The 54,608-nt window shown below is 73.7% G+C and carries 57 protein-coding genes and 1 pseudogene (2 of these 58 cut by a window edge); 21 read left to right on the top strand and 37 right to left on the bottom strand.

Annotation, left to right across the window (positions count from 1 at the left end; all coding sequences use genetic code 11):
• The 5 genes in view from IEZ31_RS28545 to IEZ31_RS28525 are tightly spaced (at most 46 nt apart) and all read left to right on the top strand, a layout consistent with a single transcriptional unit that may run on beyond the window.
• Positions 1 to 583: the final stretch of an ABC transporter substrate-binding protein gene (locus tag IEZ31_RS28545; protein ID WP_229835927.1), read on the top strand. Its footprint begins 692 nt before the window's first position; 583 of the gene's 1,275 nt are visible here — the last part of the coding sequence; its start codon lies off the left edge, out of view; its stop codon occupies positions 581 to 583.
• Positions 580 to 1,446 (top strand): carbohydrate ABC transporter permease, encoded by an 867-nt coding sequence (locus tag IEZ31_RS28540; RefSeq protein WP_190253082.1) that lies wholly within the window; start codon positions 580 to 582, stop codon positions 1,444 to 1,446. Before IEZ31_RS28545 ends, IEZ31_RS28540 begins: the two co-directional genes overlap by 4 nt.
• Positions 1,443 to 2,264 (top strand): carbohydrate ABC transporter permease, encoded by an 822-nt coding sequence (locus IEZ31_RS28535; protein WP_190253081.1) that lies wholly within the window; start codon positions 1,443 to 1,445, stop codon positions 2,262 to 2,264. The genes IEZ31_RS28540 and IEZ31_RS28535 overlap by 4 nt, the downstream gene beginning before the upstream one ends.
• A 7-nt stretch (positions 2,265 to 2,271) precedes the next feature.
• Positions 2,272 to 4,863, top strand: coding sequence for a laminin G domain-containing protein (locus IEZ31_RS58275; protein ID WP_190253080.1), 2,592 nt, complete (start codon positions 2,272 to 2,274; stop codon positions 4,861 to 4,863).
• Positions 4,864 to 4,909: 46 nt separating this feature from the next.
• On the top strand, positions 4,910 to 7,684 hold the full coding sequence (locus IEZ31_RS28525) for a discoidin domain-containing protein (RefSeq protein ID WP_190253079.1): 2,775 nt from the start codon (positions 4,910 to 4,912) through the stop codon (positions 7,682 to 7,684).
• 94 nt (positions 7,685 to 7,778) lie between these two features.
• Here IEZ31_RS28525 and IEZ31_RS28520 read toward each other — a convergent pair whose 3' ends face one another.
• From IEZ31_RS28520 to IEZ31_RS28470, 11 genes are all read right to left on the bottom strand, one after another.
• Positions 7,779 to 8,564, bottom strand: a complete 786-nt coding sequence (locus tag IEZ31_RS28520) for an ABC transporter ATP-binding protein (protein WP_190253078.1) — start codon at positions 8,562 to 8,564, stop codon at positions 7,779 to 7,781.
• 93 nt (positions 8,565 to 8,657) lie between these two features.
• A complete protein-coding gene (locus IEZ31_RS28515; protein ID WP_190253077.1) occupies positions 8,658 to 9,419 on the bottom strand; it encodes a CbtA family protein in 762 nt (253 codons plus the stop codon).
• Between the two features lie 14 nt (positions 9,420 to 9,433).
• Positions 9,434 to 9,655 (bottom strand): CbtB domain-containing protein, encoded by a 222-nt coding sequence (locus IEZ31_RS28510; RefSeq protein WP_190253076.1) that lies wholly within the window; start codon positions 9,653 to 9,655, stop codon positions 9,434 to 9,436.
• A gap of 114 nt (positions 9,656 to 9,769) precedes the next feature.
• Positions 9,770 to 11,569, bottom strand: coding sequence for an APC family permease (locus tag IEZ31_RS28505; protein WP_229835925.1), 1,800 nt, complete (start codon positions 11,567 to 11,569; stop codon positions 9,770 to 9,772).
• A gap of 220 nt (positions 11,570 to 11,789) precedes the next feature.
• Positions 11,790 to 12,125: an SH3-like domain-containing protein gene (locus tag IEZ31_RS28500; protein ID WP_190253074.1), complete on the bottom strand. Its 336-nt coding sequence runs from the start codon at positions 12,123 to 12,125 to the stop codon at positions 11,790 to 11,792.
• On the bottom strand, positions 12,122 to 12,805 hold the full coding sequence (gene scnC, locus IEZ31_RS28495) for a thiocyanate hydrolase subunit gamma (RefSeq protein WP_190253073.1): 684 nt from the start codon (positions 12,803 to 12,805) through the stop codon (positions 12,122 to 12,124). Before scnC ends, IEZ31_RS28500 begins: the two co-directional genes overlap by 4 nt.
• Entirely contained in the window at positions 12,802 to 13,107 is a 306-nt protein-coding gene (locus tag IEZ31_RS59460; protein ID WP_190253072.1) for an SH3-like domain-containing protein, read from the bottom strand. Before IEZ31_RS59460 ends, scnC begins: the two co-directional genes overlap by 4 nt.
• The gene (locus tag IEZ31_RS59455) at positions 13,104 to 13,538 is read right to left on the bottom strand and encodes an SH3-like domain-containing protein (protein ID WP_190253071.1); all 435 of its coding nucleotides are present in this window, start codon (positions 13,536 to 13,538) and stop codon (positions 13,104 to 13,106) included. The genes IEZ31_RS59460 and IEZ31_RS59455 overlap by 4 nt, the downstream gene beginning before the upstream one ends.
• A gap of 526 nt (positions 13,539 to 14,064) precedes the next feature.
• A complete protein-coding gene (locus IEZ31_RS28480) occupies positions 14,065 to 16,032 on the bottom strand; it encodes a cellulase family glycosylhydrolase (protein ID WP_190253070.1) in 1,968 nt (655 codons plus the stop codon).
• 11 nt (positions 16,033 to 16,043) lie between these two features.
• Entirely contained in the window at positions 16,044 to 17,660 is a 1,617-nt protein-coding gene (locus IEZ31_RS28475) for a cellulose binding domain-containing protein (RefSeq protein ID WP_190253069.1), read from the bottom strand.
• Between the two features lie 680 nt (positions 17,661 to 18,340).
• Positions 18,341 to 18,736: a hypothetical protein gene (locus tag IEZ31_RS28470; RefSeq protein WP_190253068.1), complete on the bottom strand. Its 396-nt coding sequence runs from the start codon at positions 18,734 to 18,736 to the stop codon at positions 18,341 to 18,343.
• A gap of 164 nt (positions 18,737 to 18,900) precedes the next feature.
• On the opposite strand from IEZ31_RS28470, the gene IEZ31_RS28465 reads away from it, so the two are divergent.
• Entirely contained in the window at positions 18,901 to 20,037 is a 1,137-nt protein-coding gene (locus IEZ31_RS28465; protein ID WP_190253067.1) for a sensor histidine kinase, read from the top strand.
• Between the two features lie 334 nt (positions 20,038 to 20,371).
• Positions 20,372 to 21,037 (top strand): response regulator, encoded by a 666-nt coding sequence (locus IEZ31_RS28460; RefSeq protein ID WP_190253066.1) that lies wholly within the window; start codon positions 20,372 to 20,374, stop codon positions 21,035 to 21,037.
• A gap of 19 nt (positions 21,038 to 21,056) precedes the next feature.
• Here IEZ31_RS28460 and IEZ31_RS28455 read toward each other — a convergent pair whose 3' ends face one another.
• The 6 genes from IEZ31_RS28455 to IEZ31_RS28430 all read right to left on the bottom strand — a co-directional run bounded on the left by IEZ31_RS28455 (position 21,057) and on the right by IEZ31_RS28430 (position 25,831).
• A complete protein-coding gene (locus tag IEZ31_RS28455; RefSeq protein WP_190253065.1) occupies positions 21,057 to 22,016 on the bottom strand; it encodes a DUF2332 domain-containing protein in 960 nt (319 codons plus the stop codon).
• A 31-nt stretch (positions 22,017 to 22,047) separates the two neighbouring features.
• Positions 22,048 to 22,851, bottom strand: coding sequence for a LacI family DNA-binding transcriptional regulator (locus tag IEZ31_RS28450; RefSeq protein WP_190253064.1), 804 nt, complete (start codon positions 22,849 to 22,851; stop codon positions 22,048 to 22,050).
• Between the two features lie 295 nt (positions 22,852 to 23,146).
• Positions 23,147 to 23,908, bottom strand: coding sequence for an ABC transporter permease (locus tag IEZ31_RS28445; protein ID WP_229835924.1), 762 nt, complete (start codon positions 23,906 to 23,908; stop codon positions 23,147 to 23,149).
• A gap of 23 nt (positions 23,909 to 23,931) precedes the next feature.
• Positions 23,932 to 24,864 (bottom strand): ABC transporter ATP-binding protein, encoded by a 933-nt coding sequence (locus tag IEZ31_RS28440; protein ID WP_190253062.1) that lies wholly within the window; start codon positions 24,862 to 24,864, stop codon positions 23,932 to 23,934.
• Complete coding sequence (locus tag IEZ31_RS28435) at positions 24,861 to 25,232, bottom strand: hypothetical protein (protein ID WP_190253061.1); 372 nt, start codon at positions 25,230 to 25,232, stop codon at positions 24,861 to 24,863. Before IEZ31_RS28435 ends, IEZ31_RS28440 begins: the two co-directional genes overlap by 4 nt.
• The gene (locus IEZ31_RS28430; protein WP_190253060.1) at positions 25,232 to 25,831 is read right to left on the bottom strand and encodes a helix-turn-helix domain-containing protein; all 600 of its coding nucleotides are present in this window, start codon (positions 25,829 to 25,831) and stop codon (positions 25,232 to 25,234) included. Before IEZ31_RS28430 ends, IEZ31_RS28435 begins: the two co-directional genes overlap by 1 nt.
• 147 nt (positions 25,832 to 25,978) lie before the next feature.
• Between IEZ31_RS28430 and IEZ31_RS28425 the strand changes: the two are divergent.
• A pseudogene (locus IEZ31_RS28425) lies at positions 25,979 to 26,125 on the top strand (VOC family protein); the annotation flags it as partial.
• 24 nt (positions 26,126 to 26,149) lie between these two features.
• Here IEZ31_RS28425 and IEZ31_RS28420 read toward each other — a convergent pair.
• Entirely contained in the window at positions 26,150 to 26,530 is a 381-nt protein-coding gene (locus tag IEZ31_RS28420) for a DUF6841 family protein (protein WP_190253058.1), read from the bottom strand.
• Between the two features lie 173 nt (positions 26,531 to 26,703).
• Between IEZ31_RS28420 and IEZ31_RS28415 the strand changes: the two genes are divergently transcribed.
• The 3 genes from IEZ31_RS28415 to IEZ31_RS28405 all read left to right on the top strand — a co-directional run bounded on the left by IEZ31_RS28415 (position 26,704) and on the right by IEZ31_RS28405 (position 28,852).
• Positions 26,704 to 27,645, top strand: coding sequence for an anti-sigma factor RsbA family regulatory protein (locus IEZ31_RS28415; RefSeq protein WP_190253057.1), 942 nt, complete (start codon positions 26,704 to 26,706; stop codon positions 27,643 to 27,645).
• 261 nt (positions 27,646 to 27,906) lie between these two features.
• Complete coding sequence (locus IEZ31_RS60015) at positions 27,907 to 28,146, top strand: trehalase-like domain-containing protein (protein ID WP_190253115.1); 240 nt, start codon at positions 27,907 to 27,909, stop codon at positions 28,144 to 28,146.
• A 100-nt stretch (positions 28,147 to 28,246) separates the two neighbouring features.
• Positions 28,247 to 28,852 (top strand): STAS domain-containing protein, encoded by a 606-nt coding sequence (locus IEZ31_RS28405; RefSeq protein ID WP_190253056.1) that lies wholly within the window; start codon positions 28,247 to 28,249, stop codon positions 28,850 to 28,852.
• Here IEZ31_RS28405 and IEZ31_RS28400 read toward each other — a convergent pair.
• The 5 genes from IEZ31_RS28400 to IEZ31_RS28380 form a co-directional block, all read right to left on the bottom strand.
• Complete coding sequence (locus IEZ31_RS28400; RefSeq protein ID WP_190253055.1) at positions 28,846 to 29,058, bottom strand: hypothetical protein; 213 nt, start codon at positions 29,056 to 29,058, stop codon at positions 28,846 to 28,848. The two genes, IEZ31_RS28405 and IEZ31_RS28400, sit on opposite strands and share 7 nt — an antisense overlap.
• Before the next feature lie 251 nt (positions 29,059 to 29,309).
• On the bottom strand, positions 29,310 to 29,906 hold the full coding sequence (locus tag IEZ31_RS28395; protein ID WP_190253054.1) for a GNAT family N-acetyltransferase: 597 nt from the start codon (positions 29,904 to 29,906) through the stop codon (positions 29,310 to 29,312).
• Positions 29,903 to 30,505, bottom strand: a complete 603-nt coding sequence (locus IEZ31_RS28390) for an HIT family protein (RefSeq protein ID WP_190253053.1) — start codon at positions 30,503 to 30,505, stop codon at positions 29,903 to 29,905. The genes IEZ31_RS28395 and IEZ31_RS28390 overlap by 4 nt, the downstream gene beginning before the upstream one ends.
• A 102-nt stretch (positions 30,506 to 30,607) precedes the next feature.
• Positions 30,608 to 31,825, bottom strand: coding sequence for a sensor histidine kinase (locus tag IEZ31_RS28385; protein WP_190253052.1), 1,218 nt, complete (start codon positions 31,823 to 31,825; stop codon positions 30,608 to 30,610).
• Entirely contained in the window at positions 31,822 to 32,496 is a 675-nt protein-coding gene (locus IEZ31_RS28380; protein WP_229835923.1) for a response regulator transcription factor, read from the bottom strand. Before IEZ31_RS28380 ends, IEZ31_RS28385 begins: the two co-directional genes overlap by 4 nt.
• Positions 32,497 to 32,587: 91 nt before the next feature.
• On the opposite strand from IEZ31_RS28380, the gene IEZ31_RS28375 reads away from it, so the two are divergent.
• On the top strand, positions 32,588 to 33,040 hold the full coding sequence (locus tag IEZ31_RS28375; RefSeq protein WP_190253051.1) for a DUF2231 domain-containing protein: 453 nt from the start codon (positions 32,588 to 32,590) through the stop codon (positions 33,038 to 33,040).
• Here IEZ31_RS28375 and IEZ31_RS28370 read toward each other — a convergent pair.
• Positions 33,037 to 33,213, bottom strand: coding sequence for a DUF6767 domain-containing protein (locus IEZ31_RS28370; protein WP_190253050.1), 177 nt, complete (start codon positions 33,211 to 33,213; stop codon positions 33,037 to 33,039). The genes IEZ31_RS28375 and IEZ31_RS28370 overlap by 4 nt on opposite strands.
• 158 nt (positions 33,214 to 33,371) lie before the next feature.
• Between IEZ31_RS28370 and IEZ31_RS28365 the strand changes: the two genes are divergently transcribed.
• The 5 genes from IEZ31_RS28365 (at position 33,372) to IEZ31_RS28345 (ending at position 37,931) form a co-directional block, all read left to right on the top strand.
• Positions 33,372 to 33,641, top strand: a complete 270-nt coding sequence (locus IEZ31_RS28365) for a metal-sensitive transcriptional regulator (protein WP_190253049.1) — start codon at positions 33,372 to 33,374, stop codon at positions 33,639 to 33,641.
• 219 nt (positions 33,642 to 33,860) lie between these two features.
• Positions 33,861 to 35,231: an MBL fold metallo-hydrolase gene (locus tag IEZ31_RS28360; protein WP_190253048.1), complete on the top strand. Its 1,371-nt coding sequence runs from the start codon at positions 33,861 to 33,863 to the stop codon at positions 35,229 to 35,231.
• Positions 35,228 to 35,437 (top strand): DUF8730 family Cys-rich protein, encoded by a 210-nt coding sequence (locus IEZ31_RS28355; RefSeq protein ID WP_190253114.1) that lies wholly within the window; start codon positions 35,228 to 35,230, stop codon positions 35,435 to 35,437. Before IEZ31_RS28360 ends, IEZ31_RS28355 begins: the two co-directional genes overlap by 4 nt.
• A 185-nt stretch (positions 35,438 to 35,622) precedes the next feature.
• Positions 35,623 to 37,044, top strand: a complete 1,422-nt coding sequence (locus tag IEZ31_RS28350) for a glycine hydroxymethyltransferase (protein ID WP_190253047.1) — start codon at positions 35,623 to 35,625, stop codon at positions 37,042 to 37,044.
• A gap of 488 nt (positions 37,045 to 37,532) precedes the next feature.
• Complete coding sequence (locus tag IEZ31_RS28345; protein ID WP_229835922.1) at positions 37,533 to 37,931, top strand: nitroreductase/quinone reductase family protein; 399 nt, start codon at positions 37,533 to 37,535, stop codon at positions 37,929 to 37,931.
• Here IEZ31_RS28345 and IEZ31_RS28340 read toward each other — a convergent pair.
• The 3 genes from IEZ31_RS28340 to IEZ31_RS28330 all read right to left on the bottom strand — a co-directional run bounded on the left by IEZ31_RS28340 (position 37,909) and on the right by IEZ31_RS28330 (position 41,018).
• On the bottom strand, positions 37,909 to 39,108 hold the full coding sequence (locus IEZ31_RS28340) for an RNA polymerase sigma factor (protein ID WP_190253046.1): 1,200 nt from the start codon (positions 39,106 to 39,108) through the stop codon (positions 37,909 to 37,911). The two genes, IEZ31_RS28345 and IEZ31_RS28340, sit on opposite strands and share 23 nt — an antisense overlap.
• Positions 39,109 to 39,271: 163 nt before the next feature.
• The gene (locus IEZ31_RS28335) at positions 39,272 to 39,613 is read right to left on the bottom strand and encodes a VOC family protein (protein WP_229835921.1); all 342 of its coding nucleotides are present in this window, start codon (positions 39,611 to 39,613) and stop codon (positions 39,272 to 39,274) included.
• A 58-nt stretch (positions 39,614 to 39,671) separates the two neighbouring features.
• Positions 39,672 to 41,018 carry a rhodanese-like domain-containing protein gene (locus IEZ31_RS28330; protein WP_190253045.1) on the bottom strand — a complete coding sequence of 449 codons (1,347 nt, stop codon included), beginning with the start codon at positions 41,016 to 41,018 and terminating at the stop codon, positions 39,672 to 39,674.
• A 57-nt stretch (positions 41,019 to 41,075) separates the two neighbouring features.
• Here IEZ31_RS28330 and IEZ31_RS28325 point away from each other — a divergent pair, with 57 nt between their 5' ends.
• A complete protein-coding gene (locus IEZ31_RS28325) occupies positions 41,076 to 41,699 on the top strand; it encodes a class I SAM-dependent methyltransferase (protein WP_373294706.1) in 624 nt (207 codons plus the stop codon).
• Positions 41,700 to 41,771: 72 nt separating this feature from the next.
• Complete coding sequence (locus IEZ31_RS28320; protein ID WP_268241694.1) at positions 41,772 to 43,160, top strand: serine/threonine-protein kinase; 1,389 nt, start codon at positions 41,772 to 41,774, stop codon at positions 43,158 to 43,160.
• A gap of 1 nt (position 43,161) precedes the next feature.
• Here the strand turns inward: IEZ31_RS28320 and IEZ31_RS28315 are convergent, their stop codons facing one another.
• The 3 genes from IEZ31_RS28315 to IEZ31_RS28305 all read right to left on the bottom strand — a co-directional run bounded on the left by IEZ31_RS28315 (position 43,162) and on the right by IEZ31_RS28305 (position 45,872).
• A complete protein-coding gene (locus tag IEZ31_RS28315; protein WP_229835920.1) occupies positions 43,162 to 43,539 on the bottom strand; it encodes a hypothetical protein in 378 nt (125 codons plus the stop codon).
• 161 nt (positions 43,540 to 43,700) lie between these two features.
• The gene (locus IEZ31_RS28310; protein ID WP_190253041.1) at positions 43,701 to 45,227 is read right to left on the bottom strand and encodes an MFS transporter; all 1,527 of its coding nucleotides are present in this window, start codon (positions 45,225 to 45,227) and stop codon (positions 43,701 to 43,703) included.
• Between the two features lie 63 nt (positions 45,228 to 45,290).
• A complete protein-coding gene (locus IEZ31_RS28305) occupies positions 45,291 to 45,872 on the bottom strand; it encodes a helix-turn-helix domain-containing protein (RefSeq protein ID WP_190253040.1) in 582 nt (193 codons plus the stop codon).
• A gap of 77 nt (positions 45,873 to 45,949) precedes the next feature.
• Here IEZ31_RS28305 and IEZ31_RS28300 point away from each other — a divergent pair, with 77 nt between their 5' ends.
• Positions 45,950 to 46,561 carry a class I SAM-dependent methyltransferase gene (locus IEZ31_RS28300; RefSeq protein WP_190253039.1) on the top strand — a complete coding sequence of 204 codons (612 nt, stop codon included), beginning with the start codon at positions 45,950 to 45,952 and terminating at the stop codon, positions 46,559 to 46,561.
• Between the two features lie 11 nt (positions 46,562 to 46,572).
• Here the strand turns inward: IEZ31_RS28300 and IEZ31_RS28295 are convergent, their stop codons facing one another.
• The gene (locus tag IEZ31_RS28295) at positions 46,573 to 47,037 is read right to left on the bottom strand and encodes a DinB family protein (protein ID WP_190253038.1); all 465 of its coding nucleotides are present in this window, start codon (positions 47,035 to 47,037) and stop codon (positions 46,573 to 46,575) included.
• An 11-nt stretch (positions 47,038 to 47,048) separates the two neighbouring features.
• Complete coding sequence (locus IEZ31_RS28290; RefSeq protein ID WP_190253037.1) at positions 47,049 to 47,960, bottom strand: SDR family oxidoreductase; 912 nt, start codon at positions 47,958 to 47,960, stop codon at positions 47,049 to 47,051.
• A 79-nt stretch (positions 47,961 to 48,039) separates the two neighbouring features.
• Here IEZ31_RS28290 and IEZ31_RS28285 point away from each other — a divergent pair, with 79 nt between their 5' ends.
• Positions 48,040 to 48,600, top strand: a complete 561-nt coding sequence (locus IEZ31_RS28285) for a TetR family transcriptional regulator (RefSeq protein WP_190253036.1) — start codon at positions 48,040 to 48,042, stop codon at positions 48,598 to 48,600.
• Here IEZ31_RS28285 and IEZ31_RS28280 read toward each other — a convergent pair.
• The 5 genes in view from IEZ31_RS28280 to IEZ31_RS28260 are tightly spaced (at most 32 nt apart) and all read right to left on the bottom strand, a layout consistent with a single transcriptional unit that may run on beyond the window.
• Positions 48,593 to 49,000, bottom strand: coding sequence for a DUF1257 domain-containing protein (locus IEZ31_RS28280; RefSeq protein ID WP_190253035.1), 408 nt, complete (start codon positions 48,998 to 49,000; stop codon positions 48,593 to 48,595). The genes IEZ31_RS28285 and IEZ31_RS28280 overlap by 8 nt on opposite strands.
• Positions 49,001 to 49,018: 18 nt before the next feature.
• Positions 49,019 to 50,611, bottom strand: coding sequence for an Hsp70 family protein (locus IEZ31_RS28275; protein WP_190253034.1), 1,593 nt, complete (start codon positions 50,609 to 50,611; stop codon positions 49,019 to 49,021).
• A complete protein-coding gene (locus tag IEZ31_RS28270) occupies positions 50,608 to 52,611 on the bottom strand; it encodes a hypothetical protein (RefSeq protein WP_190253033.1) in 2,004 nt (667 codons plus the stop codon). Before IEZ31_RS28270 ends, IEZ31_RS28275 begins: the two co-directional genes overlap by 4 nt.
• Positions 52,612 to 52,643: 32 nt before the next feature.
• On the bottom strand, positions 52,644 to 54,215 hold the full coding sequence (locus IEZ31_RS28265) for a Ycf46 family AAA ATPase (RefSeq protein ID WP_190253032.1): 1,572 nt from the start codon (positions 54,213 to 54,215) through the stop codon (positions 52,644 to 52,646).
• Positions 54,212 to 54,608, bottom strand: the 3' portion of a protein-coding gene (locus tag IEZ31_RS28260; RefSeq protein ID WP_190253031.1) for a 4Fe-4S cluster-binding domain-containing protein. The gene runs 143 nt beyond the window's last position; 397 of the gene's 540 nt are visible here — the last part of the coding sequence; the start codon falls outside the window, past its right edge; its stop codon occupies positions 54,212 to 54,214. The genes IEZ31_RS28265 and IEZ31_RS28260 overlap by 4 nt, the downstream gene beginning before the upstream one ends.

The raw sequence follows: 54,608 nt of genomic DNA, 5'->3' as shown, positions 1-54,608 counted from the left end.
GCAGCGCGACCTGGTGAAGGCCGGCGCGTTCGGCAACGGCGCCCTGGGCGTCAACTACGCCGACGCCAACAAGCAGTTCCTCGAGGGCAAGTCCGGCATGTACCTCATGGGCAGCTGGTTCATCGGCCAGATCAGCGCCGCGCAGGCGAATAGCTTCGGCGCCTTCCTGCTGCCGACCGACGACGGCAGGCAGATCGTGCCGTTCAACGTCGGCGGCACCACGGCCGTCAACGCCAAGTCCGCCAACGCCGCCAAGGCCGCCGAGTTCGCCAAGGCGTGGTCGCTGTCGCCGGACAACCTCAGGACGCTCATCGAGACCGACGGGGCGTTCCCGATGCTCAAGACGGTCAAGCTGGAGGACTTCGGGGCGAAGGTCACCCCGGTGTTCACCGACGGCTACAAGTACGTCCAGGACAGCAACACGAAGGTGAGCTCGATCGGCTGGGTCAACAACGACGACGCCCTGCCGCCCGGGATCGCCGACCTGTTCTACGCCCTGTCGCAGCAGCTGTTCACCAACGACGACGTCAAGGCCCAGCTGGCGGCCCTCGACACCGCGTGGGACAAGGCCGTCAAGCAGTGAGCAAGCGGCAAGGCCGAGGCCTCGCCCCCATCGCCTGGCTCGCGGTCCTCCTCTACGTGCTGTTCCTGCTGTACCCGCTGGGCCGCAGCCTTTTCCTCAGCTTCACCGACCGCAACCCGCTCAAGGCGGACAGCGCGTTCGTCGGCCTGCGCAACTACGCGGACCTCTTCGACGACGACCGGCTGCTGGCGACGCTGAAGTTCACGCTGCTGGTCGTCGTCGTGGTCACCGTCGTGGCCAACGTGTTCGGGCTGGCGTTCGCGCTGCTGCTCAACCGCGACACCCGCAACTACCGGGTGATGCGGACGCTGGTGTTCATCCCGCAGGTGCTCTCGGGCGTCATCGTCGCGTTCATCTGGCGCAGCATCCTCACCCAGAACGGCCTGCTGAACGCGGCGCTCAACATCAAGGACCAGCCGATCGCCTGGCTCGGCAGCACGAACCTCGCCACCCTCTCGATCTGCGCCGTCGTCAGCTGGATGACGATCGCGTTCGCCACCGTCGTGTACTCGGCGGCCCTGCGCACGGTACCGCCGGAGCTGTACGAGGCGGCGCGGGTCGACGGCGCCGGCGCGTTCGAGCGGTTCCGCACGGTGACGCTGCCGATGATCGCACCCGGCATGACCATCAACGTCGTCCTGTGCCTCATCACGACGTTCAAGCTGTACGACGTGATCGCCGTGCTGACCGGCGGCGGCCCGGCGAACACCACCCAGTCGACGGCGTACTACCTGCTCGAGGCCGCGTTCACGCAGAACCTCTTCGGCTACTCCTCGGCGATCGCGATGCTGCTGCTCGCGCTCACCGCCGGGATCGCGTACACCGTCACGTTCCTGCTGCGCAGACGGGAGGCCCGGCTGTGACCCGCCGGCGGTTCCACACGGGCTTCGCCTGGCTGGCGACGCTGCTGTTCTGCCTGCCGATCTACCTGGCGCTCGTCAACGCGTTCAAGGACCAGCGGCAGATCCTCGCCAACCCGGCCGCGCCGCCGGCCCCGTTCACGTTCGGCAACCTGGCCCGCGCCCTGCAGCGCCCGGACATGCTCGTGCAGGCCGGGCTCATCAACTCGGTCGTCGTCACCGCCGCGTCGGTGATCATCCTCGTCCCGCTGTCGAGCGCCGTGAGCTTCTACATCTCCGAGCGCTCGCCACGGATACGGGCGGCGCTGCTGGCGATGTTCGCGCTCGGGCTGATGGTGCCGCCCCAGGTGGTGCTCCTGCCGATCGTCGGGCTCCTCCAGTCGGTCGGGCTGCAGCACACGTACACCGGCCTGGTCCTGTCCAACGTCGGCGGCGGCTACCTGTCCTTCGCCGTGTTCGTCTACGTCGGCTTCCTGCGTGGCGTGCCCCGCGAGGTGGTCGAGGCGGCCCGCGTCGACGGCGCCTCCGACCTGCGGGTCTGGTGGCAGGTGGTGTTCCCGATGGTGCGCCCGGCGACCGCGACCGTGGCCATCTTCCTCGGCCTGTGGGTGTGGAACGACTTCCTCAACCCGCTGTTCATCCTCGGCCCGCTCAAGGGCCAGACCATCACGACCGGCGTCTACCTCTCCGTCGGCACCTACTCGACCGACTACGGCCAGCTCTTCGGCATCATGTTCCTCGCCGCGATCATCCCGGTGGTCGGCTACCTGGTCAGTCAGCGCGAGTTCATCCACGGCCTGATGTCAGGAGCTTCGAAGTGATCCGGAAATGATCCCCCCGCTGGACGACCTCGCCGGCGGCTGGCTCGACCGCGGTGACCTCGCGCACCTGCCGTCGCTGCGCAACCAGTGGGGCCAGGCCCACGCCAACGAGGACCTCACCTCGCTGTCCTGGCTCGCGATGCCGCCGTACAGCGGGGGCTACCACACCGGCGTCCTGCGCGTCGACGGCCGCACCGTCCGCGCCGACCGGCTCCGCTGGGCCCCGTGGGGCGTCCAGCGGGCCGGCGTCGCCGGCGAGTTGCACGTGGAGACCGACACCCGGCTCGGCTACGAACAGCACGCCGTGCTCTGGCGCACCCGGCTGGCCAACCGCTCCGCGAAGCCGGTCACCGTCGCCGTCGAGCAGGAGCTGTTCGCCCCGATCGGGCACAGCGAGGTCGACTGGGGCTGGCTCTACGGCACCCCGTGGAGCGCCGGGCACCACCACGACTACTACACCACCGAACGCATCCGGGCCGAGGTCCTCGCCGACGCCCCGCGCCACGTGCACCTCCTCGCCGCCGACCCCCGCCGGCTGCGGCTCGGCAGCCCGCGCATCCCCGGCATCCAGCGCGACGAGGACACCGCGCCGATGCTCCTGGAGTCCGAGCTGCCGGACCACTCCACGCCGGACAGCGGCCGCACCCGCGCGCCGTCGGTCCTCGCGTCGGTGCGGGCCATCACGGTACGGCCGGAGGCCGGCCGCCCGACGGTCGTCGCCGGCGTCTTCGAGCTGACCGAGCGCACCGCCGAGCGGCGCCTCGAACCGGTCGCGCTCGGCGCCGGGGCGGTGCTGCGGTTCGAGGTGCGACCCGCCGCCGACGGCGAGACCGGCGTCATCCTGACCCACGGCAACCACCCCGACTCGGCCCAGTTCGGGCTGGCCGACGGGCGGCCCTGGCTGCGCGTCGCCGGGGAGCTCGTCGTCGCCGACCGGCCGCTGCGGGCCGGGCAGTGGCACCGGCTCGCCGCCCGGATCACCGGCGACGGGGCCGAGCTCAGCGTCGACGGCGTCGCCGTCGCGTGGACCCAGCCCTGGTGGGGCGCCCAGCGCTGGTCGTCCACCATCGAAGACGGCACGGTCGTGGTCGCCGACCGGCGCAGCCCGGCCGTCTGCGGCTACGCGTTCGCCGCCGCCCCCGACGAGCTGCGGCTGCACGGCGGCGGGGCGGTCGCCCGGTGGTTCGTGACCGTCGAGCCCGACGCCGACGTGGAGTTCGGTGTGGTACTGACGGTGTCGCGCGACCGCACCCGCGCGGCGACGACGGCGGCCGCCACCGCGGCGCGGTTCGACGACGCCGTCGCGGCCGTCGCCGACCGGTGGCGGTCGACGTGGACGAGCGCGTTCACGCCCGGCAACAGCGAGTTCTCCGGCCACCTGCCCGTCCTCACCGGCGCGCCGGCCGGGCTGGCCCGCACGTACTACCTCGGGGCGCTGCTGGCGATCTACCTGCGCAACACCGGGGTCAGCCCGATCGGGCCGGTGTTCCTCACCGGCGGGCCGCGGCTGGGCCCGACGACGACGTTCTTCTGGGACCAGTCGGAATGGGCGCACACCGCGGCGCTGCTGGAGCCGGCCGGGCTGCGCGCCTGGATCCTCGCCGCGCTCGCCCAGCCGTACGACCACTGCCACTCGTTCGACACGCGCAACCTGCTGCCGGTCGGCAACCACTACGCCGCCAACGACCACGCGCTGTTCCGCACGATCCAGGGGTACGTCGGGATCACCGGCGACGTCGAACTGCTCGGCGAGAAGGCCGGTGACGCGACCGTGCTGGACCACCTGCGGGCGATGGCGTACCGGCCGCGGCAGCGGCGCGCCGGCTTCGGCGGCGGCGTGCTCGTCGACCTCGGCCGCGACCCGTGGGAGCTGCTGGAGTGCGTGCCGAACTACCGCGACGCGGTGGTGTCGTTCAACGCCGGCTACGCGGGCATGCTCCGCTCGCTCGCCGCCCTGCTGCGCCGCCTCGACGCGTCGCTCGCCGAGGAGGCGGCACGGGCCGACGCCGACGCGGACGAGCTGGCGGCGGCGGTGCTCGGGCAGTACGCGGGCGGCGGCCGCTGGAACATCGCGCACCCCGAGGGCGACGAGACGATCGGGCACGTGCTCGACTTCGTGTTCGTCGCCGCCGAGCTCGCCGAGGACCTCACCCCGGCGATGCGCGACGAGATGGTCCGGTTCGTCGCCGAGCACCTGCTCGACGGCGACTGGATGCGGGCCCTCTCCGCCGACGACCCGGTCGCGCCGCGCTCCGACCGGCCCGACCACGGCGCGGCCGGCGCGTTCGGCGCGTGGCCCGGCGCGACCGCCTACGGGCTGGTCCGGCTCGGCCGGCCGGACCTCGCCGTCGCCCTGCTGTCCCGCATCCACGCCGCCACCTCCGGCGCGGTGTGGGGCCAGGCGATGGAGGCGGCCGGCGGCGGCCGGTTCCGGGTCGCCGAGCGCGGCGTCGCCAACCGGGACAGCAACGCCGGCGTCGCCGCCACCGAGGCCGTCCTGGTCGGCCTGTTCGGCCTGCACGCCGGCTTCGCCGGAGCCTCCCACCGGCCCGCGACGCCCGGCGCCGGCACCCTCCACAACGTCCGGACAGCCCTCTGAACCACCGCACATCCGATCGTCCCGCCAGATGAAAGGAGCGATGGACATGCCGTCCACCCGAAGAAGGCTCACCGCCGGCGCGACCGGCCTGCTGGCCGCCGGCGTCACCGCCTTCGTCGTCGTCACCGCGCCCGACGCGCGGGCGGCGACGCCCACCCCGGCCCAGCAGTGGACCGACGTGCAGAACCTGGTCGGCCCCATCCGGGGCGTGTGGACCACCCAGGACTACGCCGGCGCGATCAGCCGGACGATGCCGAACACGGCGCTGCTCGGCAACGGTGACATCGGCGTCACCTCCGGCGGCGGCACCGGCTATAAGACGTTCTACGTCTCCAAGGGCAACTTCTGGGCCGGCAACCCCGGCCCGTCGTTCGTCGCGCTCGGCGGCATCACGATCGCGCCGGTCGCGGGCACGCCGTCGGGCAACCTGGCGCTCGGCGCGACCGCCACCGCCTCCAGCTCCCACCCGAACTTCCCGCCGCCGCGGGCCGTCAACGGCCAGTGGACCAGCGGCTACGAGGGCTGGGTGTCGGAGGTCGGCAAGCCGCAGACGCTCACGCTCGACCTCGGCAGCGCGAAGACGTTCAACCGGTACCTCATCCGCCACGACGGCGCCGCCCGCCCGGCGGAGACGGCCAACAACACGAAGAACTGGACGCTGCAGGTCTCCGGCAACGGATCGTCGTGGTCCACCGTGGACACCGTCACGAACAACACCGCGTCGACGACCGACCGCACGATCGCCACGCAGAACGTGCGGTACCTCCGGCTGAGCATCACCGAACCCACCCAGGGCACCACCCCCGACTCGCAGGCCAACCCGCGCGGCCGCATCGGCCAGCTGGAGCTCTACGGGCCGGGATCCGGACCGACCACGCCGCCGTCGGGCCCGTTCCGCGAGGAGCAGAACATCCTGCAGGGCGACGTCGACACGACCATGACCCTCGGCGGGCAGCCGGTGAGCATGAAGACCTGGGCGGCCGCGAACGACAACCTCGTGGTCACCCAGCTCCGCTCGACCGGCAGCGCCACCGTGCAGCTCAAGGCCGAGACGTTCGCCGGCTCCGCCGACGCGCGGTCGGGCTTCACGAACACGGCCGGGGTCAGCGGCCAGACCACCTGGGCCACCCGGCGCACGCCGTCGGGCACCAACTGGGTGTCGGAGGCGTCCCTCGCGACCCGGATCATCGGCGGCACCGGCACCGCGTCCGCGTCGGGCGCCACCGCCCGGCTCACCTTCGACCTCGCGCCCGGCCAGACGGTCCGGCTGGTCACCGCGGTCGCCGGCGGCGGGCAGAACCCGACGGGGACGGCCGCCTCGGCCCAGTCGCTCGTCAACGGGCAGAGCGGCGGGTCGCTCGACACGCAGTACACCTCCCATCTCGAATGGTGGAAGCAGTACTGGCTGAAGTCGTACCTCAACGTCGGCGACGACGTGCTGCACCGGTACTACTACGGCGCCCTCTACCTGCTCGGCTCCTCGATCCGTGCCGGGAGGATGTCGCCCGGCCTCTACGGCATCTGGGCGACCAGCGACTCACCCCAGTTCAGCGGCGACATGCACCTCAACTACAACTACATGGCCAACTTCTACGGCGTGTACTCGGCGAACCGCACCGACCTCGCCCTGCCGTACTTCGACCTGATCGGCGCCTACGTGCCCGAGGCGCGGCGGCGGGCCCGGCAGGACCTCAACCGGGTCAAGCCGGACTACGTCTCGCGTCGCTTCCCGAGCGGCGGCGTGCCCGCCGGGCTGCTGTTCCCCGTCGGCATCGCGCCCTACGGCTCGACCGCCGACAACAACTACCACCAGCAGGTCGGCAACGCCCTGTTCGCGGCCACGCAGTACGTCGCCTACTACGACTACACCCGGGACCGGGCGTTCCTGCAGAACACCGCGTACCCGTTCCTGAAGGAGGTGGCGGCGTTCTTCCAGAGCTGGCTGGAGTTCGACGGCCAGCGGTACCACCTGTGGTCGGGCCCGCACGAGGGCCTGTGGGGCCGCAACTCCAGCCCCGACCTGGGGCTGCTGCGGTACGTGCTGTCGGCGGTGCTCAATGCGTCGACCGAGCTCAACGTCGACGCCGGGCTGCGCACGACCTGGCAGGACATCCTGGCCCGGCTGGCGCCGACCCCGACGACGACGTACAACGGGCAGACGGTGTTCGCGCTGGCCGACGCGGGCACGATCCAGGGCTCCGACACCCGGCTGATCCACCCCGGCGACAACACGGTCAACCTGGAGTTCATCCACCCCGGCGAGGTGCTCGGCCTGGCCTCCCCGGCGGCTGACCGGCAGGTCGCGGTCAACACCCTGAACGCGATGAACTCCTGGGGCCAGGACAACAGCTTCCCGAAGGTGTTCACGCAGGCGGCGCGGGTCGGCTACCCGGCGGCGTCGCTGATCGACCAGCTGAAGGGCCAGATCAACCAGAAGCTCGGCCCCAACCTGCGCATCGTCGACCCGTCCCACGGCCTGGAGAAGACCGGCGCGATCGAGGCCGTCGACAACCTGCTGCTGCAGAGCGACAACGGCGTCATCCGCGTCTTCCCGGTCTGGCCGGCGTCGCGCAACGCCCGCTTCGTGAACCTGCGGGAGAAGGACGCGTTCCTGGTGTCGAGCGAGCTGGCGGGCGGCCAGGTCTCCTACGTGGACATCGTCAGCCAGGCCGGCCGCCCGGCCGCGCTGCTCAACCCGTGGGGATCCCGCGGGGTCACCGTCACCCGCGTGGGCGCCGGCCCGGTCGCCCACACGGTCACCAACGGCACCATCACCTTCCCGACCCAGGCCGGCGCGACCTACCAGATCGCGCCGGTCTGACCTCGGGGGCAGTGCGGGCCGGCGCAAGTGGCAGCGCCGGCCCGCCGCCCGGGCACTGCGGCCCGGCGCGGTCGTCGCCGGCGCCGCACCGCACTCAGGACCGCGCCGACCTGGCCTGCCAACGCCCCTCGTCATCCTGGGTGATCCTGATGGGGTGCCGAAACGCCTCGGTCACGTTCGCGGTGGTGAGGACGTCCACGGCCGGGCCGAGCGCGGTGATGGCGCCGTCGCGGATCAGCGCGGCGTGCGTGGTCGAGGACGGCAGCTCCTCAAGGTGGTGCGTGACGATGACGGAGGCCAGCGCCGGCCGGGCGGCGTGCACCCGGTCGACGACCTCGATGAGCTGCTCCCGGGCCGCCACGTCCAGGCCGGTGGCCGGCTCGTCGAGCAGCAGCAGCCTCGGCTCGGACAGCAACGCCCGGGCGATCAGTGCCCGCCCGCGCTCGCCCTGCGACAGCACCGGCCACGTCGCCTCCGCCCGGGCCTGCATGCCGAGCAGCGTGATCAGCTCCCAGGCTCGATCGTGCTCCTCGGGAGTGGGCTTCCAGCGGGGAACCAGGTCGACGCTGCCGGTCGCACCGGTCAGCACCACCTCCGTGACGGTCAGCGGCGAGCGCAGCGGATGCCGCGGGTTCACGTGACCGATATCACGGCGCAGTTCCCGCAGGTCGACCCGGCCCAGACGACGGCCGAGCACCTCGACCGTGCCCGTCGTCGGATGGGTGACCGCACCCGCCAGGCCGAGCAACGTGCTCTTGCCCGCCCCGTTCGCGCCGAGCAGCGCCCACCGCTCGGACTCACGCACGGTCCAGTCGACGTCACGCAGCAGCGTGCGGCCGTCCCGGCGCAACGAGACACCGGCCAGGCTGAGAACGGTCATGCGAGCGATCTTGCCACGACGTCCCTCACCCGCCGAACGACGCCTGGGCCATTGGACCAGCTCGCCGACGGGCCGGATGCGCGGTGCGGTTCGCTATCCCGTCCGGACGAGCCCGGCGTCCATCGTCTGAGGTGCCGTGGAGCGTTGTTCTGCGCGGTTGGTCAAGACGCCGAACAGCAGGCCGAGGGTTCCCCACAGGACCAGCTGGACGCTGACCGATGCCAGCCGGAAGCGCCACAGCAGGGTGGCGGGAAAGTCGGCGGGGACCTCGTTGACGGCCGGTAGGAGCAGTCCCGCGACGGCGACGACGGCAACGTACGCGCCGCCGGCGACCAGCACCGCGTTCCAGCTGCCGAGTCGGGGTGCGAGGCCGCGGGCGGCGATCACCGCGCCGATCGCGGCCAGCACGCTGATGCCGACCATGATGAAGTAGAGGGTCGCGCGCCGTCCGATGGTGTCCGGTTCGCCGACCGCGGGCGGGTTGGCCGGGTACTTCACGAACGGGACGAGGAACATCGCAACGAACCCGAGGCCACCGACCAGCAGCGCCGTGGCACGTGGCCGGAGCGCGCCGACGCGTCCGTGGCAGCAGGCGAACGCCATGGCGAAGATGCCGCCCAGGGCGGTGCCGTAGAGGAGCAGGGCGACACCCAGGCCGATGGTCGACTGCACGGCCCGGCTGACCGGTTCCGGCTCCGCCACGTCGGCGTGCGAGTGGGCATGGGTGTGCGCGTTCTCGAACGCGATCGCGGCACCGATCTGCGGTTCACCGAACATGCGCGCGAAGGCGAAGGCAAGTCCGGCGGCGATCACGCCGACCAGCATGCCGCGAATCAGGAGTGTACGAGCGGTCATGTCGTCGCGGCCGCTCAGTGGCAGGGGAACGACAGCAGGTGCCTGCCGTCGTGCGTGAACTCGTGAATGTACGTGCCGGAGAAGATTGCGGTGGCGCCCTGTTCGGCACCGACGAAGTACATCGCGAGGGCGGCCAGGAGCAGGCCGAAGACGGCCCAGGGCAACAGTTGGCGCAGCGGGATCGCTGCGGGCAGTGGTGCGTGGACGGGCGTCGGCAGGGCTGCGGTCTGGGACATCGGGAACCTCCATGAAGTGCTCAGCCGGCAGGTGGTGTCGAGGCGCACCCTCCCCCGCGATCCAGGCTGCAAACACCGCGGCAGAACTTCATCCCGCCCGGCGTGCGCGCGAACTCACGGGATGCGCAGCGGCATGGGCACGCTGGCGACGATGACGTCCGGGCGGGTCTTCAACGCGGCGGTGAGGGCCACCTCGAGATGGTTGTGCAGAAAGCGGTAGCGCAGCCGGTGCGGCAGCGCCACCGGGATCAGCACGACGATCTGCTCGTCACGCTCTTCGCGGAGTTCGTCGACGAACGCCACGATGGGCCGGGCGACCGAGGCGTACTCGGTGTGCAGGATCCGCAGCGGCACGCCCGGGTCCCACCGGGCCCACCGCTCGTCCAGCTCGCGGTCGTGCTCCGTGTCCTGGCCGGCGTCCTCGGCCACGACGTGGACGGCCACCACCCGCGAGCTGATCGAGAGTGCTTCCGCGACCGCGTGCTGGGTCAGCCGGTTCACCCCGGTCACCGGGACCACCACCATGGTGGGCTTGGCGCTCGGCCGGTCCGGAATCGTGTGCAGGCCGAGCGCGCGCCCGCAGCGCGCGTAGTAGGCGTGGGTGCGCACGAACAGCGCGATGAGCGCCGGCACGGCCAGCACGACCACCCACGCGCCGACGGTGAACTTGGTGACCAGGAATATCACGGTGGCCACCGCGGTCGTGGCCGCGCCGGCACCGTTGACGACCGCCCGGTACCTCCAGCGCGCCGGTCGGGTCTTCCACCAGTGCTTGACCAGCCCCGACTGCGAGAGCGTGAAAGCGGTGAACACCCCGATGGCGTACAGCGGGATCAGCCGGAGGGTCTGCCCGCGCACCGCGACGAGCAGCACCCCGGCCAGGCCGGCCAGCACCCAGATGCCGACGGCGAACACCTGCCGCTCGTCGCGCAGCGAGAACAGGTGCGGCAGGTAGTTGTCGGCGGCGAGCCGGCTGGTCAGCACCGGCAGTCCGCCGAACGAGGTGTTGGCGGCCAGCATGAGGACCACGGTGATGGTCAGGGACATTACGTAGTACGCCCAGTTCCTGCCGATGGCGAGGGCGATGACCTGGCTCAGCACGGTCTCACCGGAGCGGGGACCGATGTGCCAGCGGTACGCGAGGACGGCCAGGCCCAGCAGCATCACGCCGAGAATGCTGCCGAGCAGCAGCTCGGTCCGCTTGGCCCGGACCACCCGCGGTTGCTTGAACAGCGGCACGCCGTTGGCGATCGCCTCGACGCCGGTCAGCGCGCTGCACCCGGCGGAGAAGGCCTTCAGTACCAGCAGGACACCCACAGCCTCCAGGCCCTGCGTGGACGTCAGCGGCTGGCCCTGGCGAGGTGTGTCCTGCGCCAGTGGGTGGATCAGGCCGATCGCGATCACCCCCAGCAACCCGACGATGAACAGCATCGTGGGCAGCAGGAACGCCCGGGCCGTGTCGCCCAGGCCGCGCAGGTTGAGCGTCGTGACCAGGGCCAGGATGCCCAGGCAGATCGGGACCGTGGCCGGGCCCAGCGCCGGGAAGGCCGACGTCAGCGACCCGACCCCGGCGGCGATCGAGACCGCGACGGTCAGCGTGTAGTCCACGACGAGCGCGGCGGCGCCGAGCAGCCCGACGCTCGGCGGGAAGTTCGCCCGGCAGACCGCATACGTGCCGCCGCCGCCCGGATAGGCCTCGATGACCTGGCGGTAGGAGAACACCAGGATGGCCAGCAGCACGACGATGGCGATCGAGATCGGCAGCACCAGATGCAGCGCCGCGACTCCGGCCGCCGCGAGCACGGCGATGATCGCTTCCGGCCCGTACGCGACCGACGTCAGGGCGTCGAGGGAGAGGGCGGGGAGTCCCTCGATCGGCGTGATCTGCTGCTTGGCCGCCTGCCGTACCCGCACCGGGGGGCCGACGAGGAATCGCCATACCGCCGCCGCTGTGCCCAATTGCCCGCCGCCTGCCTTGCCGTGTCGGTCGGTACGTTTTCCATCGCGGCGATGTGGTCGGCGTCGAAGGCCTCAGCTGCTGATGGTGCCAGCACGGGATGTGGGGAGCCGCCGACGTGCCCGCCCGGCGCTGCCGGCGGCTGACGCTACCACCACGTGTTCCAGGGCGGGTTGATCAAACGTCCTCGAGCCTGGAGCGGACCTGCCGCATCTTCGATCGCAGCTCCTGCTCGTCCAGGATGCCCTGCTCGAGGAGTAGATGCGCCACCACGAGCGCCGATCTGGCGTGGACGGGATAGTCCGCGTAGACGCTCTCGCCCAGCCGGTCCTCGGCTTGCCGGCGTTCAAGGTTGTCGAGCGTGCCGCGCCAGGACAGGCACTCGCAGGTCGCCTGCATGCTCGACTCCCACGGGTCCGGCCTGCGGTCCAGCTCGGGCAGGCTGCGGTCCTTGCGCCGGCCTTCGGCGCCCATGATGTCGATCAGGACGTCATCGGTCCTTACACCGGTCATCGGCGGCCGCCAGTCTTCGCGTTCGGGGGCTGGGCGGCGGTCCACTCCGGGTTCGGCAGGGCGACACCGATCATGGTGTCCCGCGTCACGATCGACGCGAGTTGCTCCTCGGTCCACCCCTCGGTGCCCTCCGGACGCATGGGCATCACCATGAACCGCGACTTCTGGTTCGAGTCGTGCACCCGCACCTCGACGTCCGGCGGCAGGTGCAGACCGAACTCGGCCAGCACCTCACGCGGCCGCCGGACCATCCGCCGCCGGTAGTTCGGCGTCCGGTACCAGTCCGGTGACATCCCGAGGACGGGCCGCGGGTAGCAGGAGCACAGCGTGCAGACGATCACGTTGTGGACCTTCGGCGTGTTCTCCAGGACGTAGAAGTACGTGTAGTCGCTGGGCGTGCCCTTCCCCGTCGGGTCGAGCCAATCGACGCCCACCTCCTTGCTCGTCTCCGTGCCGTCGCTGAGCAGCCGCTGCTTGAAGGCCGGGTCGAGCCACGCCTTGGCCACGAGCTGGGCTCCCTTGGCCGGTGTGCGGGCCTCGGCCCACTCGGAGAAGCGGCGGTGCTCCTCGGCCGAGAACAGGTCGTGTTCGATGGCAAGCTCGCGCACGGCGAGCTCCAGCACCTCGAACTCGCTGACCTCTGTGGGCCCCTCGACGTGGGTGTGTTCGGCGGTACTCACTTCGCCCCTGCCTTCGCGGGTTCGAGCCAACGTTCGGAAAACTCGGTCTCCAACGTGTCGACGTCGAAGCCGGTGTAGTTGGGCCAAAGATCCTTCTGCTGGAACCGCACCACGTAGAACGGCTCGTGACGGCCGTTCTCGTCACGGCCCCACGCCTCGTCCTCCGGGATGACCCACTCGGGCCGGTTCTCGGTGACGACACCCGTGCGTCCTCTGGCGTACCGCTGCGTCCTGGTGTGGAACAGGCTGGTGGTGTCGCGCACCGTCACCTGGTCGCCGATCGAGAAGCGTCGCTGTGTCATGACGTACCTTTCAGCCGGGCTCGTACCTCGTCGATCTTCGACGACAGTTCGTCGGGCGTGATCAGCCCTCTGTCGATGAGTGTCTTGGCGGCGACCGTGATCCACCGTGCGTAGTACGGCAGGCCGTAGTACAGCGTCGCCCCGAGGTCGTTCTCCGCCCTGCGCCTCATCTCGGCGTTCCACGTTTCGTGCATCGCCAGGCATTCGCAGGTGACGTACGTGTTCATCTCCCAGGGTGCTTCACCCTTTTCCTTGTACGGTTCCGGCAGTGCCGGCTGTCCACCCACGTCGTGCAGGACGCTGCGCAGCGCCGCGTAGGTCTCGTTCGAGATCTCGTAGGGCGAGTCCATCGGGATGCGCTCGACCGGGGTTATTCCGGCGATCCCGTGCGTGATCTCCTCGAAGCGGGTATTCAGCGTCGATGTGCTCATAACTACCTCCATTGCTCGGTCACGGCCGGACCACGTTCCGGGGCGGTGACAACCGGGCGCAGGCCGCTCGCTCGGTCGCGAGGGACGTTCCTGCCCGGATTGGGCCCGAGGACGCCACCGGCCGGCGGTAGCTTGCTCGACATGCGGACCCAGGGCGCGACGATAGTTCCGATGAACGTCAATGACAGTTATCGCGGAATGCCATCGGGTGCTCCGCACAGAGGGCCCGATCTCCAACCGCAATGCTATCCAGGCAGGCGCTGGGAGGCTGCGGGTTCGTCGGGGGCGTTCGGCATCTCCTGCCGGCTATCACCCGCGGTAACCGACCGGGCCGTTGTGCGGTGTGCCGCACCAGCGGACGGCGGGTGAAGGTCCCCGAGGGCGCGGCTGGTGCCGGTGAGCCGGACCTCGGCCGGTTGACGGATGGCGAGGAGTCCGAGGGCCTGGGCGACCGGGCCGGCCTGACGCCGGGGGCAGTGCGGGCCGGCGCACGGGGGCGCACGGGGGCGCCGGCCCGCATGCGGCGTTACTCGGCGCGCAGGTAGTCCACGTCGTAGACGCCGTTGCCGTCGAACCAGACGTACACCGACCGCACGTCCGCCAACGCCGTGGCATCGCACGACATCGCTGTCGCCAGATCCACCTCGATCGTCGTCGTCGTGGCCGCGCCGGCGTAGCCCCACGTCGACTGGCACCACGCGTACGCGTCGCCCGTCTGCACCGCGATGCTGTACGAGGTGCCGGCGGTACCGGTGCGAAGATCGAGCCTCAGTGCTGACTTCCCGGACAGGTCGGCCCGCTCGGGCAGCGCCGCCGCGCCGAACCAGCCGCCGTCGGCGGTCGTCACCCGCAGGCCGGAGCCGCCGTGCGGGTGGAAGTCCGCCGTCTGCGCGACCGCACCCGCGTTGGCCTGCCAGCTCGCCGGTGCCCAGCCGTCGGTGCCGGTCTCGAACGACGCGAGCACCAGCGGGTCGCCCGGCCGGTTCTTCACCGTGACCCGCAGCTCGGCGACGTTCGATGTCCGGCCCGCCAGGTCGCGCACGGTGTACCGCGCGACCGAGCGGCCGACGAAGCCGGCGGCCGGCGTGAACGTCACGACGCCCGTCGCCGCGAGCGTGAGCGTGCCCCCGGCGACGGTGACGCTCGTCTGCTGCCCCGCCGCCACCGGATCGAGGTCGATCGTCGACGGCTTGACCTTCGTGCGGTACGCGATGTCGTTCAGCGCGGGGCTCAGCGTCACGGGCTCGTCCCGCAGGGTCTGCGCAGCGTCGTGGTCGGCGACCGGCGGGCGGGAGCGCTGCCCGTGCCGCAGCTCGTCGCCGGCGTTGCCGATCGTGGTGCAGACGGGGCTCGGGCAGTACACCGTGAAGCCGTCGTAGTCGGGATAGTCCGTGCCGTCGTCCTGGACGCCGGACAGGATCCAGTACAGGAACCCGTCGATCCTCGCCCGGACCGCGGCGTCGGTCCACTGCTGGTAGACGACGTTGCGGGTCGCCTTGTCCAGCAGCCCGAACTCGCCGAGCATGACCGGTTTGCGCAACCGCCGCGCCAGGTCCGCGTGGGCCTCGATCCAGCCGGTGCCCCTGGCCGGGTCCTTGTTCCAGTGGTCCGGGTAGAGGTGGAACGAGGCCAGGTCGATCGCCGGCAGCGCGGCGAGCGCGGCCGAGTTCACCCCGTCGGCGCAGTTGAGCGTGAAGTCGGCGCTCGACCGGTCGGTGCACAGGAAGCCCTCGTCACCGGCGCTGATCAGATGCTTCCGGTCGACGCCGCGGATGTACCGGCTGATCTCGCCGGCCCAGCCCGTGACGGTGGCGTCGGTGCACGACGCCGAGCGCGGGTACACACCGGAGCCGACGCAGCGGGGCTCGTTGGCCAGCTCCCACGCCATGACGGTCGGGTCGTCCTTGTACTTGACGCCGGTCAGGCTGTTCGTCCGGTTCAGCACGTGGGCGATCCAGTCCCGGTACCAGCCGCGGATGACCGGGTCGGTGTAGAACTGGTCGTGGTGGGTGCCGCCGCGCCAGCGGACATACTGGTCCATGCCGCCGAACGCGCTCCAGTTGTTCGTCAGCGGGACGACCAGCTTCAGGCCGTGGTCGCGAGCCGACTTGAGCACGTAGTCGAGGCGCTCCAGGCCGTCGGCGCCGTCGTTGTACGCCGGCCGGGTGCCGTCCCAGTACTGGAAGTAGACGCCGTTCTCCTTGTGGTGCACCGAGTTCGAGTCGTCCTGGTCGCCGATGTCCAGGAAACCCCACGTGCGCAGCACCGTGAACCCGGCACCGGCCGCGTCGGCGAACACGTCGTCGACCATCGCCGGCGAGCGATACATGAGATAGTAGTTGTTCGATCCGGCGAACCGGAACGGCCGGCCGTCGAGGCTGAGGTCCGCGCCGTCGCGGGTGACGAAGCCGTCGTGCCGCACCCCGGCGGACGCCGCGCCGGCGCTCGCGACGACCGCGAGCCCGGCCAGTGCGGCGATCAACCGTCTGATCATCGGTCGCCTCCTCATGCCGAGACGCAGGTGGTGCCGTTGAGGGTGAAGGAGGCCGGCACCCCGTTGGTCCCGGCGACCGAGGTGGCGCTGAAGCCAAAGTTGAGGCTGCCGCCCGCCGGGATGGAGGTGTTGTAGCTGGGCGGGTTGGTGGCGGTGACCTGCTTGCCGCTCTGCGTGGGAACGGCGTTCCACATGTTGATGATGACCTGGTTGCCCGGGAAGCTCCAGCGCAGCGCCCACCCGTTGATCGCCGTGGAACCGGTGTTGGTGATGGTCACGTCACCGTTGAAGCTGCTGCCCCAGTCCGCCAGCCGGTAGCGCACTGTGCAGGCACCCGCCGGCGGGCTGTTCGACGGACTGGCCGACACCGACGGGCTTGGGCTGGCGCTCGTGGACGGGCTTTTCGACGGGCTCGCCGACACCGAGACGCTCGGCAGGACGCCGCCGCTCTTGGCGATCATGTTCGCGGAGTGGGTGCGGAACGCGGCCAGTTCCGGCGCGCCCTTCATGACGCCGAACTTGCCGTCCACGTTGGTCGCCGAATACCACCAGAAGGCGCTCCCGTCGCCGCCGGCCGCCTCGAAGTCGGCGAACAGCGCCGAGAACCAGGCGCTGCGGTCGACGTTGTGGACGTTGAACTCGCCCATGAAGAACGGCTTGCCGACGACGTTGTGCGAGTCGTTGATCCAGGCGCGGATCAGCGCCTTCGTCTGCTCGATGCCCAGGTTGGCCCACGACTCGGTGGGGTACGGGTGGGCGGAGGTGAAGTCGATGTACGGCGACTGGTGGATGTACACGAACGGGTTGCCCTCGTCGCCGCCGAAGCCGTACCGCGACTCGTGCCCCTCCAGCCCGGTGCCGAGCAGGTGGTTGGGATCGATGCCCTTGACGAAGGCGCCCATCTCGTCGACCCAGGCCCGCAGCGTGGTGCCGGAGGTGTTCTCGTTGGGCGTCTGGTTCTCGTAGCGCGGCTCGTTCATGAGCTCCCACGCCATGATCGTGGGATCGTCCTTGTACTTCACGCCGCTGTAGTGGTTGGTGCGGTTCAGCGCGTACGAGACATAGTTCTTGTACGAGGTGAAGCAGCCCGGACACTTCAACTTGTTGAAGAACTGCCCGCGGCCCGGTTGCCCGCCGGACAGGCCCTCCCACTGCAGCCGGGTGTCGATCCCGCCGTACGCCTCCCAGTAGTTCTCGAAGACGGGGATGAGCCGGATGTTGTGCGCCCGCGCCGACTCGATGACGTAGTCGAACTGGGCGAACTCCTGCTCGTTGTAGACGCCCTTGGCGGTCTCGAACCCGTGCCAGCTCTCGTGGCTGAACATCCACAGCCGCAGCACGGTGACGTTGTCGGCGGCGAGGTTCGCCATGTGCGCGTCGATCTTGGCCTTGTCCATGTACTGCGTCTCGGTGTCACCCGAGCCGGCTCCGTACGTGAACACGTCGTAGGTGTTGGTGCCGGCGAAGTAGAACGCCTTGCCGTTGAGGCAGAAACGGATGCCGCAGCGCTGCACGAAGGCGGTCGCCGCGCCGGCCGGGTTCGTCCCGGCCAGCACCACGACCGCCCCGACCGCGGCCATGACCACGGCCACGAGCACGCCGAACCATCGGCGGGGTGTGTTGCCCATTCGGTTCCTTCGCTTCCTGATCGATCGGGCGGGGTGTGGGGCCCGCCACCCCGTCGGCGCCACAGGGCAGCGGCATTGATCGCGATCAGCTAAAGCGCTTAAGTAGCGGCTACGCTACGACCCCGCGCCACCGCAGTCAAGCCGAAGGATCTTCGAACTTATCCGCTTCACATAGGCGCGCACCGCGCGCCTATGTGGTCGGTCTGGAAAACTCGCCCGCGAAGGCGTCAGGGGCACTCTGCCGCCGCGCGGACCGCGCGTCCGTCAGCGGGCCGTCGCGCGCCGCTCCGGGGCGTCGCACCTCCCGCCCCGCCCCCGCCCCGCCCCCGCCCCGCCCCCGCCCCGCCCCCGCCCCCGCCAGGCGGCCGGGGTGCGACCGGCTTCGGCCAGTTGACCTTGGTGGATCTCGGTCGCCGGGGCGGCGGTAAGTCACCAAGGTCAACTTGAGGCCACCCCACGGTCCCAGCGCGACGACCTCGGCCGCCTTGCTGAGCGCCGGCCGCGCCGCGACGGCGCCGGCCGCCGCGGCGGCCGCGCCGCGAGCCGACGACCGCGCCGCGACGACCTCGGCTGCCTTGCTGAGCGCCGGCCGCCTTGCTGAGCGCCGGCCGCCGCGGCCACGTCGGTGTGGCCGCGGCGGCGGTCGGGCGGGGCTGCGGCGGCGGGGCTGACGGTGGCGGTCAGGCGCGGAAGTGCTGCCGGCTCGCCGGCAGGGCGAGCAGCCCGGCGCCCACCGCGACCACGGCGAGGAACACCAGCGAGGCCGACTCGCCGAACACGGTCAGCTTCACCAGGCTGAACGCCGTCTGCGCGGCGAGCAGGCCCAGCGCGCCGCGCAGCGCGCGGCCGCCCCGGCCGAGCCGCAGGCCGGTGACCACGCAGGCCAGCGACATCAGCACCGCCCAGGCGGCGACGGCGTAGTCCCGGCCGGACATCGGCATGGTGAGCGAGAAGGCGACGGACGCGACGAGCTGGAACGCGCCCAGCGGGACCAGCAGGACGAACTGCGCGATGCGGACCGCGACCGGGACCCGCTTGCGGGTGGCGACCGGCGCGACGGTTTCGGTGATGCTCATGGTGTACCTCCGGTGAGACGTGACTTCGATGCCGCCGATCCTGCGCCCGGCAGCGGCCCGGGCACGTCGACCCGAGGGCGGAACCTGTCCTGCCGCACTGGTCTGACCCGCGGCTCAGCCCAGGGGCTGACGACAAGCGGGGCCGGGACGCCTACCGTTGCGTCGTGCCCGCCGCCGTGTCCCGGTGGCCGCGGCCCGAGACGGTGGATCGGGTCGCCGCCGCCGTCCTCGCCGCCATCGCGCTCGCGCAGGTCCTCGTGTTCCTGCCGATCGCCCCGCCGCTCGCCGGCGCCCTGATCGCGCTCGGCTCGACCGCGCCGATCGCCTGGCGGCGCAGCCAGCCGGTGGCAGCGGCCCTCGTCGGCTCGGCGGTGTGGCTGGTGCCCGCCGACGGTTTCGTCCTCGTCGGGTATATCGCGGCGTTCCTGCTGTTCTTCGCGGTCACCGCCCACGTGCCGGACCCGCATCTCGCGGCCGCCGTCGTGCTCATCGGCACGGTGTTCTCGATCATCGGCACCGCTGAGCAACCCGCGCACGCCGGCGACTTCGTCGGCGCCGTCGTGGGCGTGCTGGCCCCGGCGGCGGTCGGCGTCCTCGCGCGCCGGCAGCGGCGCCGCCAGCGGCGGCTGGAGGAGCTCGCCGCGCACCTCGAGCAGGAGCGCGACCGCCGCGAGCGGGCCGCGGTCGCCGACGAGCGCGCCCGCATCGCCCGCGAGCTGCACGACCTGGTCGCCCACGCGATCAGCGTCATCGCCCTGCAGGCCGACGCCGCCGAGGCCGCGCTCGAGCGGGACCCCGCCCTGGCCCGGCGCCCCCTGTCGACGATCCGCGGCAGCGCCGGCCAGGCCCTCACCGAGATGCGCCGCCTGCTGGGCGTCCTGCGCGCCGACGAGAGCGACGCCGCGCTGGAGCCGCTGCCGGGCCTGGCCCGCCTGCCCGCCCTGCTGGACCGCGCCCGCGACGGCGGCCAGGCGGTCGACCTGGCGGTGGACGGCGCCCCGGTGACGCTGCCACCGAGCCTCGACCTGTCGGCGTATCGCATCGTGCAGGAGGCGCTGACCAACGCCGTCAAGCACGCCCCGGGTGCTGCGGTGCGGATCGGCTTACGCTGGCGCCCGGACGCCCTGGAGATCGCCGTGCACGACCAGGGCCCGGGCGCGCACGGCACACCCTCCCCGGACGCCCACGGCCTGGTCGGCATGCGCGAGCGAGTCCGCATCCACGGCGGCGCCCTCACCACCGGCAACTCGGCCGACGGCGGGTTCGAGGTGCACGCCCGTCTCCCGATCGAGGCCACATGACACCCACGGCCGCTGCCACCGGGCCGGCTTCGCGCGCCCCCGCCCGGCCCCGCGCCGTCCCGCTCCCACCCCGCGCCGTGGTGCGAGCCCGGCCGCGGTTCGAGGCCAGCCCTCAGCGCCGCCTCATGGTCCGGGCCGGGGCCGGCACTCGGCGCCGCCTCGTGGTGCGGGCCGAGCCCGGCGCTCAGCCCCGCCTCGTGGTGCGGGCCGAGCCCGGCGCTCAGCCCCGCCTCGTGGTGCGGGCCGGGGCCGGCGCTCGGCCCCACTCCCCGGTCCTGGCCTGCCCGCGGGTCAAGGCCGGTGCCCAGCTCCGACACCAAACTCGGGCGGCGGCATGACGAGCGTGCTCATCGCCGACGACCAGGACGTCGTGCGGTCCGGGCTGCGGCTCATCCTCGAGGTCGCCGGCCTGGACGTCGCCGGCGAGGCCGAGGACGGCGCCGAGGCCGCCGCCCTCGCGGAACGCCTACGCCCCGATGTGGCGCTGATGGACGTGCGCATGCCCGGCACGGACGGCATCGCCGCGACCCGCCGGATCGTCGAGGCCGGCCTGGACACGCGGGTCCTCATCCTGACGACGTTCGACCTGGACGAGCACGTGTTCGCCGCGCTGCAGGCGGGGGCGAGCGGCTTCCTGCTCAAGGACGTGGGCCGCCGCCAGCTGGTCGAGGCGGTGCACACGGTGGCCGCGGGCGAGGCCCTGTTCGCCCCGTCGGTGCTGCGCCGCCTGGTGGACCACTACGTGACCCGTCCGGCCGCCGCCCCACCCGCGACGGGCCTGGACGACCTCACCGCGCGGGAACGCGAGATCCTCCAGCTCATCGGCCGCGGCCTGTCCAACACCGACATCGCGGCGGACCTGGTGATCTCGATGGCGACCGTGAAGACCCACATCCGCCACCTGCTGCAGAAGCTCGCCCTCCGCGACCGCGCCCAGGCCGTCGTCCTGGCCTACGAGTCCGGCCTGGTCGTGCCCGGTTCCCCACCGCCGCGGCCGTAGCCCGGCCGGGAGCGCTGCGTCAGCCGAACCACCGCATGGCCTCGCCGTGGCCGCGGGTCCAGGCCAACGGGGTGCCGTCGAGGGAGAGGACGTTGTGCAGCGTGCTGTCCGGGGGTGGCGGCAGTGACTCGAACGGCACGACGTCCGGGGCCTCGACCGAGATCCAGTGGGCCGGCAGCGACCGGACCAGGTCGACGAACGCCGCTCGGCGTGCGGGCGGCACCTGGTACAGCACCGAGGTGTGGAACACGACCAGGGTCGCGTCCGGCGGCGCCTGCGCGGCCAGCGCCGGGAGGTCGTCCACCAGGTCGCCGCGGACCAGCACCGGCGGGTCGGCGGCCGCGATCGCGGCGGCGGCGCGCAGGCGGGCGCGGCGGTGCTCGTGCTCGGGCCAGATCAGCGCCTCCAGCCAGGCCAGGTCGGCGGCGGCGGTCACGTCGAGCGGGTTCAGGTCGAGGCCGGCCCGCCACGCCACCGACGGTCGCCCCGGCGGCGGCACGGCGCCGGTGAGGTCGCAGTCGAGGACGGGTTCGCCGGCGCCGACGACCGCCCCGCCGTAACGGTATGCGTACCGGTCCGGGTACAGGCCCAGCCCGGCGGCGCAGCCGACCTCCAGCAGCGCGAGCGGCTGCGGCAGCCGGGCGAGCGCGGGCAGCAACAGCGCGCACCGGCCGGCCTCGTTGGTCTGCGTGGACCTGGTCCGCAGCCCGTCCTCGACCGCCGGCCAGTGCTCGATCGTGAAGTCGTGAAATGCCGCAGGATCCGCAGCGGTACCACCGAGGAAGCGCACGACAGCCAGCAGCAGGTTCGGCTGGCGTTTGGCCGGCGGCACGGTCTCCAGCAGCGCCAGGACGGCCTCGTCGCGGGCGATGGCCAGGCACAGCCGCTCGTAGGCCGGCGACACCCCGCGGGCCTCGCGGACCGCGAAGTCGGCGTACGCCGCCGCAGTCGTGCCGCGCTCCCCCGTCACACCGGACATCCCATCACCTCGCATCGCGCGGCGCCAGGCATCACTGTGGGGCCGGACCGGTCGAGCCGCCGATGACGAGCTCGGCCGGCACCTCGATGCGCGACGGCACCTCGGCGGCGCCGTCGAGCAGCTCCAGCAGTACCGCGGCCGCGTGGTGGCCCAGCTCGGCCCACCGGTGCCGTACGACGGTGAGGTCCGGCCGGGTGAACGCGCCGAGACCCGCGACGTCGAACGCCGCGACGGACAGGTCCCGCGGCACGCGGATGCCACGCTCGTGCGCGGCGCGCAGGACGCCGGCCGCCAGCCGGTCGTCGCCGCAGACGACGGCGGTCGGCGGCTCGGCGCGGGCGAGGAGCTCCCGCGCGGCCAGCCATCCCGCTCGCTCGTCGGCGCCGTCGACCAGGCGGACCCGGCGCGGTTCGGGCACGACGGCGAGCCAGCTGTGGGGCGGCGCCGCGTCCCGGGCGTCGGCGACCGCGGCGATGCGGCGGTGGCCGAACCCGACCAGGTGCGTCACGATGCTGCGGGCCCCGGCCCGCTGGTCGGACCACACCGCGGCGTCGTCGCGCCGCGGCGGGGGCCGGGTGTCGACGAGCACGCAGGGGTCGCGCCCCGGCTCGCCCGGGCCGACCAGGATCGTCCCGCGGACGTCGGCCGGGTCGGCCGGTGCGGCGCCGAGCCGGACCGCCATGCCGTGCCGCTCCAGCGCGTCGGCGACGGCCCCGACGACGAGCCGGTGCGGGCCGGCCAGCGAGTACGCGCACCGCACCGACACCGCACCGGCCGGCACGGGATCGTCCGGCAGCGGCGCCGTCGACAACGTTGAGGTACTGAGGTTCTGCATTCCATCCCCTGTCAACGCCGAGCCCGGCGCGTCGCCCCGGCGACGGTGAGCCGCCGGTGTTGTCGGGGTCGTGCAGCTGGACGCATGTCGACCTTCCCAAGGGCGCGGGTGCGAGAGCGCTTTCCAGGCGGTTTAACAGTAAGTTTGTTTACTGGTGAGAGCGCTCTCATGTCTGCTGTTTGTACGCGTGCCCGCACTGGCATGTCAAGGTCGACCACGATGCCGATCCATCCCGACGCCGCTGACCTGCATCTGTCACTGGAGGCCGGGATGGAAGTGACGTTCGATCCGGCGGTCAGGTGATGTCGCGGCGCATGGGGGCGATCACGGCGATCGCCGAGGCGGTCAGCGCGTACGCGGTGAGCAGGAGGGCGCCGGCTGCCGGTGGGAGGAGCTGGACGGCGCCGCTGCCGAGTTGTTCGGACATGGCGTCGGCGAGGTAGGTGAAGTCGATGAGCGCGGCGGTGGCTCCCCCGGGCAGGACCGGGTAGAGCGTGTTCACGCCGGGGATCATCATGAGCACCGGCTCACCCAGGTACAGGTAGCCGATCACGACGCTCAGGGCTGCGACCTGGTTGCGGATGAGGGCGCCCATTCCGACTCCGATGAGCAGGTACACCACCATCGCGACGGCGATGCGGGCGAGCAGCGCCAGCACGGTGGCGGCCGGCAGACCGAGTGAGACACCGCGAGCGGCAGCGACGGTGAACAGCGCCACCGCGGCGGTGCTCGCGAGGATGAGCCCGTATGCAAGGCCGACGACCGCGTAGGTGGCGAGTTTGGCGGCGAGCACCCGCCCGCGGCGCGGCGCGAACAGGAAGGTAACGGCGGCGGTGCGGTGCCGGTACTCGGACGTGACCGCGAGGGTGCCGGCGGCCGCCGGCACGAATGCGGTGATGCCGAGGATGCCGAGGATCGAGCGGAGGCCGGTCTCGGTGTCCAGTCCCGGCATCGGCGGGTCGAAGTTCTCCGGGCCGACCAGCGCCATGGCGCCGATCATGCCGCCGCCCAGCAGGGCGGCGGCGAGCAGCAGTCCGCCCCACATCCGGGTGGCCATCAGCCTGCGAAACTCCGCTTTGATCAAGAGATGCATCGGGTGGCCGCCTCGTCGGTGGTCAGGTGGAGGAAGAGTTGTTCGAGGCTGGTGCTTTCGGTGACCAGCTCGTGCACCCGCAGGCGGCGGGCGGCAGCGAGGTCGGCGACGCCCGGCGCGTCCAGCCCGTGCACTCGCAGCCGGTCGGGCCCGACGACTTCGACGAACGGGACGGCGCCGCCGTTGGCCGGGCCGGCCGTCAGCGCGGAGGCGAGGGCCTCGGCGTCGGGTGAGGTGACCAGCACCGCCGGCGGGCCGGCGAGCCGGGACCATGGCCCGGCGGCGACGAGTTCGCCGCGCCGGATCACCACCACGTCGTCCACGAGCTGTTGGATCTCGCTGAGCATGTGGCTGGAGACCAGGACGGTGCGGCCCTGGTCGGCCAGCCGGCGCAGCAAGCCGCGCAGCCACGACATGCCCTCCGGGTCCAGGCCGTTGCCGGGTTCGTCCAGCAGCAGTACGCGAGGGTCGCCGAGCAGCGCCGTGGCGAGGCTGAGCCGTTGCCGCATGCCTGTGGAGAACCCGCGGGTGCGGCGGTCGGCGGCCTCGGCGAGGCCGAGCAGGTCCAGCAGTTCCGTGACCCGGCTGTCCGGACAGCCGCCCATCGCGGCGTAGACGCGCAGGTGGTCGCGGGCGGTGTGGCCGGGGTGGAACGCGTTGGCATCGAACACCGCGCCAACCGTGCGCGACGGCCGGGCCAGCCGGCTGTACGGCTGCCCGCCGATCGTGGCGGTGCCGCTGGTGGGCGACACCAGCCCGGTCACCATCCGCATCGTGGTGGTCTTGCCGGCGCCGTTCGGGCCGAGAAACCCGGTGACGACGCCGGGTTCCACGGTGAAGCTCAGATCGCGTACGGCGGTGACGTCACCGAAGCGCTTCGTCAGGCGCGACACTTCGATCGCCAGGCGGTCGCCGGTCATGCGCGGGCCGCCATCGCACGCCTGATCGTCTCCGCGAGGCCCGGCGCGGCCGGGCTGGAGAGCACGACCTCGTCGAACTCGCCGCCGGCCGCCGCCCGGTCCAGCACCAGGCGCAGCCCGGGCTCGCCCCGGCGGGCCGCCACGAGCTGCCGGGGACCACCGAACAGACCCCAGACGCCGACCTTGGCGAAGCCGGTCACCGCATACCCCCGCCGGGCGCCACGGGCCAGCCGGAGCGGGTTGTCCACCTGGACGACCTGCCGCACCGCGGTGAGCGGCAGCGAGAGCCGCTCCCGCCAGATCCACATCCGCTCCCAACCGGTGAACCGGATGTCGATCGCATTGCCGGTGACCGTGATCGATGCCATCAGTCATCCCCTTTCGTCGTGCCGGAGTCGTCCGCCGGCCCCGGTGCCCGCTGCTCGGCCGGCCGGTCGGCCGGCATCAGAACGGTCGCCAACAGTCGCGGTATCCGCCCGTCGCCTGGCTCGTTGCGGAGCAACGGCCCGACCAGCGCGTTGAAACCGGCGGCGAACTCGCCCAGTTCGGCGTCCGTCAGGTGCAGCACGAGCTGCTGGTATCCGACACCGTCGGCGGCGAAGTCGATCCGCTCCCGGGCGAGGTAGCGGGAGAACTCCGACAACAGACTCGACATGAACGCCGTGAAGTAGCGCGCATGGTCCTCCGGCGTGGCCGTGGCCAGGGCCGCCGCGTCCAGCGTCGCGCCGTGCGCGGGCAACGCATATACCCGCTCGACGGCGCCGCGTACCTTGCGCTCCTTGACCACGTCGAGCAGCCCGCTCTTGACCAGCGTCGCCAGGTGCCGATACATGGTGGCCTGCGGGATGTCGGGCAGCAGCTCGACCAGGTCGTGCGTGGTCAGCCGGGCGCCCGCGACCGCCCGCAGGATCCGGATCCGCACCGGGTGCAGCGCCAGCTCGGCCCAGCGCTCCCTCGACATCTCCATGGGGCAATATTATCACTATCGAGAATGATAATGAAACACGCCGATGCCGATGCCGGTGCCGGTGCCGGTGCCGGTGCCGGTGCGGGCGTGCAGGCGGGCGCGGTCCCACGCGTCGCGGGACGCTGACGCCGGGAGACGGCCCACCTCGACCTCAAGGTCGCCGACGTGGAGGCGGCCGCCGCCGAGCTGATGGCGTCCGGTGCGAGCCGGCCCGCCTTCCAGCCCGGCGACGGCGGCGGTTGGCTGGTGCTCACCGACCCGGCCGGGCACCCGTTCTGCCTGACCGCGGGCTGAGCAGCGGCAACATCGTGTCGTACCTCACGTCAGGCCCTGGTGGTTGAGGTACAGCACGATGCGCATCGCCTCGCCGTCGTCGTGCAGCAGGAACGACGACGACAGCAGCACCGGGTCGCCGCCGTCGGTGCGCGGGGCCGACCACTCGGTGCGCACCAGCCGGTAGTGGTCGTCGAGGGCCTGCACGCGCAGGTCGGTCAGGGCGGCGCGGCCGACGCCGGCGTCCGCGAACATCTGGGCACGCCGCGGCAGGGCTTGCAGGAACAGGTCGCGGGTGACCGGGCGGGCGCCGGCGGGGTCGGCGGTCAGGAAGGCGTCGGCGAAGCAGCCGGCCAGGGTTTCGGTGTCGAGGGTGTCACTGGCGACGCGGAACGCGTCAAAGAAGGCGCTGACTCGGTCGTTCATGCTGCCAACCGTAGGACGCCTAACCTCTCATCATAGTCGATGATGCACCTTTCTTCCAGTACCGACCGGATCGTTCCCGGTCAGCCGGACCGGCATTGCTGGCCAACGCCGCTGGCAACCCGGCAGCGACCTGCGCGGCGGGCTACCCTCCCTGCCATGGGGAACGTGGGCCGATGAGGACGGGCGCGGCGGCCGGCCACACCGGATACTTCCACGAGGCGATCCGCTACGACTCCGACGAGCACCTGCTCGCGGTCGTGGTGCCGTTCCTGCTCGGCGGGGTCGACGCGGGCGAGCCGACCATGGTCGCGTTCGGCGAGCGCAATGCCGGGCTGGTGCGCGCGGCACTGCCGGCCGGCTGCCCGGTCGAGTTCCTGACCGGCGGCGAGGTGTACGCCCGGCCGGCCGGCGCCATCCGTGCGTACCGGCAGCTGCTGGCCGGGCACGTCGCCGCCGGCGCCGGGCAGATCCGCATCGTCGGCGAGCTGCCCGCCGAGGCGCTCGGCGCGACCTGGGACTGGTGGGCGCGGTACGAGTCGGCGATCAACCACGCCTACGACGAGTTTCCGCTGTGGAGCATGTGCGCCTACGACGAGCGCACCACGCCGGTCGCGGTGCTGGCCGACGTCGACCGGACGCACCCGCGCACCGCCCGGCCGCACGGCCGGCACGAGCCGAACCCGCAGTACACCGAACCGGAGCTGTTCCTGCTCGAGAACCGGCCGCTCGTGGCCGACCCGATCCAGCAGGGGCCGCCGGTCGTGGACCTGGCCGGCCCGACGTCGGCCGAGGCGCGGGAGGCGGTCCGCGCGGCCGAGCTCGACGCCGCCAGGCGGGAGGACCTCGCCCTCGCGGTCAGCGAGATCGTCACGAACGCCGGCATGCACGGGCGGCCGCCGGTGCGGATGCGGGTGTGGGCCGGGCCGGGGCGCGCGGTCGTCACGGTCACCGACGGCGGGCCCGGGCCGGCGTACCCCTACGCCGGGCTGCTGCCGGCGGCCGGCGACGCCTCGGCCGGTTTCGGGCTGTGGATCGCGCACCAGACGTGCAGCCACGTGAGCCTCCACCGGTCGCCGGAGGGCTTCACCGTCCGGCTCGTGCAGCGCGAGCCGTGACGCAGCGGCGTCCTCGCCACCGGGCATCCCGCCGGCGCTGATCCGGCCGATGTCCGGGACGCCGGTGACCGGGGGCGAGCACCGTGGCGTGGTTCTGGACTGGTACCTCGGGCGCAAGGGCGTGGCGGGCCAGTTCACCGGCGGGCGCGGCCCCCGCTTCGGCGCGAACCTGTACCGGCCGCGCGACGAGCACGCCGACCGCGGCGCCCACGGCGGCCGCGGTGGCCCTCGCCCGGCGCCGCCGAGGCGAGGAGGCCCGCGGTGGCGCTGCGGATCGAGGACTACGGACTGCTGGGTGACCTGCAGACGGCGGCGTTGGTCGGCCGGGACGGGTCGATCGACTGGGTGTGCCTGCCGCGGTTCGACGCACCCGGCCGCTTCGCGGCGCTGCTCGGCGACGAGCGGGCCAGCCACGTCGGGCTGGTCAACGCCGCCCGTCACCTGTCCGGCACCGATCCGGCCGGCCTCGACTGGTCGCGCGTGAGCGCCGGCCACGGTTGAGCGTGGCCGGAGAAACGTCATACGACTGTCATGCGATTGCGGAAGTTCGGCGACATGCACCTCGGAAGGTGGCAAATGCACCCGATGAGGGAGGAGCCGCATGACCGCGCTGCTGAGCCGGGACGGCACGAACTTCAGCCTCGCCTGCGACACCTGCGGCCAGCTGGTCGCCAATCTGGCGCCGGCGATGGGCACGTGGCAGGTCGCGTGGAGCCTGTTCGTCGAGGACGGCTGGCGCGGCGCGCAGCGACCGACCGGCCCGCACGCCTGCGGGCGCTGCGCCACACCGCGCAGCCTGGGCATGGTCGAGGCGTCGTTCGGGCGGGCCACCCCGCCGGGCCGCGGGCCGCAGCCGGTGACCTGGCGCGAGCTGGACGGCGTCACCGTCGTCGAACTGCCGGGCACGCTGCAGCCGGCGACCCACGCCCGGCTCCACGACCTGCTGGCCGAGGACATCCGGCCGACCCGGCACGTCGTGTTCGACCTGAGCCGGCTGGCCGCGGTGGACTCGGCCCTGCTGGCCGTCCTCGTCGCCGCGCACGAGAACGCGGCCCGGCACGGCCGGCGGATCTGCCTGGCCGGCGGCGCGGAGCGGGTCACCGCCGCGCTGCGGATGCTGTCGGTCGAGGATCTGCTGCCGAACTTCCCCGATGTGCCCGCGGCCCTCGCGTGGCTGACGGCCGCGCCGCCGGGCAACCGTCAGTGATTGCCGGTGGCCGCCGCCTGCGCGGTGCAGCGGGGGCAGCCGTGCGGGCCGCCGGCGGAGCGGTCGCCGATCCATCCGTGCCGGCGGAAGAGGCTCCAGGCGAGGTCCCAGCTGTGCAGGTTGGCGCCCAGGTGCTCGACCACCAGGCCGCAACCGTCGCAGACCAGGTCGAAGTCCGTGCCGTCCGCCAGGTGCAGTGCCGTCATGTTCATCCCTCCGCACCGTCCGGTTCAGCCGCCCCCACCAGCTTCACTCCGGGTCATGAAAGCCGTTCCGCAAGAATATGACGATTTGACGACATTCGCCGCCCGTCGGGGCGAATGTCGCCCCGACGGCGGCGGACGCCAGCGGCCGGCGCAGCGGCTGAGCAGCCAGCCCGTCATCGCGCGCACGGCCGATGGCGCGCTCGTCCGGGTCGAACGTGGTGAAGTGCGGGGTGCACGCCGTGGTGCTGCCCCTACCGCAGCTCGACGCGCATCACCGCCCGGCGCGGCGTGGGGCGGCTGACCTCGGTGAACCCGGCCGCCGTGAACACGCCGCTCGTGCCGACGTAGAGGTCGCCGGTCGCGACCCGCTCGCCGGGCCCGACGACGATCGGATACCCCTCGACCGCCGACGCGCCCCGCGCGCGGGCGTGCTCGACGGCGGCGCGGGCGAGGGCGTGGCTGACCCCGCGGCGGCGGTGGCCGACCCGCGTGACGAAGCAGGTGACGCACCAGACCTCGTCGTCGCCGCGGTCCTCGGCGCGGCCGGACCACACGACCCGGCTGGTCCGCAGCCGCGGGTAGGCGGTCCGCCGGTCGAGCGCGCACCAGCCGACCGGCTCGCCGTCGAGGTACGCCAGCAGCCCGGCCGGATCGGCCCGCAGCGCCTCCCGCCGCTCCTGCGGGCCGGTGCCGCGCCAGGCGGCGTTGTCGCACTTGAAATACTGGCACTGGCAGCGGACCGGCTCGCCCCGCGGCCCGAACACGGCCTGGAGGTCGTCCCACCGTTCGGCGTCGGCCGCCACCACCGAGATGCTCGGGCCGGCACCGTCGCCACGGGGCGGGGTCATGCCACGCGCCCGCCGTACGAGGCGGCCAGGGCCCCGGCGACGGTCGCCGCGTCGGCGTCGGCCACGTTCTCGGGGTACTCCGGGAGCAGGTCGTCCCAGATCACCATCCACGAGCCGTACAGCTGGGCCTGGCCCTCGGGCCGGGCGCAGAACCAGACGTGCAGGTGGGCGCCGCCGTCGCCGACGCGGTAGACGTGGGCCCGCGTGATGTGCGGCAGGGCCTGCATGTGGCGGGCGATGTGCACGGTCAGCACGCCCAGCTCCGCGGCGAGCGGGTCCGGCAGGTCGGCCAGGTCGTGGTGGTCACGCGGATGCAGCATCAGGACCAGGGGCAGGCCGGCCTCCGGCACGCGCGTCAGCCGCCACCGGTCGTCGAGCCAGATGCCCTCGTCGCGGCGGCGGCACGAGTTGCAGTCCGCTGGGTCCTCGCCGTGCCGGGGCGGCTCGGGCAGCACCGGGGGCCGCAGCGGGGCGACGCGCAGCCCCTCGGGCTCGAACGGGCTGATGTCCCAGCCCGTCATCCGCGCGAGCGGCAGGCGGCGTTCCTCGTCGGCGGCGGCCAGGGCGTGGTCGTAGAACTCGTCGGGTCGCAATGCCATGGCCGGTACGTTACGCGGGCCGCAGCGCCCGCAACTGCCCGCGGCAAATCGGCAGCCGGCGCAGGGCAAGCGCGCCGGCCTCTTCTCCGGCCGTACCCGCGCCTAGCCGGTGGCGGCGCCGGCCGGGAGGACCATGGTGAACCGGGCGCCGTCGCCGGGGCTGCCCTCGATCCGCAGGTCGCCGCCGTGCGCCTGCAGCACCTCCTGGACCAGGGCCAGCCCGAGGCCGAAGCGACGGCCCGGCCGGTCGGCGGCCTGGTCGCCGCGCGCGAAGCGGGCCAGCAGCTGCTCGGCGCGGGCCGGGTCGAGCCCGGCGCCGTCGTCGACGACCGCGAGGCAGACGCGGCCGTCCTCCCCGCCGACGGCCACCGTCACGGTGCCGCCCGCGGAGACGTGGCCGAGGGCGTTGTCGACCAGCGCCGCCAGCGCCCGGCGCAGCGACGAGCGTATCCCCGTCACCACCAGCGGGCCCGGGCCGATCTCGGCGCGGAGCGTGACGTGCTGCGCGGCGGCGTAGGGCTCGACCGACGCGACGACCTCCCTGGCCAGGCCACCGGCGTCGACCGGCACGCCGTGGGCCGGCCGGTGCGACAACTCCGCGGACAGCAGCAGGTCCTCGACCACCTCGCCGAGGATCCGGGTGTCGGCCACCAGCTCGGCCGCGCCGGTGCGCAGCCGCTCGTCGCCGGTGGCGCGGTCGAGCCGGCGCTGCAGCAGTTCGGCCCGCGTGTGCAGCACGGCCAGCGGCGTGCGCAGCTCGTGGCTGGCGTCGGCCACGAAGCGCCGCTGCAGTGCCAGGGCACGGGCCAGCGGGCGTACCGCGCGCCGGCCGAGGACGGCGCCGAGCGAGGCGGCCGCGGCGATCCCGGTGAGCCCGGCGATCAGCACCGACCGGACGAGGCGCTCGCCGGACTCCTCGCGGGCGGTGACGTCGAGCAGGCCGACCGTGCGGCTGCCGTCGGCGCGGTCCACCGCGTACGCCTCGAAGTGCCGGTCCCCGACGCTGGCGTTGCCGCGCCCGGCCCGCAGGCGCATGAGGTCGATCCGCGCCATGGCGGGCGGCGCGCCGGTGCTCGCCTCGACGGCGCCGTCGGCCGTGCGGCGCAGGAGCACGACCCCGTCGGCGGCGACCAGGTCCGGGCCGGCGGCGAGCGTCACCGCGCGCACGGTGCGCTCCTCGGCCAGGTGCTCGGCGCGGATGGTCAGCGAGAACGCCAGCACGCTGACCAGCACGACGGTGGCGGCGACGGCGGCGGCGACCTGCACGGCGATCACCGTGGTCGCGCGTCGCAGCAGGCGCGCCTCGGGGTCGGCCGTCACGTGGTACCGATCTGGTAGCCGAGCCCGCGGACCGTCCGGATCACCGGTCGGCCCAGCTTGCGGCGCAGGTAGTGCACGTAGGTGTCGACGACGCCCGGATGCTCGGCGGCGTCGAACACGAGGGTGCGCAGGTCGTTGCGGCTGAAGACCTGGTGCGGCCGGGCCGCCAGCGCCTGCAGCAGGGCGCATTCCCGGTCGGACAGCGCCACCGCGGCACCCGACTGGTCGCGGACCTGCCGGGTGGCGACGTCGAGCCACCGGTGGCCGACCGGCAGCAGGTCGGCCCGTTCCCGGTGCCGGCGGCGCAGCGCGCGCAGCCGGGCCAGCAGCTCCTCGGCGTCGAACGGCTTGGTCAGGTAGTCCTCGGCGCCGGCGTCGAGCCCCTCGACCCGGTCGGCGACCGTGCCGCGGGCGGTGAGCACGAGCGCTGCCGTGGTGACCCCGCGGCCGCGCAGGCGGCGCAGCAGGTCGAGTCCCTCGATCGCCGGCAGCCGCCGGTCGAGCACGAGGACGTCGTACGAGCGGGACAGCCCGAGGTGCAGTCCCTGCTGCCCGTCGCGGGCCAGGTCGACCAGGTAGCCCTCGTCGGCCAGCAGCTCCCCCAGCACACCGGCGAGGCGATGGTCGTCCTCGACGAGCAGCACCCTGGGCGGCGCGGGCTGGTTGACCACGGCCCAAGCCTGCCACGCGCACGTCTAAGAATGCTCCAAGAACCAGGCGGCACAGTGACGACGACACCCGTCAGACGAGGAGGAGTCGTCCGTGCCCGACACCGTCAACGGCCTGCCGCTGCACCCGCTCGTGGTGCACGCCGTGGTCGTCCTGCTGCCGCTGGCCACCGTCGGCGTGATCGCGATCGCGGTCCGCCCGGCCTGGCGCGCCCGATTCGGGCCGGTCGTCATCGGCCTGGCCGCGCTGGCCGCCGCGGCGATCCCGATCGCCACGAGCACCGGCGACCAGCTGGCGGGACGCGTCGGCGTGCCGCACGACCACGAGGAGCTCGGCGACAGCCTCATCCTCTTCGCGCTGCCGCTGCTCGCCGCCGCGGTGGCCGTGGTGTGGACGAACCGCACGTCGTCCCGCGCGGTGCTGCGCAGGACGGTCGCGGCCCTCGCCGTCGTCGTCGCGCTGGCCAACCTGGTCCAGGTCGTGCGGGTCGGCGAGTCCGGCGCGCGGGCCGTGTGGGGCACCAGCACGGCCACCGGCCGGCGTTAGGGCTCGCGCTCCCGCTGTCGGAAGTCATGCAGACCGGCCCGCAGCTCGTCGTCCGTCATCACGAGGTACACCAGCGGACAGTCCTGCGGGCCGGTCGTGTTCAGCTGGCAGAGCGTGCACGGCTCGCCCGGCCGGAGGGGGCACCGCGCATCGGGCCGGCGTCTGCTCGTCACAGCTCCTCCAAGGTCCTCACCGTCCACGATGCGTGAGGTCCGGTCCGTGCGACAGGACCGAAGGTCCCGGGCTCGCGGGTCACTCCGGCCTGTGTCAGCGAACCGGGTGGGCCGGGTACCCTGGGGGGTATCGGTCCGCGGGTGGTAGGAGGCGTGGCGTGGAGATCGACGCTGAAGCGCTCGGCGACGTGATCAAGCGGCTGCGCCGCGCCGAGGGACAGATCCGCGGCGTGATCGCGATGCTGGAGGAGGGGCGCGACTGCGCCGAGGTCGTCACCCAGCTCGCCGCCGTCTCCCGCGCCCTGGACCGGGCCGGATTCAAGATCATCGCGACCGGGTTGCGGCAGTGCCTCACGGCGGAGGAGTCCGGCCAGAAGCCACAGCTCGACGTCGCCCAGCTGGAGAAGCTGTTCCTGTCCCTCGCCTGACGGAGCAGCCGGGACCTTCGACCCGCCACGCACGAGGCCGCGGCCGGCGTGGCGATGCTCGGCGCCCCTGATCGGGACCTGATCACAGCCTGGTCGCGGGCACGCGACGGCTTCTTGAGCATACCTATGGGGGTATCCCGGCGAACGTGTTCCACGGCATCGCGGTACAGTTGGCATACCCCCCGGGGTATGCGCCACCGCTGTGAAAGGACCGGTCCCGTGCCGAATGTTCTGCCCATCGACACCCCGTCCCTCGGCGACCGCGGCTACCTGGTCCACGACGGCCAGGTGGCCTTCGTCATCGACCCGCAGCGCGACATCGACCGCGTGCTGGACCTCGCCGCCACCGAGGGCGTGACGATCACGCACGTCTTCGAGACACACCTCCACAACGACTACGTCACCGGCGGGCACGCCCTGGCCCGGCGCACCGGCGCCGCCTACCACCTCAACGCCGACGACCCGGTCGCGTTCGACCACGTGCCGGTCCGCGACGGCGACGTCATCGCCGTCGGAGCGCGGATGCGGGTCCGGGTGCGGCACACGCCCGGCCACACCTTCACGCACCTGGCCTACGTCCTGCAGGCGGACGGCGCGGACGTCGGCGTGTTCACCGGCGGATCGCTGCTGCACGGCGCGGTCGGCCGCCCCGACCTGCTCGGCCCCGCGCACGCCGAGACCCTCGTGCACCACCAGTACGCCTCGGCCAACTGCCTCGCCGCCGAACTGCCCGACGCCGCGGCCGTCTACCCGACCCACGGCTTCGGCAGCTTCTGCTCCGCCACCCAGTCCGACGCCGCCACGTCCACCATCGGCCGGGAGAAGCAGACCAACCCGGTCCTGACCACGCCCGAGCGCGAGTTCGCCGACGAGCTGCTCGCCGGCCTGGACGCCTGGCCGGCCTACTACGCGCACATGGCCCCCGCGAACCGCGCCGGTCCGCTCGAGCCCGATCTCAGCCCGCCGCAGCGCGCCGACGCCGAGCAGCTGCGCCGGCGCATCGCCGCCGGGGAATGGGTCGTGGACCTGCGCAACCGCGTCGCCTTCGCCGCCGGGCACGTCGCCGGCACGCTCAACTTCGGCCTCGACGGCAGCTTCGCCACCTACCTGGGCTGGCTCATCCCGTGGGGTACCCCGCTGACCCTGCTCGGCGAGACCCCGCACCAGGTCGCCGAGGCCCAGCGCGAACTCGTCCGGATCGGCATCGACCGGCCGGCCGCCCACGCCACCGGCGGTCCCGCCGAGTGGGCCGGCGGGGACCGGCTCGCCACCTATCCGCGCGCCACGTTCGCCGACCTCGCCCAGGTCCGCCACCACCGGCCCGTCGCGGTGCTGGACGTCCGGCGCAACCTCGAACACGCCGAGAGGCACCTCACCGACGCGGTCCACGTTCCGCTGCACGAGCTGCTCCACCGGTTCGACGAGGTACCGACCGGCGAGGTCTGGGTCCACTGCGCGGCCGGCTACCGCGCTTCCGTCGCCGCCTCGTTGCTGGCCGCCGCCGGCCACCGCGTCGTGGCCGTCGACGACGAGTTCGCCAACGCGACGCTGGCCGGGCTGCAGCTCGCCTCCGGCACCGGCCGTTCATGACCGGCCGGCTGAACACGCTCACCAACACCACTCTGGAGCACACGATGTGTCGACGCGCCACCTGCAACACGTGCGGCAAGGCCACCTACACCGGATGCGGCAACCATGTCGACGAGGTCCTCGCCGGCGTCCCCGCCGCGCAGCGCTGCACCTGCGAGCCCAGGCGGCCGGCCTCGGGCCTCCTCGCCTGGCTGCGCCGGCGCTGATCGAGCGCTTCCGCTGCGCCGGGCTTTCTCAACGCGGCGGCGCTGCGTCGTGAGCGTGCCGGCGGTCCTGGATGCGCGGGTCCAGCGCCTGCGGGTTGGGCACCGAAGAATGCCGGAGCGTCACGGAGGGTCAGGGTGAGGTGGCCGGGTCGGTCGCGGCCGGTGGCCGGGCCTAGGCTCCAGGGGTGACACTGAACGCAGAATCGACCGCATTCCGGGCCGCGCTGGAGGCCGTGCGGGCCGTGGAGCCGCGCATCGCCGACGCGATCGCGAAGGAGCTGCACGACCAGCGCGAGTCGCTGAAGCTGATCGCGAGTGAGAACTACGCGTCGCCGGCGGTGCTGCTGGCGATGGGCAACTGGCTGTCCGACAAGTATGCCGAGGGCACCATCGGGCGCCGCTTCTACGCCGGATGCCAGAACGTCGACACCGTCGAGGCCGTCGCCGTGGAGCACGCGAAAGCGCTGTTCGGGGCGCCGTACGCGTACGTCCAGCCGCACTCGGGCATCGACGCCAACCTGGTGGCATACTGGGCGATCCTCGCCGACCGGGTCGAGGTCCCCCACCTGCGCAAGTTCAGCAAGCGGCAGGTCAACGACCTGACCGACGCCGAGTGGGCGCAGCTTCGGTCCGCGTTCGGCAACCAGCGGATGCTCGGCATGTCCCTCGACGCCGGCGGGCACCTCACCCACGGCTTCCGCCCGAACATCTCCGGCAAGATGTTCGACCAGCGCAGCTACGGCACCGACCCGGCCACCGGCCTCATCGACTACGCCGCCCTGCGCGAGTCCGCCCGCGAGTTCAAGCCCCTCGTCATCGTGGGCGGCTACTCGGCGTACCCCCGCAAGGTGAACTTCGCGACCCTGCGCGAGATCGCCGACGAGGTCGGCGCGACCCTCATGGTCGACATGGCCCACTTCGCCGGCCTCGTGGCGGGCAAGGTCTTCACCGGCGACTTCGACCCCATCCCACACGCCCACATCGTCACCACCACCACCCACAAGAGCCTGCGCGGCCCGCGCGGCGGCGCCGTCCTCGCCCAGCCCGAACTCGCCGACCAGGTCGACCGCGGCTGCCCCATGGTCCTCGGCGGCCCACTCAGCCACGTCATGGCCGCCAAAGCCATCGCGTTCGCCGAGGCCCGCCGCCCCGAGTTCACCACCTACGCCCAGCAGATCGTCACCAACAGCCAGGCACTCGCCGAAGGCCTGACCAAGCGGGGGGTACAGCTGGTCTCCGGCGGCACCGACAACCACCTCGTCCTGCTCAACGTCCACCCGTTCGGCCTCACCGGCCGCCAAGCCGAGCAGGCCCTGCTCGACTCCGGCGTCGTCACCAACCGCAACGCCGTGCCCAACGACCCCAACGGCGCCTGGTACACCTCCGGCATCCGCATCGGCACCCCCGCCCTCACCAGCCGCGGCCTCGGCACCGCCGAGATGGACCAGATCGCCGAACTCATCCACACCGTGCTCGCCAACACCACCCCCGCCGGAGACTCCAAGGCGAAGTACACCCTCGACCCCGCCCTCGCCGACCGGGTCAGCAAGCAGGCCACCGAGCTGCTCGCCGGCTTCCCGCTCTACCCGACCGTCTCGCTGGACTAGGTGCCCCGGGCCGGCGTGGTGCTCCCGCGCCGGCCCGCCGGCTCTTTCCGCCGCGCTGCGCTCTTCCCACCCAGGCGCTCTTCCCGCCCCGCGGCCTCCCGCTCCGGCGCTCTTCCCGGCCAGCTCTCCGCGCCCCGCTCTGTGCGCCCCGCTCTTCCCGGCCCGCGATCTTGGAGTTGCGGTCCCGGATTTATCGGACAAATCCCCATAAGATCGGGACCACAACTCCAAGATCGCGGAGCGCGGAACGTGTGGGGCGCGGAGAGCGGAGAGCGGAGAGCGGAGACCGCGCGCCGGCGATGCGGCGGCGAGCGTGGCGCGGGCTACGGTGGCGCGCGGCACGGAAAGCGCGCGGCGCGGCGTCCTGCACCGGGTGGGCCTGGCGCTCGACCTGGTGGATGCCGCGGGTCCGGCCCGTGACAAATGTCAGTGGCGTTCGTGTATGGACCGATGTACGGCAACCCGGTCGGTCGCTGGAGACTGAGCGCATGCCATTCATGAAGAGCGTGATGATCGCGATCCACAGGCGCACCGGGGACCGGGTCGCGGGAATGGACCTGTTGTACCTCACGACCGTCGGTGCGCGGACCGGGCGCGAGCGGGTCTCGCCGATGGCGCGCTTCGCCGACGGCGACGGGGCATGGCTCGTGGTCGCGTCCAACAACGGCAGCGACAAGCATCCCGCGTGGTACCACAACCTGCGCGCCCACCCCGACCAGCTCTCGTTCGAGGTGGGCGGCAAGCGCGTGCCCGCCCGCGCCGAGGAGCTCGCTGGCGCCGAGCGCGAGGCCGCGATGCAGCGGATCACGGCGAGCCAGCCGCGGTTCGGGCAGTACGTCCGCAAGACCGCCCGGACGCTCCCGGTCATCCGCCTGACGGCGCGGTAAGCCGCCGCAGGAGCAGCTCCCGCTCGGCCGGGTTCGCGGTGAGGCGCAGGGCCCGCTCGTCGGCGGCCCGCGCCTCCTCCGGGCGGTCGAGGTCGCGCAGCAGCTCGGCCCGGGCCGCGTGGCACAGGTGGTAGTCGTCGAGGTCGGCGGCCAGGTCGTCGACCTCGGCGAGCGCGGCGGCCGGGCCGGCGACGTACCGCAGCGCGATCGCGCGGTGCAGCCGGGTCACCGGCGACGGCGCGAGGTACAGCAGCATGTCGTACAGCACGACGATCTGGGTCCAGTCGGTGTCCTCCCACCGCCCGGCCTCGGCGTGGCAGGCGACGATCGCCGCCTGCACCTGGTACGGGCCGGGGCGGCGGAGGGCGGCGGCGCGGGCGATGAGCCGGCCGGCGTCGGCGATGGCCTCGTGGTCCCACCGCGTGCGGTCCTGGTCGGGCAGCCGGACGAGGTCGCCCGCCGGGGTGAACCGGGCCGCGGCCCGCGCCCGGTGCAGGCGGATGAGGGCGAGCAGGCCGATCACCTCGGGCTCGTTCGGCATCAGCCCGTGCAGCAGCGCGGCCAGGAACTCGGCGTCGTCGGCGAGGTCGCGGCCCAGCTCCGGGCCGGTGGGCAGGTACGCCTCGTTGAACAGCAGGTACACCACGGCGAGGACCTCGCCGAGGCGCTCGGCGAGTTCGTCGGGGCCGGGGATGCGGTACGGGATGCCGGCGTCGCTGATCTTCCGCTTCGCGCGGGTGATCCGCTGCGCCACGGTGGTCTCGGGCACCAGGAACGCCCGGGCGATCTGCGCGGCGGTCAGGCCGCACACCACCCGCAGGGTGAGCGCGACCTGGGCGGCGCGCGGCAGCGCCGGGTGGCAGCAGGTGAAGACGAGCCGCAGCCGGTCGTCCGGCTCGGGCTCGGCCGGCCACGGCACCAGGGCGAGCTTCGCGTGGTGGCGCCGGTCCCGGCGGAGCAGGTCGAGGCCGCGGCGGCGGGCGACGGTGTACAGCCACGCGTCGGGCCGGTCCGGGATGCCCTCGAACGGCCAGTGGGTGAGCGCGGCCTCGACGGCGTCCTGCACCAGGTCCTCGGCGGTGGAGAAGTCGCCGACGAGCGGCACGAGCGCGGCGGCCAGCCGGCCCGCGTGGTCGCGCACCACGCGGGCCAGCTCTCCGTGCGACGGTGACGTCATCCGGCGATCGGGCGGATCTCCACCACCGGGCAGCCGGGCCACGAGACCCCTCTACCGGAACAGCTCGGACAGGCGCCGGGCCAGCTCGTCCGGGCCCACGTCCTCCAGGTGGGTCCCGATGGTCCAGGCGTGGCCGAACGGGTCGACGATGAACGCGTCCCGGTCACCGTAGAACTGGTTCTCGGGGGCCCCGGTGCAGGGTGGCCCCGAGCTCCACCGCGCGGGCCACGACGGCGTCGACGTCCTCGACGTAGAGGTACTGGAACACCGGCGTGCCGGCCAGCCCGCCCGCCGGCGGGGCCTGGACGCCGCGGTTCGGGTCGGCGTCCTCGACGATGAGCACGGCGCCGCCGATCTCGATCTCGGCGTGGACGATGCTGCCGTCCGGGCCGGGGAACCGCATGCGTTCGGTGGCGCCGAACACCGCCGCGTAGAAGTCCAGCGCCCGGGCGGCGCCCTGGACGACCAGGCACGGCATGAGCCTGCGTGACGTGTCGGGAATCATGGCTCTCCTTCCTCCTACAGTGCAGACGTCGGGGACGCGGCCCGGTACGACATCCCCCTCAAGATTTTTCGGTGGTGAGGCGGGCGCCGTGGGCGGCGGCGAACTCCGCCGGGCCGCCGCGCAGCACGGTCAGGCCGGTGTGGCCGGCGCGCTCCAGGATGCTGGCGGCGGTCATCGCCCGCTCGCCGTGCCCGCAGGCGACGACCGCGCCGGCCGGGGCGTCGGCGGCGCGCCCGGCGAGCACGCCCAGCTCGACGTGCCGGGCGCCGGGCACGTGCCCGGCGGCGAACTCGGCCGTCTGCCGCACGTCGAGGTACGGCCCGGCGGGCGTCCGGCCGGCGGGGAGGAACGCGGTCGTTGCCGTCCTGGGGATCTCGCCGCAGAGCCGTCCCACGAGCCGTTCATAGCCGATCTTGTACCCCTGGGCGACCAGCTCGTCCGGGTCCTGGTCCTCGCCGAGGACGACCGCGACGGGGGTGTCGGCGGGGACCAGCCAGCCGAGCCACGTGGCGAACCGGCCGCGCAGCGGGATCGACAGCGACCCGGGCACGTGCCCGGCCGCGTAGTCGGCCGCGGGCCGCGCGTCGACGATCTCGCCGCCGGCGGCGAGCAGGGCGCGGACCTGCGCGGCGTCGAGCACGGGCAGCCGCGGGAGGCCGGCGAGGACGGCCGGGCCGCGCCGGTTGGCCTCGGCGAGCCGGTCGAAGTAGGCCGGGTAGCTGCCCAGGCCCGCGGTGAGCAGCCGGGCGAAGGCGTCCTCGTCCTCGGCCGCGAGCAGCGGGTTGTCCCGCCGCTGGGCGCCGATGGTGCTGGTGCGGGCGGTGCCGGGCGGGGCGGCGCAGAACGAGCCGGCGCCGTGCGTCGGCCACACCCCGGTGTCGTCGGGCAGGGCGGCGAGCCGGTGCAGCGAGCGGTACTGCGCGCGGGTCAGCTCCTCGGTGCGGTGCGGGCCGAGCAGATCCGTGCGGGCGGCCGAGTTCACGATCAGCGACCCGCCGGTGAAGACGCCCAGCTCGCGGGGGCCGTCGAGGAGGAGGAACGCCAGGTGTTCGTCGGTGTGCCCGGGCGTGGCGAGCGCCCGCAGGGTGAGCCCGCCGAGGTCGACCTCGTCACCGTCGCCGAGCCCGGTGTGCGGGAACGCCCGCCGCCCGGCGGCCGAGGCCAGCACGACGGCGCCGGTGTCGTGGCGCAGCTGCACGGCGCCCGACAGGAAGTCGGCGTGCAGGTGGGTGTCGGCGGCGTAGGCGACCCGCACCCGGCGCCGGCGCGCGGCGGCGAGCAGCGCGCGCAGGTCCCGGCTGGCGTCGACGGCGAGGGCGCGGCCGTCGCCGAGGTCGACGAGGTAGGCGGTGTTGCCCAGGCCCTCGTCGGCGATGGGGACCAGGTGCTCGTCGGTGAAGGTCACCCTTCCAACGGTGCCACCGCAAGTACACTTCCGAGTCGACAACGGAGGTGGATGTCCGTGACCGCTCCCGACGACGAGACCGCCAAAGTCCTGCGCGCCTGGAACACGCAGGCCGCCGTGTACGACAGGCAGATCGCGTTCTTCGAGCGGATCTGGTTCGGCGGCGGCCGCGAGTGGCTGGCCGCCCGCGCCCGGGGCCGGGTCCTGGAGGTCGCGATCGGCACCGGCCTCAACCTGCGGCACTACCCCGACGGCGTCACCCTCACCGGCGTCGAGCTGAGCCCGGCGATGCTGGCCATCGCCCGCCGCCGCGCCGCCGACCTGGGCGTCGACGCCGACCTGCGGGAGGGCAACGCCGAGGCGCTGTCGTTGCCCGACGAGTCCTTCGATACCGTCGTCTGCGCGCTGTCGCTGTGCGGGATCCCCCGCCCGGCCGCGGCGATCGCCGAGATGCGCCGGGTCCTGGTGCCCGGCGGGCGGCTGCTCCTGCTCGACCACATCGGCAGCACCTGGCCGCCGGTCCGGGCCGCGCAGTGGCTGCTGGAGCGGGTCACCATCCGGACCGCGGGCGAGCACTTCACCCGCCGCCAGCTGCCGCTCGTGACGGCGGCCGGGTTCGAGATCGTGGAGCGGGAGCGACGCAAGGCCGGCACCGTGGAGCGAATCCACGCCCGCAAATGACCCTCGTGTCCGCCGACACCGTGACCGAACGGTGATGTGTAGGTTCCGCCGGTCCGGGAACGGGTCGAAGCCATGCGGCGGCGGGTGCTCGGTGGGCGGTACCACCTGGATGATGTGCTGGGTGTCGGCGGTATGTCGACCGTCTGGCGGGCCACCGACGACGTGTTGTCCCGCAACGTGGCGGTCAAGCTGCTGGCCGGTCGCTTCGCCGGCGACACCGGGTCGCGGGAGCGCATCCGGGTCGAGGCGCGGGCCGCGGCGGCCCTCGCTCACCCGAACGTCGCCCAGGTGTACGACTTCGGGGAGACCGTCGAGGACGGGCGGCGCACCCCGTACGTGGTGATGGAGCTGGTCCCCGGCCCGACGCTGGAGCAGCGGACGGCCGGCGCGCCGCTGCCGCCGGCCGTCGTGTTCCGGATCTGCGCGGAGGTCGCGGCCGGGCTGGCCGCCGCCCACGCGTCGGGCATGGTCCACCGGGACGTGAAGCCCGCCAACGTGATTCTCGCCCCGACGGGCGCGAAGGTCGTCGACTTCGGCATCGCGGCGGCGGCCGGCGCCGGCGACCTCGACGACGAGGTGCTCGGCACCGCCGACTACCTGGCCCCGGAGCGGCTCACGTCGGACGCCGTCACGCCGGCGTCCGACGTCTACTCGCTCGGCATCCTGCTGTACCGCCTGCTGGCCGGACGGCTGCCGTGGAACGCGGTCGGGAACACCGACCTGCTCGACGCCCACCTGCACACGCCACCCGCCCCGCTGCCGCGGCTGCCCGACGTGCCGGCCGAGGCGCTGGAGCTGTGCCTGCGGTGCTTGGCGAAGCGGCCGGCCGACCGGCCCTCGGCGGCCGAGGTCGCCGCCGCCCTGGCCGAGGCCGCCGGGGTGCGGACGGTGACCGACGACCTCGCCCACAGCGTCGCGCCGCCGGCCAGGGACGGCGGGCCGTCGACGATCCTGGTCCGACCGGCGGGCGCGCCGGCCGCCGGGGAGCGCCGCCGGCACCACCGCGTCGCGGCCGGCGTGCTGGCCGCGGCCACGGCCGCCGTCGTGATCTGGACCCTCACCCCGGAGCCGGACACCTCGACCCCGGTGCCGGTCGAGGCCAACGCCCTCGCGGAACCACCGGCGACACCGGCCACCGCCGGCGCCGCCCCGCCGGGCCAGCCGCCGGCGAGCCCGCCGGCGGCGACGAGCACCCCGCCGACCAGCATCGCTCCCGCACCCGGGAGGGCCGCCACCGGCCAGGCGGAGACCTTCAGCTCCGCGGGCGGCTCGGTCGAGGCGCGCTGCACGCCGGCCGGCCTGGCCGAGCTGCTCGCCTGGTCCCCGGCCGCGCCGTACAAGGTCGACTGGACCAACCCGGGCCCGGCCGCGGCCGCGACGGTCGCCTTCACGCACGGCCACCGCACGGCGGCCGTGACGGTCACCTGCGCAGGCACCACCCCCGTCGCGACCACCAAGTAGGTCACCGGTACGTCAGGTCCATGGTGTCGGTGTGGTCGGCCCAGGTCAGCGTCAGGTGCCAGCAGCCGGCCCGGGGCAGGTCGATGATCGACGGGCCCGGGCCGCCGGCGACGCGGCGGGTCTCGGTGCGTGCCGATCCGTCCAGCTTGGCGTCGATGACGAGGTCGCCCGGGGGCGCCGGCGCCTTGGCGACCCAGAGGATCTTGTTCGACGGGCCGTCCGGGCGGGACACCGCCAGGGGGTGGCCGAAGATGGCCGCGACGATGTCGCCGCGGTCGCCGAGGACGTGGGGCATGCTCGAGTCGCCGGAGAAGCCGGCGCGGGCCCACTCCGGCAGCGGGCCCGTCGCCACCGGCGAGCCGCAGCCGGTCCGGCTCACGGACGGTGACGGCGGCGGTGCGGAGGACGCGCCGGCGGTACACCCGGCGAGCGTGCAGGCGAGAAGGAGCGGCAGGGTTCGCACACCCGTCAGGAGTCACCGCGCGGCCCGGCGGTTCCCGGCACGCCGAACGCGCCGACGGCCACGGCGCGCCGTGGCCGTCACGAGCCGGGCCGGCGGGCGGGGCCGCGCGCGACGACGTAGGCGAACAGGACCGCCATGACGGCGACGCCGGTCCACATCGCGCGCTGCCAGCCCTCGACGAAGGACTCCTGGGCGGCGCGGATCACCGCCTGCGCCTGCGGGGCGGCGGCGAGGGCGGTGGCGATGCCGTCCCGGGCGGCGTCGGCCGTGGCCGGGGGGACGCCGTCGAGCCGGTCGTCGATGGCGCCGCGGTAGCCGGCGGACAGGATCGCGCCGAGCAGCGCGACGCCGAGGGCCGTGCCCAGCTCGCGCGTGACGTCGTTGAGGGCCGACGCCACGCCCTGCCGGTCGCGGGGCAGCGCCGACGTGACGGCCTCGGTGGAGGGGGTCATCGTCAGGCCCATGCCGAGGCCCATGGCGACCATGCCGGGCAGCAGCGACGAGTAGCCGCCGTCGACGGAGACCAGGGCGGCCATGAGGGCCAGGCCCGCGCCGCTGAGCAGGATGCCGGTCGCCATCGTCGCCCGCGGGCCGACGCGGGCCGCCAGCCGTGGGGCGAGGCCGGAGGCGAGCATCATGAGCAGCGCCATCGGCATGAGCGCCAGGGTCGAGCGCAGGCCGGACCAGCCGAGCACCGCCTGGAGGTACGGGAACAGGACCACGAAGACGCCGGCCTGCACCCCGAAGAGGACCAGCAGCGCCACCGAGCCGCTGGCGAGGCCGCGCTCGCGGAAGAGGCGGACGTCCAGGAGCGGGCCCGGGCGGCGCCGTTCCCACGCGACGAAGGCGGCCGCGCCGGCGACGCCGGCGAGGAGGCCGGCGAGCGTCTCCGGCGCGGTCCAGCCGCGCTCCGGGCCCTCGTGCAGCGCCAGGATCAGGCCGACCGCGGCGACCACGGAGGTGAGCGCGCCCACGACGTCGAACCCGTGCCGCGACGCCTCGCGCGAGTTCGGCACGGCGCGCAGCGCGAGGACGGCGGCCACGGCGACCAGCGCGACCGGCAGCACGAACAGCCACCGCCAGCTGGCGACGTCGACGAGCAGCGCCGACAGGTACATGCCGAGCAGGCCGCCGCCGCCGGCCACGCCGGTCCACACGCCGATCGCCTTCGAGCGCCGGTCGTCGGGGAACGTCGAGGTGATGACGGCCAGCGTGACCGGCATGATCATCGCGGCGCCGACGCCGGCCAGGACGCGTGCGCCGACCATGACCGCGGCCGACTGGGCGAGACCGGCCGCGGCGCTCGCCGCGCCGAACACGGCCAGGCCGGCGAGCAGCACCGGCTTGCGGCCCCACCGGTCGCCGACCGCGCCGAGCGGCAGGAGCAGCGCGGCGAGCGTGACGGTGTACGCGTTGATGATCCACAACACGGTGCCTTGCGAGGCGTCGAACGCGAGCGCCATCTCCTGCTGGGCGACGTTGAGCCCGGACACGGACGCGATGACCGCCATGAGGGCGACGCAGACCGCGACGAGGATCGCGCGCAGCCGGCGTGGGTCGTGCAGCGCCGGGTCGGCCGGCGGGGAGGAGACGAGAGGAGTCATGCCCGAAAGCTAGCGCCGCTTTGCTGAACTGGCACCGATCCTTGCCGAAACCGCAAGACCCGCTCACGACTCGGCGTGGGCCCGCTCCCCCTCCTGGTCGAACATGGTGAGGATCTCGACCGGGCCGCCGAGCGCGCCGATGGAGTGCGGGATCATCGTGGAGAACTCCGCCGCCTCGCCCGCCCGGACGGCCAGCTGCCGCTCGCCGAGGTACAGCACCGCGGTGCCGCTGAGGACCGTGAACCACTCCCGCCCCGGGTGCACGGCGAGATGGCCCGGCCCGGTGCGCCGCTCGGCGGTGATCCGCATCTTGGCCACCAGGCGGCCGGCGTGCTGGGCCGCGTCGCGCGAGAGCACCCACGTGGTCAGGCCGGGCTCCTGGTGCTGCACCGGCCGGATGATCACGTCGGCGTCGTCGACCGGCTCGACGAGGTGGTCGATCGTGGTGCCGAGCGCCCGGGCGAGCGCGACGAGCTGCTCCAGGTCGATGCGCCGGTTGCCGGTCTCGATGCGGCTCAGCGTCGACGGGCTGATGTGGCACCGGGCGGAGAGCGAGTCGAGGCTCCAGCCGCGCGCCTGCCGCAGCCCGCGGATGCGCTGGCGGACGACGTCGGCCAGCTCGATCTGGGAGTCGGTCTGGGACATGTCCGCCAGGCTACCCGGCTTCTTGCCAAAACTGCATGAGATCTTGCCGGTACCGCGGCAGGCCGTAGCGTGGAGGGATGACCGCATCGTTCGACCCGCAGTGGTGGGAGCAGCACTACCGGGAACACGCGCCGCACGACCACGGCTCGCCGAGCCCGCAACTGGTGGCCGAGGTGACCGGCCTGCCCGCCGGCACGGCGCTCGACGCGGGCTGCGGCCGCGGCGCCGACGCGGTCTGGCTGGCCCGGCAGGGCTGGCAGGTGACGGCGGTCGACGTGTCGCCGACCGCCGTCGGTGACGCCGAGGCCCTCGCGGGCGACCTCGGATCGCGCATCGAGTGGGTCGTGGCCGACCTGACCACCTGGCAACCGCCGCAGCGGTACGACCTGGTGGTCAGCCAGTACGTCCACCCGACCGTGCCGTTCGGCGCGTTCGTCGCGCGGCTGGCCGAGGCGGTCGCCCCGGGCGGGACGCTGCTCGTCGTCGGCCACGACCACGCCGACGGGCACTCCGCGGCCCACGCACCGCGGCCGGCCTCGATCACGCCCGACGCGGTGACGGGCGCCCTGCCCGCGGAGGCGTGGGACGTCGCCGTGGCCGAGTCGCGGACCCGCGCGGCCGGCCACGGCTCGCACCGCACGACCATCGAGGACCTGGTCGTCAAGGCCCGGCGCAGGCCCCTGGCGTGACCCGGACGGCGTCAGCCCCGGGCGGCCAGGACCTGCTCGCGGAGGATGTCGGCATGGCCCATGTGCTGGGCGAGCTCGCGCAGCATGTGCAGGTAGATCTGCCACAGGCGGCGCTCGCCGCGCCCGGCGACGACATCGTCGAACGCCAGGGCGGCCGCGTGCTGCCGGGACACCTCGCACCTGGCCCGGTACGCGGCCTGGACGGACGCGATCGTGTCGGCCTGCCGGAGCGTGAACGACCGGTCGGGCGTCGAGGCGATCCCGATCTCCCGGGACGACCGGCCGGTGATCGCCTCGTCGAACCACACGCCCTCGACGTAGGTGACGTGCTTGACGAGCCCGAGCAGGGTCGTCTTCGACGGCACGAGACGCGCCCGCGCCTCCTCCTCGGTGAGCCCGTCGAGGCTGTCGTGCAGCCGCGACCGGTACTCGTCGAGCAGCGCGTCCAGCCGCGCGCGGACCTCGTCCGTCACCATGTGGGGTCAGGTTACGCGGCCGCGCGGAAGTAGTGGCCCTTGTCCAGGTCGTCGAGCAGGCCGGGCTGGGTGGGCTGCCAGCCGAGCAGCTCGCGGGTCTGCTCGGCCGACGCCGGGCTGTCGATGCCGATGAGGCCGGCGAGCCAGGTGAAGTGGTCGGGCTCGACCGGCGCCACCGGCACGTCGAGGTGGCGGCCGATCACCTCGGCCACGGCACGGATCGGCACGCCCTCGTCGCCGACCGCGTGCAGCACCGATCCGGCCGGGGCCCGCTCCAGCGCGAGGCGGAACAGGTGGGCGGCGTCGAGGCGGTGGACGGCCGGCCAGCGGTTGGTGCCGTCGCCGAGGTAGCCGGACACGCCCCGCTGCCGCGCGCTCGCCACGATGGCGGCCAGGAACCCCTGGTCGCCGTCGCCGTGCACGGTCGGCGGCAGCCGCAGCACCGACGACCGCACGCCCTGACCGGCCATGGCGAGCGTCGCGTGCGCGGTGCCCTGACGGACGCCGGGCCCGGTCTCCGCCGCCGGGTCGGGGGCCAGCCCGTCGCGCTCGGTGGCCAGCCGGCCCGGTGCGACGCCGAGCAGGCCCGAGGCCAGGACGAACGGGCGGTCGGAGCCCGCCAGGGCCGCACCCATCGCCTCGACCGCGCGCCGGTCGGCCTGCGCGGCGGCCAGGAAGCCGCCCGAGAACGCGACGTCGTGCTGGAACGCGAGGTGGATCACGCCGTCGGCCGCGGCGGCCGCGCCGGCCAGGACGTCCAGCTCGTCGAGCGTGCCGCGGCGCACCTCGGCGCCCGCGGCGGTCAGGGCGGCGGCCGCCCGGTCGGAACGGGCCAGGCCGACGACCGAGTGGCCGGCGGCCAGCAGCTCGGGAACGGTCGCGGAGCCGATCCAGCCGGACGCGCCGGTGACGAACACACGCATTGCGGTACCCCCATCATGTCAGTGGCTGTCATCAGCCTAGCGCGCTATGTCAGCCACTGCCATCACTATGATCGGGGTCATGAGTCGATGGGAGCCCAACGCCCGCGGCCGGCTGGAGCAGGCGGCCCTCGCGCTCTACCGCGAGCGGGGGTTCGAGCAGGTCACCGTGGCCGAGATCGCCGGGCGGGCCGGGCTCACCGAGCGCACCTTCTTCCGGCACTACGCCGACAAGCGGGAGGTGCTGTTCGCCGGCTCGGCCGCCCTGCAGGAGCTCCTCGTGCGGGGCGTCGCCGAGGCGCCCGCCGACGCGAGCCCGATCGCGGCCGTCGTGGCGGCCCTGGCGGCGGCCGGCGAGCAGTTCGACGCGCGCCGCGACCTCGCACGGCAGCGGCAGGTCGTCATCGAGACCAACCAGGAGCTGCTGGAGCGCGAGCTGGTGAAGCTCGCGACGCTCGCCGAGGCCCTCGCCGGCGCGCTGCGCGGGCGCGGGGTCGCCGCACCGGCCGCCGACCTGGCCGGGCAGGTCGGCATCGCGCTGTTGCGGGTCGCGTTCGTCCGCTGGGCCGCCGACGCCGACGACCGGCGGCTGGAGACGCACGTCCGCGCGGCGTTCGCGGAGCTGCGCGACGAGCTCAGGTGAGGCGGCGCAGCGTCAGCCGCAGCGTGCCGTCGGCGTCGCGCTGCTCGGTCGCCACCTCGAAGCCGTTGGCCGCGGCGTAGCGCAGCGTCGCCGCGTGCGCGTAGTGCTGCGACACGGTGCCGAGCCAGGCCTCGTCGTACTGGCGGCGGTCGTACTCGCTGATGATGGCCTCGAACGTGCCGTCGGTCGTGCGGCGGAAGCCGAGATCGTTGCTCGCCTCGCCGAGGTGGGCGCGGCGGACGATGACCTCGGCCCGCTCCGGCCGGGCGTCGCCGTGGTAGCCGAACAGGGTCTGCGGCTCGTCGTGGACCTCGACGGCGGGGAAGCCGGCCGCGCCGAGCGCGTTCGCCAGCAGGCCGGCGTCGCGCAGCGCGGTCCGGACGCGGGTGAAGTGGGACATCGGATACCTCCGGGGACGTCAGGCGAGCCGCACGACCGGCCGCCGGTCCAGCAGCCAGGTCTTGCGTTCGAGGTCGAAGGCGGAAACGGTGAGCCGCTTCTGCGAGTCGATGCGGAACTCCAGCAGGAACCGGTCGGCGCCGGCCTCGGCCGGCGGGTCGGCCTCCAGGAACGTCGGGCTGTCCTCGTTGAGCCACAGCGTGCTGCGCTCCTGGCGCTGCCGGTCGGTGACGCCGACGGCCCGGGCGCCGCCGTCGCGGTCGAACACGATCTCCAGGTCGGCGCCGCCGTCGCGGGCCGTCGCGTGGGCCAGCTCGTACACGGCGAGGCCGAGCCGCCGCTGGCCGCTGCGGACCCCGCGGATGGTGAGCGACCGCACCGGCTCCTCGGTCGGGTACGGGGTGCCCGCCGCGACGAGCGGCTCGAAGCGGTACACCCCGGAGGACTGGTCGACGTGCCGGATGGCGTAGTCGTGCTGGATGTGGTCGTGCAGCTCGCGCCCGCCCGCGATGCCGGCCGCCCCGACCGCGACGGCTTCCAGCGGCCGGTCCAGGTGCAGCACCCCGGGTTCGAACTGCAGCTTCAGCAGCTCTTGTACCGCGGGAATCAGGCTCGTGCCGCCGACCAGGAACACCCGCGCCAGGTCCCCGGCCGGGTAGCCGCGGCCGGCGGCGGCGTCGAGCACCCGGCGCAGGGTCCGGTTGACCCGGCCGAGCACGTCCTCCTGCCTGAGCAGCCGCTCGAACTCGTCCCGCCCGACCCGGACGGGCCGCGCGACCCCGGGGACGGCCACCGTCGTGGACTCGGTGTGGCTCAGCGACACCTTGGCGGTCTCGGCCTCCCGCAGTACCGCCGCGAACAGTTGATTGTGGTGGACCGGATCGCGCGGCGCACCGCCCGACCGCTCCAGCAGGTGCCGGGCCAGCAGGGCGTCGACGTGGTTGCCGCCCAGGTCCACGCCGGCCTTGGCGATGACCCGCACGCCGGCCCCGCCGCCCGCCTCGTCGGGGTCGCGCACCCGCACGACCGACACGTCGAGGGTGCCGGCGCCGAAGTCGAAGACGCAGAACGCGTCGCCCGGGCTCATCCGGCCGCCGTACCCGACGGCTGCGGCGGTCGCCTCGTCGACGACCCGCAGCCGGGCCTGCGGCAGGTCGGCGCCGACCTCGCTGACGAGCCAGTCGCGGTACGAGTCGAAGGTCTCCACCGGCGCGGTCGCGACGATCTCCAGGTCGTCGGCGCCGACCGCGAGCACGGCCAGGGCGGTGACGCCGCGCAGGAACTCGGTCGCCGCCTCCCGGCCGCTGACCCGGTGCTCGCCGATGCGCCGCGGCACGTCGGCGACCCGGCCCGACAGGTGGCTCTTCATCGACCGGAAGACCGTGGCACCGTCCGGCGGCAGGGTGAGCGCGCCGGCGCCGAGCACGGACGACAGCCGGCCGTTCGCCGCACGGTAGCCGATGACGGACGGCACGACCCGCTGCAGCAGCCCCGGCACGGGCTCGCGGAGCACGTCGTAGCCGGGCAGCGCGACGGGCTCGGCGCGCCCGGCGTCCCACCGCGCCACCACCGTGTTCGCCGTGCCGAAGTCGATGCCGATCCGTTCGGTCAATCCCGCTCCCCGGTCGCGACGACGATGTCGGTGTCGCCCGCCGGACGGACCGGGCCGCCCAGGGTGATGTCGGTGGCGAACCGGGCCCGCAGGCAGTCGTGCAGCACCGTCAGCAGCTCCCGGGCGGCGGGCGCGGCCGGGCCGTTCGCCAGCTCGTCCCGCACGGTGCCGAGGTCGGCCGGCGCGAGGTCGCCGAGCGGGCGGGTCGCCAGCTCGTACGCCGGGTGCGGCCGGACCACGACCTCGCGCGCCAGGCCGACGGCGACCCGGCCGGCGGCGGCCCGCGGGTACGGGCGGCCCGGCAGGAGGCCGATGCCGTCGAGGTCGCGCGGTTCCAGCGTGAGCGCGTCGCGGAGCCGGGAAGCGCGCCGGCCGTCGGCGAGCACGAGCAGGCCGGCGCCGTCGACCGCGTCGAGGTCGTCGGCGCCGGGCACATCGGTGGCGGCCTCCTCGGTGAGCCGGTCCCCCTCGAACCGCCAGCGGGTCAGCCGGGGTGTCGCGCCGGCCCGGTCGAGCGCGACGAGCTGGTCGGCGGCCGCGAACGCGACGCCCCGGAAGCGGGTGCCGGGCCGGGTGAGCACCGGGGCGCCGGCGCCGTCGAGCAGGACCACCGCCTCCTCGACGCCGACCGCCAGGTGCCGGCCGTCCGGGGCGACGGCCAGCCACTGGCCGTTGTCGTCGTGGTGCATCGACCGGCGGACCGGCCCGGCGGAGCGCTCCACCCCGTCCGGGCCGCCGAACAGCAGCGTGCCGTCGGTCCGCAGCGCGACGAAGCCGGCGCCGAGCCGCCACACGCCGGTGAACCCGGCCGGGCCGTGCAGGATGCTCTGCCGGCCGTCGGCGGACCGGCGCAGCCCGGCGGTCCGGCGCGCGTCGGCCGCGGCGGCGTCGACGATCGACTGTCCGAAGTAGACCATGCCGCGGCGCCGGCCGGCCTGCCCGCCGACCCGCCGGTTCGCGTACCGGTGCACGACCCGGCCGGTGGCGAGATCGACGTCGTCGAGGATCTCCCATGCGCCCGGTTCCGCGCGGTACCGCACGGCGAGGCGGGACGCGTCGGGCGACAGCGCCAGCTCGTCGAGCGTGCCGCGCACCGGCACCCGGACCGGCGCCGACAGCTCGGCCACGGCCCCGGGCAGCCGGTCCGGGTCGGCCGCGACGAGCACCGCGAACAGCTCGGCGTCCCGGCCGGGTCGCCACGGGCCGAGCCGGTGGGCGGCGGCGACGGCCTCGGCGACCGGCAGGTCCCAGATCATCCGCCAGGCCGCCGGCCGGTCCCCGCGCCCCGTGAGGTGCTCGACGACGAACGCCCGGTGCGCCGGTTCGCGCCCGACCCGCCCGGCGGCCAGCGACCCGAGGTCCACGCCGGCGTCGGCGCCGGCCAGCGCCGCGAGCAGCCGCCCGCGCCGCTGCGCAGGGGCCGCCGCGAACGCGGTCGCCAGCAGCGCACCGTCCGGGTCCAGCGCCCGGTACCGGTCCGGCTCGCCGGCCAGCAGCAGCAACGCGGCCGCGTCCGGCGGGTCGGGCGGCAGCACGCCGTTGGCCACGCACCACGCGGCCAGGCCCGGCCGGTCGAACGCGAGCCGGCTCAGCTCGGCGAGCACCGCGTCGTCCGCGCAGTCGAGGACCCGGTCGCGGGCGAGCGCGGCGACCGGGTGGCCGTCGTCGCGGCCGGCGGCCTTGACCGCGGCGGCCCGCACCATCGGGTCGTCCAGACTCGCCCCGTCGAGCGGCGCCCCGGTGAGCCAGGCCAGCGCGCGCACCCACGGCCCGCCGGTCGGCCGCCCGCGCAGCAGATCCCACAGCACCGGATCCGGTACCGGCGGGCCGAGCACCACCAGCCAGAGCTGCTCGGCCAGTCCCGGCGGCAGGGTGGCGCCCGGGCGCAGGTGGCCGCGCCGTCGCAGGAGCCGCCGCAGCGCCCCGGTCGCCGCGCGGTCACCGTCGGCAGCCGCGGTGAGCAGCGCGGTCCACCCGGGTCCGGTGAGGGAGCCGCGCACCGCGGCCGCGCGCAGGTGGGCGCCGAGCCGGTTCAGTTCAGGTCACCGTCCCAGTGGTCGCGGGTGTCGAGCTCCAGGCCGGGCACGCCGCCCACCGGGGCCTGCGGGTCGGCGGCGACCGAGGCCGGCTGGGCCCGCCCCTGGCGCATCCACGCCCGCAGGTGCTCGACCACCTCGCGCTGGGAGCGGCTCAGCGGGACGGTGTGCAGCAGGGCGTCGGTGACGTCGGCGGTGCGCACGTCGCGGTCCTCGGCGAAGGCGTGGTACATCGCGTCGACGACGGCCTGTTCGAGCTCGGCGCCGACGAAGCCGTCGGAGATCTGGGCCAGGTGGTGCACGTCGAACGCCTCCGGGTCGCGGCGGCGCTTGCGCAGGTGCACGGTGATGATCTCGCGGCGCTCCCGCTCGGTCGGCAGGTCGAGGAAGAACACCTCGTCGAACCGGCCGCGGCGCAGCGTCTCGGGCGGCAGCGCGGTCACGTCGTTGGCGGTGGCGACGACGAAGACCGGCGCGGTCTTCTCCTGCATCCAGGTGAGCACGGTGCCGAGAACCCGCTGCGAGGTGCCGCCGTCGTAGCCGCCGGACGCGAGCGCCTTCTCGATCTCGTCGACCCACAGCACGCAGGGGGCGATCGTCTCGGCGAGGGTCAGGGCCAGCCGCACCCGCTCCTCCGACTCGCCGACGAGCGGGCCGAACAGCGCGCCGACGTCGAGGCGCAGCAGCGGCAGCCGCCACAGGCCGCCGATCATCTTGGCGGTGAGGCTCTTGCCGGTGCCGGGGATGCCGACGAGCGCCAGGCCCTTCGGCGCCGGCAGCCCGAAGCGCTCGGCCTCCTCGCCGAAGGCCCGCTCCCGCAGGTTCAGCCAGCGCTTGAGGGCGTCGAGGCCGCCGACGTCCGCGCTCGTCTCCTCCGCCGGGTGGAACTCCAGCGCACCGCTCTCCCGCACGACGGCCTGCTTCTCCAGCAGTACCGTGTCGATCCCCCGGTCGTCGAGGGCGCCCTCGCGCACGATCGCCTTGGCGAACGCGCGCTTGGCCTGGGCCACGGTGAGGCCGAGCGCGGCCTGGGCGAGCCGGGCCCGCCCGGGGCCGGTGAGGGTCGAGCGCACCCCGGCGGTGCCGTCGACGAGCGCGTCGAGCTCGCGGCGCAGCTGCTCGGCGGTCGGCAGCGGCAGGTCGACCAGGACGGCGTCGTTGCGCAGCTCCACCGGTACCGTGCGGGCCGGAGACAGCACGACAAGCGACGCCCCGGTGTAGACGAGCTGCTGGGCCAGGTTCTTGAGCTTGCGCCGGATGCGCGGGTCGCGGCCCCAGAACTCGTGGAAGTCCTTGAGGACGTACAGGTCGCGCCGCTCGGGGTGCTTGGTCGCCAGTTCCCGGATCTTGTCGAGGGCGGTGCCGGGGTCGCCGGTGTCGGGCAGCGCTCGCTTGGCGGCCGAGGAGAAGTGGTCGGCGAGGTCCCAGGTGACCAGATCGGCGGTCGCGTCGCGGTCGCGGCGGACCTCGTCGAGGATGTCGACGGCGCGCTGCTCCTCGGTGGTGACGACGACGATGAGCGCCACGCGGGCCCGCAGGTACAGCCGGATCTCCTCGGCGATCGTCATGTGCCGACCATCCCTGTCGTGGTCACGGTGCCGTCGGCGGCGATCAGCACCTCCAGGTCGGGCAGCGCCTCGAGGTCGGCGGCGCGATAGCGGGCGGTGCGCCACCAGTACTCCTTGTTCGCGGACCCGCGCAGCCGGGCGCCGAGGTGCCGGCGGCGCTGGTAGCGGCCGGCGACGACGAGGTCGGCGTCGGCGACCGCGGCGCGGCGGGCCGGGTCACGCTCGATCTCGGCCCTGGTGAAGCCGGTGAGCACGATGAGGCCGAGCCCGGTGGGTCGCAGCGCCGCCCCGAACGCGGCCACCGGGGCGGGCTGTTCGAGCGGCTCCCCGCCGCTGAGGGTGACGCCCTCGACCCCGTCCGCGAGGGCCGTCGCGACGAGGTCGTCCACCGAC

Source organism: Dactylosporangium sucinum, assembly GCF_014647515.1.
Taxonomy (GTDB): Bacteria; Actinomycetota; Actinomycetes; order Mycobacteriales; family Micromonosporaceae; genus Dactylosporangium; species Dactylosporangium sucinum.
Note: the sequence above shows the minus strand (reverse complement) of the source record. Positions and strands in the feature narration are given on the sequence as shown.

What these genes read in the sequence shown, in the direction of transcription:
- IEZ31_RS58275 (WP_190253080.1), top strand. Translation starts at nt 2,272, where the DNA reads ATGATCCCCCCGCTGGACGACCTCGCCGGCGGCTGGCTCGACCGCGGT.
- IEZ31_RS28525 (WP_190253079.1), top strand. Translation starts at nt 4,910, where the DNA reads ATGCCGTCCACCCGAAGAAGGCTCACCGCCGGCGCGACCGGCCTGCTG.
- IEZ31_RS28520 (WP_190253078.1), bottom strand. Translation starts at nt 8,564, where the DNA reads ATGACCGTTCTCAGCCTGGCCGGTGTCTCGTTGCGCCGGGACGGCCGC.
- IEZ31_RS28515 (WP_190253077.1), bottom strand. Translation starts at nt 9,419, where the DNA reads ATGACCGCTCGTACACTCCTGATTCGCGGCATGCTGGTCGGCGTGATC.
- IEZ31_RS28510 (WP_190253076.1), bottom strand. Translation starts at nt 9,655, where the DNA reads ATGTCCCAGACCGCAGCCCTGCCGACGCCCGTCCACGCACCACTGCCC.
- IEZ31_RS28500 (WP_190253074.1), bottom strand. Translation starts at nt 12,125, where the DNA reads ATGACCGGTGTAAGGACCGATGACGTCCTGATCGACATCATGGGCGCC.
- IEZ31_RS59460 (WP_190253072.1), bottom strand. Translation starts at nt 13,107, where the DNA reads ATGACACAGCGACGCTTCTCGATCGGCGACCAGGTGACGGTGCGCGAC.
- IEZ31_RS59455 (WP_190253071.1), bottom strand. Translation starts at nt 13,538, where the DNA reads ATGAGCACATCGACGCTGAATACCCGCTTCGAGGAGATCACGCACGGG.
- IEZ31_RS28480 (WP_190253070.1), bottom strand. Translation starts at nt 16,032, where the DNA reads ATGATCAGACGGTTGATCGCCGCACTGGCCGGGCTCGCGGTCGTCGCG.
- IEZ31_RS28475 (WP_190253069.1), bottom strand. Translation starts at nt 17,660, where the DNA reads ATGGGCAACACACCCCGCCGATGGTTCGGCGTGCTCGTGGCCGTGGTC.
- IEZ31_RS28470 (WP_190253068.1), bottom strand. Translation starts at nt 18,736, where the DNA reads ATGAGCATCACCGAAACCGTCGCGCCGGTCGCCACCCGCAAGCGGGTC.
- IEZ31_RS28460 (WP_190253066.1), top strand. Translation starts at nt 20,372, where the DNA reads ATGACGAGCGTGCTCATCGCCGACGACCAGGACGTCGTGCGGTCCGGG.
- IEZ31_RS28455 (WP_190253065.1), bottom strand. Translation starts at nt 22,016, where the DNA reads ATGTCCGGTGTGACGGGGGAGCGCGGCACGACTGCGGCGGCGTACGCC.
- IEZ31_RS28450 (WP_190253064.1), bottom strand. Translation starts at nt 22,851, where the DNA reads ATGCAGAACCTCAGTACCTCAACGTTGTCGACGGCGCCGCTGCCGGAC.
- IEZ31_RS28445 (WP_229835924.1), bottom strand. Translation starts at nt 23,908, where the DNA reads ATGGCCACCCGGATGTGGGGCGGACTGCTGCTCGCCGCCGCCCTGCTG.
- IEZ31_RS28440 (WP_190253062.1), bottom strand. Translation starts at nt 24,864, where the DNA reads ATGACCGGCGACCGCCTGGCGATCGAAGTGTCGCGCCTGACGAAGCGC.
- IEZ31_RS28435 (WP_190253061.1), bottom strand. Translation starts at nt 25,232, where the DNA reads ATGGCATCGATCACGGTCACCGGCAATGCGATCGACATCCGGTTCACC.
- IEZ31_RS28430 (WP_190253060.1), bottom strand. Translation starts at nt 25,831, where the DNA reads ATGGAGATGTCGAGGGAGCGCTGGGCCGAGCTGGCGCTGCACCCGGTG.
- IEZ31_RS28420 (WP_190253058.1), bottom strand. Translation starts at nt 26,530, where the DNA reads ATGAACGACCGAGTCAGCGCCTTCTTTGACGCGTTCCGCGTCGCCAGT.
- IEZ31_RS28415 (WP_190253057.1), top strand. Translation starts at nt 26,704, where the DNA reads ATGAGGACGGGCGCGGCGGCCGGCCACACCGGATACTTCCACGAGGCG.
- IEZ31_RS28405 (WP_190253056.1), top strand. Translation starts at nt 28,247, where the DNA reads ATGACCGCGCTGCTGAGCCGGGACGGCACGAACTTCAGCCTCGCCTGC.
- IEZ31_RS28400 (WP_190253055.1), bottom strand. Translation starts at nt 29,058, where the DNA reads ATGACGGCACTGCACCTGGCGGACGGCACGGACTTCGACCTGGTCTGC.
- IEZ31_RS28395 (WP_190253054.1), bottom strand. Translation starts at nt 29,906, where the DNA reads ATGACCCCGCCCCGTGGCGACGGTGCCGGCCCGAGCATCTCGGTGGTG.
- IEZ31_RS28390 (WP_190253053.1), bottom strand. Translation starts at nt 30,505, where the DNA reads ATGGCATTGCGACCCGACGAGTTCTACGACCACGCCCTGGCCGCCGCC.
- IEZ31_RS28355 (WP_190253114.1), top strand. Translation starts at nt 35,228, where the DNA reads ATGACCGGCCGGCTGAACACGCTCACCAACACCACTCTGGAGCACACG.
- IEZ31_RS28345 (WP_229835922.1), top strand. Translation starts at nt 37,533, where the DNA reads ATGCCATTCATGAAGAGCGTGATGATCGCGATCCACAGGCGCACCGGG.
- IEZ31_RS28340 (WP_190253046.1), bottom strand. Translation starts at nt 39,108, where the DNA reads ATGACGTCACCGTCGCACGGAGAGCTGGCCCGCGTGGTGCGCGACCAC.
- IEZ31_RS28335 (WP_229835921.1), bottom strand. Translation starts at nt 39,613, where the DNA reads ATGATTCCCGACACGTCACGCAGGCTCATGCCGTGCCTGGTCGTCCAG.
- IEZ31_RS28320 (WP_268241694.1), top strand. Translation starts at nt 41,772, where the DNA reads ATGCGGCGGCGGGTGCTCGGTGGGCGGTACCACCTGGATGATGTGCTG.
- IEZ31_RS28310 (WP_190253041.1), bottom strand. Translation starts at nt 45,227, where the DNA reads ATGACTCCTCTCGTCTCCTCCCCGCCGGCCGACCCGGCGCTGCACGAC.
- IEZ31_RS28305 (WP_190253040.1), bottom strand. Translation starts at nt 45,872, where the DNA reads ATGTCCCAGACCGACTCCCAGATCGAGCTGGCCGACGTCGTCCGCCAG.
- IEZ31_RS28300 (WP_190253039.1), top strand. Translation starts at nt 45,950, where the DNA reads ATGACCGCATCGTTCGACCCGCAGTGGTGGGAGCAGCACTACCGGGAA.
- IEZ31_RS28295 (WP_190253038.1), bottom strand. Translation starts at nt 47,037, where the DNA reads ATGGTGACGGACGAGGTCCGCGCGCGGCTGGACGCGCTGCTCGACGAG.
- IEZ31_RS28290 (WP_190253037.1), bottom strand. Translation starts at nt 47,960, where the DNA reads ATGCGTGTGTTCGTCACCGGCGCGTCCGGCTGGATCGGCTCCGCGACC.
- IEZ31_RS28285 (WP_190253036.1), top strand. Translation starts at nt 48,040, where the DNA reads ATGAGTCGATGGGAGCCCAACGCCCGCGGCCGGCTGGAGCAGGCGGCC.
- IEZ31_RS28280 (WP_190253035.1), bottom strand. Translation starts at nt 49,000, where the DNA reads ATGTCCCACTTCACCCGCGTCCGGACCGCGCTGCGCGACGCCGGCCTG.
- IEZ31_RS28265 (WP_190253032.1), bottom strand. Translation starts at nt 54,215, where the DNA reads ATGACGATCGCCGAGGAGATCCGGCTGTACCTGCGGGCCCGCGTGGCG.